Raw genomic sequence first — 57,671 nt, forward strand, 5'->3', positions numbered from 1 at the left:
GACCGCTTCTAGATCAACTGTAGCGTTATAAATGAGGGACTCAGGGGTCGAGAACAGGTACCGCATATTGTAAGTGTTTAGTCCAATTCCAGCGTTGAGACCGAATGAAGGATAGAATCGTGCCCGTGCAACTTTCACATCGAGTCCGGCGGCAGCGACCTCTCGTTCAGCCTGGCGGATATCCGCGCGGTTCCGCAGCAATTCCGATGGAAGCCCGGCATCGAGTGCGTACAAGTTCAGGTCAACGAATTCTACAGAAGGTCGATCAATCGGCTGTGGATAGCGTCCGAGAAGGAAGTTGATTCGGTTTTCAACTTCAATGATCTCTTGTTGAATGATGAGGCGTTCACTTTGATTCTTGCGCACTTCCGCCTGGAAACGTTGGACGGCCAATTCAGTTCCGCGTCCGGCTTCCTTTTTGGACTCCGCGATCTCGAGACTTTTCTCTTGAATCTCGATTGTCTTTTCGAGTGTCACCAGTCGACTGTCGAGAGAGAGCAGTTCGTAATAGTTCTCTGCCACTTCTGCGACGAGACGCGTCACGATATAGCAACGTCCCTCTGCGGAACCGAGGTAACGCATGGCTGCGGCGTCTTCAGCATTCCGCAGCTTGTGCCAGACATCCAATTCCCAGGAGATATTCGCAGCAGCCAGGAAGTCAGGCAGCGGTTCGGGGAATCGTCTTCCAGGAGCGATTTCTAGTTGTTCTTCCACAGCACCGGCTCGAGAGTAGCGACTCGGATTCTCCAACCCAGCTCCACCGCCGAGAGTGACGAATGGCAGGTATTCCCCGCTTCGGGCTTCGACTTCATTGTTCGCAATTTGAATTTCTTCTGCGAGGATGCGAAGTTCCTGGTTACCTGCAAGTGCCTGATGAATCAAAGTCAGCAGGTGATGGTCGTCAAAGAACACGCTTGTCGGAATGTATGCTGAGTTTTCGAAGACCAACACTTCAGGCTCGTCGTCTTCCACAGGAGGTGGAATGAACGCATGGAGTGCTTCTTCACCGATCTCACTCTCTTCTACTAAAGCTTCAGTAGGAGTTGGAGCGTAGTTCGTCAGTTGAATGATCTCATTCGCCGTCTCTTCGCTTGTTGTCGTACTTTCTGCCTCGATTTCGTCGTTTGAGTTTTCATGAGCCAGTTCTTGTTTGCGTGAGAGAACTCCGCTTGTCCAACTGTAGAACTGCGGCATCTGTGGCCCCGGAAGAGCACCGCGATGATTTGGAATACCGCACCCTGAAGTAACGACCAACGATCCGCAAACAATGGCGCTGAAGACCTTCGACTTTGTGGCCTGGATACGTGATCCGATTTCGTAAAGGTTGCTCATGACCGTCCCTGATGAATTTTTGTCATCTTGACACACCCACTGGCACACTCTGTTTGTGAGGTCACCCTCGGGCGTCAGTACTCAGCATCGCATGCAGCGGCTGGTAGTGTGTGTATCGTCCAGCGGGACAGTGAGCGTTTTAAGCATCATTTGAGTTGAACGGCCTGTGCAAACATTTGCAGAAACAGGGTTCGGAATCGATGGAATGTGAGGGCTGTAGCGATTGCGGGAAGAGTGAGGAGCTATCGTCTTACGGTAACGCGGTTTCGAGACTGTTTGTCTGCGCAATGAGAGCACACGTTTCATCGCATAAAATTACTTGCGAGAAGCGACAATGTACGACGGTCAATGGCTCGAACTGGTGTGGAGAGTCTCGCCCTGTTCCGGAATTTCACTCAGTGGCTGGTCGTGTTCATCGCGAATGAGCGAGCGACCGTCAGCGAGTTGTGCGAAGAGGTAGTAGAGCCCCGGGATAATGAAGACCCCAACGAGCGTTCCTAACAGCATCCCGCCGATAGCTGTTGTGCCGATCGTACGGTTTCCGATGGCACCAGGTCCCGTGGCTCGAATGAGTGGAATCAGGCCGACGATGAAGGCGAAAGAGGTCATCAAAATCGGTCGGAAGCGGAGTCGTCCCCCTTCAATTCCAGCATCCTTAATGGAGTGCCCCTGTTGACGACGTTGGACAGCGAATTCAATGATCAGGATCGCGTTCTTTCCGAGTAGACCGACCAGCATGACTAACGCGATTTGGCAATAAACGTCGTTGGCCAATCCCATCGCTTTTAAGAACAAGAACGAGCCAAAGATTCCGATCGGGAGCGAAGTGATCATGGCAAGTGGGATGATGAAACTTTCATACTGTCCGACCAGAACCATGTAGACGAACACGACCACAATCAGGAAAATGAAGATCGCCGTGTTTCCTGCTTTCGCCTCGTCGTACGCCAGACCCTGCCAGTCAATATCGTAGCCATTCGGAAGAGTTTGAGCAGCGACTTCTTTGACTGCATCGATCGCTTCGCCACTACTATATCCCTTCGCAGGTGCTCCTTGAATCGGAGCGGTTAAATACAAGTTGTACCGACTGATCTCGTTCAGTCCCTGCTTCTTCTCGAGTTTCATGAACGAGGAGTAAGGGACCATCTCTCCACGATCGTTCTTGACGAACATGTTGTCGAGGTCTTCGGGGTAGCGTCGAAACTCTGGAGCGGCTTGGACATAGACTTTGTAGAACTGTCCGAAGCGGACGAAACCCTGCTCCCAGGTACTTCCGATGGTAATGGACAGATTGTCCATCGCATCTTTGATTGAAACTCCCTTTTGCATGGCGACGTCATTATCGATCAACACTTCATACTGCGGGTAGTTGTTCGCGAAAAACGTAAACAGCCCTTTAAGTTCCTTTCGCTTGCCGAGTTCCTCCATGAAATTATCAACGATAGCGCCGAAAGCCTCGTAGTCTCCGCTGTTGGTTTTGTCGAGCAGATTGACGGAAAAGCCTCCAGCTGCCCCAAAGCCAGGGACTGCAGGTGGCTCGAAGAATTCCAACTTGACATTTGCGATTTCGGTTCCACGTTCTTCAAGTTTTTCAATCAGTTGTTTGGAAGTCGCCTGACGCTCTGCCCAAGGCTTGAGATTGATAAGACACGTGCCAGCGTTGGAGCCTCGACCTTCAGTGAGAACCTCGTATCCAGCAACAGAAGAGACGGAGGCAACTTCGTCCAGCTCTTTGCAAATGGCCTGAAGCTCGTGGCACTTCGCGTTTGTATATTCCAGCGTTGACCCAGGTGGTGTCTGGACCACTCCATAGATCATTCCCTGATCTTCCTGCGGAATGAACGCGGACGGAAGGACTTGATTCACCACGAGGATGCCGTAACCAAAGACACCGACGACGATCATTGTGAGCAGTCGACGCATGATGATCTTGCTCACGATCCAGGAGTAAACGCCTGTGATCCTTTCTACAAACTGGTCGAACACATGCAAAAACATCCCCAGCGGTCCACGAACCTTTCGACTTCCGGAACTTCCCGAAAATGCAGCCCGAAACGTTAATGCTGCGAACAACGAGGTAATCCCGACGATGACCCGCTCTCGGAATTCGGTAAGGTGGACTTGTTCAGAGATGACTTCATGTACGATTTCGACATGCAATAAATAGTAGACACCAACTCCGACAGCTCCTCCAAGCAAGATACAGAGCAGACCTCGCAATAGAAATGAGTACTTGCCGAGCATTCGATTCATGACACGGTTGAGGAACGCGATCACTCCCCGGGATTGCGGTCCAGCGCCATGTGGTTTCAGAATCATCGCGCACAGCACAGGGGTGAGTGTCAGTGCCACCACGCCCGAAATGACGATCGAAATAGCCATAGTGAGTGCGAACTGTCGGTAGAACACTCCAACAGGCCCTGTCATGAAGGTCACGGGAATGAACACTGCGACCATCACGAGTGTGATGGCAATAATCGCACCGCTGATTTCCTGAACAACTTCCTGTGTGGCTTTGTACGGGCTCAGATGTTTTGCATGCATCTTCTCATGAACTGCTTCAACCACCACGATTGCATCGTCGACCACCACGCCGATCGCCAATACCAGCGCGAACAGAGTGATCAAGTTGACGGACATGCCCAGCATCAGCATAAAGAAAAACGTTCCAATCAACGAGACCGGGACAGCAAGCGTTGGAATCAACGTGCTGCGTACATCTCCCAGGAATAGCAACACCACCAGCGAAACGAGAATGAATGCTTCGAAGAGTGTATGCAGCACCTTCTCGATGGAGGCATCCAGGAATTTGGACACGTCGTAAGTGACTGCGTAGTCCATTCCAGGCGGGAACGTCTTCTCCTTGATTTCCTCCACTTTCTCCTTGATTTTTTCAATCACCTCAGCGGCATTTGATCCAGGTGTTTGCTTCAGAACAATGGCAGCTGCCGGCAAACCATCAATGTCAGAATACAAGTCATAGAATGACGATCCCAAAGAGACATTCGCCACATCTCCGAGTCTTAAGATTTCTCCTTCGGAGTTCGCCTTGAGAATGATTTGCTCGTATTGCTCCGGAGTGTAGTAGCGGCCGATCCAGGTTAGGACATACTCAAGTGTTTGAGAGGTCTGTCCGGTCGCCTGCCCAAGCCGCCCCGGTGTTCCGATCATGCTTTGTTCAGCGAGCGCTTCCATCACATCTTCAGAACTCACTTTGTAAGCACGCATGCGATCCAGATCGAGCTCAACACGCATGGCGTAGGCCCGGTTCCCCAGGATTGAAGCTTGGCCCACTCCGGGGATGCGTTTGATCTCGTTCAGGACATTGACCGTCGCGTAGTTGTACAGAAAATTCTGGTCGACATCGGGATCTGTGCTAAAAATGTTTAGGTACATCAGCATGCTCGTCATGTTTTGCATGACGATAATTCCTTCACGTTCCACAATCGGGGGCAAGTTGTTTTTAACGGACTGCACCCGGTTGTTCACGTTCATGACTGCCACGTTGGGGTCCGTGCCAGGTTCGAAGATGACCTGAATGGAACCTTCACCCGCGCTCGTTGCGTCGCCAATCATGTATCGCATGTTGGGAACGCCGTTGATTGCCTGCTCGAGAATCACCATCGTGGACTCGATCAGAATTTTTGCACTGGCTCCCGGATACGAAACCGAGACTCGTACACTCGGTGGGGCCACGGAAGGAAACTGTGACACCGGAAGAACGTTGATCGCTAATCCTCCCATGAAGAGAATCAGCAAGGAGATGACAATCGCGAGTGCGGGGCGGTGAAGAAATTTAGCAAACATAGATGTCTAACAAGTGACGTCAATGAAGAATGAGTGTCAGGTGTCCGCCGATGCGTTGCTCAAAGAATGAAGACCGAGACCATTCACTCGTGTAAGCTACGATTGCAACGAAGAAGATTGGCTGCTTGATCGCTAGTTTGATCAATGGATGGAATCGAATCGTTTGCTCTTGTTGAAGTCGAGCAAGCGTGCGATGGGACGACATTACTCGGCGTGGTATTTTAGATCTGCCAGGACCTTTGCGGGGTCTTCGAATTCGTACTCGACTTTATCGCCATCTCGCACTTGGCGAATCCCCTCGAGGATGATCTTGTCATTTACGCCGAGGCCTTCTTTGACGAGAAAAATGTCATCCTTTTCGTTCTGAATGACAATCTCTCGCTGGTGAACTATGTTGTCATCACCAACGACGTACGCATACTTCTTGGCGAGAATCTCAAACGTGGCACGTTGAGGAATGACGACGGCATTCTCCGCTACTCGATTGATCAAGATCGTTCCGGTCTGTCCATGCCGCAATAGGCCATCCGGATTGGTGAAATCCGCACGGAAAGCGATATTCCCCGTTTCGTTATTGAAGTCTGCTTCGATGGCACCAATTGTCCCAGCATGTTCGAAGATCTCATGGTTGGCCAGTTTCAGCTGGACATCAAGATTTTGCTGTTCAGGGTCGTTCTGGATGGCTTTCTGGTATTCCAGATAGCGAACTTCCGGGACATTGAAATAGACCCACATCACATGGTTGTCAGACAACGTTGTCAGCATGGCTCCCTCTTCGATGAGGCTTCCTTGCTGTTCATGCAACCGGTCAATAATTCCATCGAATGGAGCTTTGATATCAGCAAAGTTGAGCTCGGCTTTAGCCAGATCGACCTTGGCTTGTGCCTTGTCCAGCTTGGCTTTGGCAAGCTTCAGTTCTTGGACTGACACAATTTCCTGATCGACCAGCTTCTTGGTATTGTCGTACTCCACCTGAGCGAGTTCAGCTTCTGCGACATCAGCAGCAAGTCGGGCTTCATAAAGTGTCGGCAGGATGTGGAACATGTGATCCCCCTCCTTAACTTCTTGCCCTTCGTTGACTTTGATTTCTTTCAGATAGCCACCTTCCAGTGCACAGACTTCGATGTGGCGACGCGAATGGATTTGGCCGACATACTGACGTGTCAGTGTGACGTCCTGCTGAATTGGGCTCGTCACAACAATTTTGTGAATGGCATGATGTTCACCCTCTGCGTGCGCAGCTTCGGTATGCTCTTCCGCGACATGACTTTCAGAGTGTTCACTTGAGTTGTGCTCTTCCTCTGCATGTTCGTCTGATCCTTGAAGCCCCAACATCGAACCTAACTGTTGAGTGACGGACTGCTGAACGTTGCTGGTTGCTGAAAGGGCAAGTGAGGCAATGGCGACTGTGGCCAGAAGGATAAGACGCATCGTGATCTTTACTGACATAATGGAAGGGATTGAAGGGAAGGAGGATCAAATTCCGGCGCAACAGGAGACTGCGCGGTCATCGCAGGCTGCAATGTTCTTGGCGAGCGAACATGGATTCACCATGTGTGATGTCAATTAGCACGAAGCATGCCAAGACGCCATTCGTGTAATCGCAAATTGACTGACTTCAGCGTCTCAAGCTTGCGAAATAGATTTCAACGAATGCGAATTCCTCGAGTGAACCGCGACAGTCTGCAAGTTCTTTCACGATGTCTGCAAATTCTCGCAGATCACCACACAGCCGCAACAGAACGCTCCCAACAGAATTTGATCGCGATATCGGCTCCCAGCAGAATCCACTTTCTCTTCCGACTGTGCCTCATGCTTGAGTAGTTTGTGGGAAGCGTCGCAGGGTTGTAGTCAGGGCATCAGTATCGGAATTTCAAGATCTCAGACTGATTGTGTTGCTCACACAGTTATGAGATTAGAGATCTTCCTGTAATCAATTTTAAAACTTGGTTCGGGAGTCTTGGTTTCAGCGGATGATTGGACAGACTCCGTGACGCCTTCACGAGTGGAGGTGAAAACGATTCGTAAGAAGATGGGAATAGATTGGAATTAGAAGTTGTTGATTTCCCTTCCCGTTCAATATTCCGCTCCACAAGCGTCAGTGAAACATGGAGTTATAGTCGGTGGAGAAAGCGACTAATCTGTAAGAAGTGTCACTACTACAGACTGTGGCACGCCAACGCTGAGCTTCTACAACCGCTGCAGTTCACCGGATCGTGCTTTAGTTTCGTCTGACTCTGGCCATCTGGACCTCATGGATGTCGCATAGAAGGTCTGCACTGCCGAGGATGATCCAGATGCCGCAGAGATTTAAAAATGAGGCGGCAATTGAGCAGAGTAGAGCAAGTGCTTGAAGTGGTTCGAGTCGCTGCTCGATCGGTCGTTGCTCGTTGGTGAAGACTACCCAGCAGACAAACAGGATCCAGGCGGCTGTCGATGATACGCTGATGAATTTGAATGCACTGATACTGAATCGAGTTGATTGGCGTCGTCGTCTCGCCTGTTCAAGCATGGTCGCTGCTCTCTACATTGTCTAAATCGTGTTAGTGGTGAACTCGTTCCGTCATGAAGCTGACTGAACGCTCTTAACGACACAATCGAATGCCGCCCGGTCGGCATGGATGAGAAGCCCGCCCCTTCTGGTTTAGAGTAGCCGAATACGTGTACGGATGACAAGTAATACTCGGCCATAAAATTCTTGAAGACGTAGTGCCTGAATCGGAGAAAGGCCCGATAAGTTTCCCCCAATTGCGGTAACGTTCTCGTCATTGTTTGTCATTCGGCTGGGACGGGGCATGACCATTCTTCCAACTCGCATCCGCGGATCTGCATTCGAACTGATCTACTTGTTGCTGGGCGCGATTGATTTCATGGCGACAATGTGGACGTATCGGGGGCTTAATTGCTTGATCGTCAGTCGAGGAGCGAGAGAGGCTTCAGCGGTTTGCCTCGGAACTCGTTCGCATGTCAGGCAAGTTCGAGAAAGTAAGTTTCAAATGCCACTTCAGAATCGTGTGACGCCGGAAAGTGTGATTGAGGCTGTTTCGTCTCGTGGAATGTTTATGGGTAACCGTGGATGTCTTCACGGCAGTGAGCGAAATCTACTCAGGCAATTCTGTTCGGAGAAGCGATGGATCATTTGTGAAACAGAGTTTCGAGGTCGGCGACGGCCATTGATGGAGCCCGGCAAATATACGGAACTCTTCTTTCTCGATGAGGCGACCGCATTGGCGGCTGGGCATCGGCCTTGCGGTGAGTGTCGACGTGACCGATTCCGAGACTTCAAGATTGCCTGGACGCGTGGAAATTCGGAGCTGGGACTCAATGGCAAATGCGGGATCACTGAAGTAGATAAGCATCTCCACTTTGATCGTTTGACGAATGAGAGAACAAAGCGAACACATCAATGCAGACTCGGTGAATTGCCGGACGGAGTGTTTGTGCGATACTCAGCCAACGAGTCGCCGCATCTTTGGTTCGGTCACAAGCTGTTTCCGTGGTCTCATGAGGGATATCGAGCTCCGATCAGATGCGGTGCGAGTGAGTCCGTTGTCGTCTTGACTCCTGCGTCGACGGTGAATGCGATGAGGGAAGGGTATTCACCGGTTGTTTCTCCATGTGTCGCTTCGTTCTTGAGTGACGAATAGCATCGGGATCTTCTTGAGGTGAGTTGGCTCGGAAAGTCTTGTTTCTGCTTTGTCGTGATTTGAGTAGGATTCGTTGGATGTTGACCAAGAAGTACGCCGATGATAATATGGCAATATGACCATGAATGAAAAGGAACGAGCACGATACGAAGCCCGGGCGAAGATCGCGAAGGCGATGTCTCATCCGAGTCGGTTGCTGATGCTCGATCTACTACAGAAAAAAGATATGTGCGTGGGGGATTTGACGAACGAAGTCGGATCGGATCAGTCGACGGTCTCCAAGCATCTGGCGGTGCTGAAAGATGTCGGGCTGGTGACGGTTCGCAAAGAAGGTTCGTTGAGTTACTACCAGCTGAAATGCGGCTGCCTGGACGGGTTCTTCTCGTGCCTGGAAACAATGCTGATGACAGATCTGTCGTCGCGGCAAGAAGCGATTCAATAAAAATTTTTACCACCAAATATGGCAATGTGACCATGAAGCCATTTGTTGCTGAGAAGCCTGTTGTGCTGTTTCTGTGTACCGGAAATTCTGCCCGCAGCCAGATGGCGGAGGCGTTTCTTCGAAAACATGGCGAGGCACATTTCGATGCATGCAGTGCTGGCCTATCTCCAAAAGGCATCCACCCATTCACCACTCAAGTCATGAACGAAGTGGGAATCAGCCTCGACAGTCATCGATCGAAATCGTTGAACGAGTATCTGGGGAAGGTCTCCGCGAGTCATGTGATTTTTGTTTGCGAGCAGGCGGAACAATCGTGTCCCCGGATTTGGCCATTCGCGCTCAACACGCAGTGCATGCCATTTCGTGATCCGGCAGCTGTTGAAGGGACGGAAGCCGAACAGTTGGACGCGTTTCGTTCTGTTCGAGATGACATCGAACAGCAGGTTCTCGCATGGTTGAAGAACGAAATTGGTGAGTGAGTCCATCAACAGTCGTCACTCTCGATGGCTGCAAAGTGAAGAATCAAAATCGAAATCCCAACAGGAGAAGTGTGGTGCAGCGTGTACTTATTTTGTGCACAGGTAACTCGTGTCGATCTCAAATGGCGGAAGCACTGTGGGAATCACTCGGGGCTGGGAAGTGGGAATCTCATTCCGCTGGGTCAAAGCCGTCGGGGTATGTGCATCCACTTGCAGTTCAAGTAATGAGCGAGTTGGGAATCGATATTTCGTCTTATGAAAGCAAGTCTGTCGGGCAGATCGAGGATCAAGATTTTGATCTTGTCGTAACTGTCTGCGACAACGCCCGGGAATCGTGTCCGGTTCTTCCCGGAGCCAAGTCCGTATTGCATTGGCCGTTTGAAGATCCTGCCGATGCAACCGGAACCGATGTCCAGAAGTTGGAAGTCTTTCGTCGTATTCGCGATGAAATCAAACAGAAAATTTCTGGATACCTTAACTCTGTTTCACAAGGAGTCTGAACATGTCTCTTCAATCCGCCGTCCAATTTCCTGGCAACTTCCGATTGCACGTCGCTCTCAACGTGACGGATATCGAAAAGTCGAAGGCGTTCTATCAGGTTCTTCTCGGTTGTGCGCCCAGTAAGGAGCGAGCGCGCTACGCGAAGTTTGAGCCGACAGATCCTTCAGTCAATTTAACATTGAACGAAGTTGAGGAAGCCTTTCAGGTTGAAGGAGGATCTGCGCACTTTGGAGTTCAGGTGAAATCTGTGGTGGATGTTCATGCTGCTCTTGAGCGATTTCAGAACACAGGAATCGAGACCATTACTGAAGAAGCGACGACCTGTTGCTACGCAGTGCAAGACAAGGTGTGGGCTGTCGATCCCGACGGTCACAAATGGGAAGTCTTTTGCGTTCTGGAAGCAGACGCGAAAGACGAACTCTACGCACAAGCCGGATGCTGTGGTCCGGACATGGTTTCTTTCGGAAGCTGTGAAGCGTAAGTCACTCCGAAATGTGCCGTGCCAAACGTCTCGACATCGAATTGATGTGATGCCTGAAGACGACGCACTGGCATGATCTCAATCGAACGTTGATGCTTCTCTGGCGCACTGCATCTGATGGGAGTGTTGAAACCAATTATTGAGTCCATGGTTTCAATCTCGAATCGTATCCATCGGAATACGTGTGTCAGCGAAGCTCAACTTCTTTAGAGTCGGGCGTCGGTTGTATTGCTTGAGTTGAACGATCAGAATTCGTGCATGAAATATCTGAACATGCAACGAACGATTCGAGTTGTCAGTAGTGTGGCAACGATCTTCATGTTGATTGCGGGCAATGTCCTGGCGGAACCTCCAGCTGCGGAAGTTCTCTCGATCCGAACGATCAGTCGACAGCCTGAGTTCTATCATGGCTGGCCGACGTTGACTCGTCAAAAATCCGGTCGATTGCTGCTTGTCTGGTCCGGACGTCGAGAGGCCCATGTCTGTCCGTTCGGAACGGTAGAGTGGATGACCTCCGACGATGACGGAAAGAGCTGGACCTGGCCTCGAACACTCCTCGATTCTGCGATTGATGATCGTGATTCAGGTGTTCTGGAGACTGCATCAGGCGCTATTCTGGTGACAACATTCTCTTCGCTGGCTTATGAACCGAGTCTTCAGAAGGCAATTCGAGAGAACTCGTGGGATGCGACTCGTCTCGACCGCTGGAAGTCGGAAGGCTTGATGGTGAGCGAGGCAGACCGGCAGCGAGAATTGGGGACGTGGATGTTGCGGTCAGAGGATCAGGGGCTGAATTGGTCTGCGAAGTACGATTGTCTCGTAAACAGCCCGCATGGTCCCATTCAGCTTTCAGATGGAAGGATTCTGTATGCTGGGAAGCAGTTGTGGGAAGAAAATCGTCGAGTCGGCGTAGCTGTCTCCGGTGATGATGGAGTGAGTTGGGATTGGCTGGCGGAGATTCCCGCTCGAGAAGGGGATGACCCGAACCAGTATCACGAGCTCCATGCGGTTGAAGCTGCGAATGGAACGATTGTCGTTCATATTCGAAACCACAATTCGAAGAACCATCATGAGACACTTCAGAGCGTTTCATCCGATGGCGGCCAGACATGGTCCGTCCCGGAATCGATCGGCGTGTGGGGCCTTCCGAGTCATCTGACCAAGTTGAGCGACGGACGATTGTTGATGACCTATGGGTATCGTCGTCGTCCTTACGGGAATCAGGCACGAATCAGCGAAGACAATGGGCAGTCTTGGTCGGAGCCGATCACAATCAGTGGTGACGGTGCTTCAGGCGACTTGGGATATCCATCGACAGTTCAGCTTGACGATAGCTCTCTTTTGACCGTCTGGTACGAGAAGCCCGCTGAGACATCGAATGCCGTCCTGCGGATGGCTCACTGGAAACTCAAGTGAGTCTCCAACTTCGCAACGGTTTATTGCTTCGCCATCCAGTCCTCAACGTGTTCGTTGTCATCGACAAAGCCGACTGAGTTGAGGAATTTGTCGGTCGCGATCAGAGTGGTCACGAACGGTTTGTTTTCGTGTTTGCCGAAGTTGAAGAAGCCGTGGGCGTAGTCGTCGTACAGGATGAGTTCACATCGATTGCCGGTGGCGAGCATCTCTTTTTCGAAGTACTTCGCTCCATCGAGGAGGAAGTCTTCCGTTCCAAAGAACATGATCGTTGGCGGAAGATCGGATCGGACGTTATGAGCCGGAGAAAGGTTTTCGGACTTCGTTCCCATGCGCTCATCAAGTGTTCCGTCGCGTGAAATCCGGTCGTTCGAAAGGGGTTGATTTCCTTCGAACGGGGCCAGGGTCACGGCAGGGTTATACAGGACGAGGGCATTCGGGAGGCAGCTTGTTTCGTTCGGTTCGCCCGGTTCATCGAATTGGGAGATTGTCGCCGTGCAGGCAGCGAGGTGACCACCCGCTGATCCACCTCCGGCGGCGAGGCGATTCGGATCGATCTTCAATTCGTCGGCATGATTTCGAATCCATCGCATTGCAGACTTGGCGTCCTGGACCGATTCTTTCGCTTTTGTCCCGTGCCTTGAGGAGACGCGGTAATCGGCCGTCATCGCGACCATTCCGCGTTCCGCGAGGTAGCGACAGTGTTGCTCGAATTGTCTTGGCGATCCGGCTTTCCAACCTCCGCCAAAGAAAAACACGATCGCCGGACGCGGCTCTTCCGAGCGCGTTGACGGCTGGAAGATATGGATCTTCAGCTCTTCGTCGCCGACGGTTTTGTACACGCGTGCTTCAGAGCCGTCGAACTGCAGTTTGTTGTTCTCGTTCTCAGCGTATGCGCTAAGACTGGCGAAACTACAAGCTGCGACACAAAACAGACTGGTGACTCGAAATTGCAATAGCATTAACTGATCTCCACTCTTCAAAGACGGGTGAATTGCACGATGTGAATGTTGCGTTGCACTTACTTCTTCAATGATGGATGAGGTGCAGCGACGCCTGGAATTCTGGTCCCTGTGACGCGATGGAATCCGTCCGGGGTGAGTTTGTCGAATCCGGGGAAGGAGTCGCCGGTCTCCTGTTGCCACTGGTTCAACATGCCTTCATGTTCCAGGGCGATGCGTTCAATTTCCGACGTCTTCGGGACATCCGTCAAAAGATTGACGAGACAATGCGGGTCGTTGACGACATCGTAGAGTTCACGTTCCGGTTGCGGTGTGTCGAAGACCAGGTTTTGTGTGGGGGCGAGGCTCTGCTCTGCGTGAAGTCGTTTCATTTCATCATAAGTTGGTGAACGAACGGCGTCTGCTGGCGGAGTTGCAGGCAGGCTGGGAGCCCAGTTTCGAACGAAGCGGTATTTGCTCGTGCAGACGCTTCGTTCAAACGCACGATAATCGTGCCAGTTGTGTTCTGAGTATGCGGAGAGCCGCGAATGAATCGTTGGAGTCCGAAGAACCGGGACGAATGACTTGCCTTGGAAAGAGTCCAGTTGCGTCGCGCCAGCGAGTTCAACAACGGTCGGGGCGATGTCGACGGTGCTCACGATGGATGTTGTTGCTTGGTCCGGCTTGACGATCGGCGGATACCGGACGATGAAAGGAGTTTTGACTCCGTCTTCAAGGACAGTCGTTTTGCATCGGGGAAACGGTCGCCCGTTGTCGCTGATGACGAGAATGAAGGTCTCGTCGAGGACGCCCTGATTGCTGAGTTCTTCTCGGACCAATCCGATGTATTCGTCAAAGCGGCCGATTTCGTCGTAGTAGAGAGCAAGATCTTCTCGAACCGGAGTTGTGTCCGGAAAAATCGGCGGAACGATCACATCGTCATTTGTATGCGGAGGATCAATAGCTCCCGGGCTGTAACCGCGGTGAGGATCGAAAGCAGCCAGCCACAGGAAGAACGGTTTGTCCTTCGGTCGATTTTTGAGGACATCCACCCAGTGGCCTTCTCCACCAGGACCACCGCCCTGTTTGACAAGGTCCATTTGTGAGATTGCATTGTCTCCGAGATGCCATTTCCCAACCGAAGCTGTGTAATAGCCCTTCTCACGAAGAGGTGTGCTGAGAAGCGTCTGGTCAGCCGGCAACGGCAAGTGCAGCTCTCCAGCTCCGGTTGAATGAGGATATCGACCGGTGAGGATCGAACATCGACTCGGGCTGCAGGATGAACATGTCAGGTAGGCTCGATCAAATCGCATGCCTTCCTCGGCCAGACGATCGATATTCGGCGTTCGAATATTGGGGTGGCCGTAAGCGCCGCTGTCGTCCCATGCCATATCGTCAGCGATGAAGATGACGAAGTTCGGCTGAGCGTATGTCTCCGAAACAAACAGGGAGAACAGGCAGAGTGTGGTCAGCAAACGTAGCATAAGGAGCGACTCAATAGTGTGAACGATGCGAATGAGAATCTGTTGGCCGAAGCTTTGAGGCTTCCAAGACCTGTGTGATATCGACTTCTCAAATCCACGCGGGCATCTCAAGAGTTTCGAAGAGATGCCCGCAATGGGTTTTGAGGTCAGTGACCGAGATCACTTTCGACAGCGAGCGTGGAAGAAATGCCGTTCGACTACTTCTTCAGGCCTTCGATGGCTGCCAGAATTTTTTGGCTGTCTTCCGCGGCATTGACTTTGTCGTCCTTGTAGACAACTTTTCCGTTCTTGACGACAAACGTCCAGCGTTTCGCCGTTCCACCACGTGTCAGAACTTCTTCTTTTCCATCAATTTCGCGAGTGATGGATTGTTCGCCCTTTGTGAATGGGACACCGAAAGCTGTGGCAGCGACGCCATCGGGATCGGCGAGTAGTGTGAAATTGAGGTCGTGAGCTTTCTTGAAGAGTTGGTGATTGCGAACGGAGTCTCCACTCACGCCGACAACTTCAACATCTTCGCTTTCCAGCTTCGAAAGATCGTCGCGGAATCCACATGCTTGCTTGGTGCATCCACCGGTCATGTCCGCAGGATAGAAATACACGACTACGGTTTTTTCTGCGAAGTGCTTGTCTGAATTCCAGTTGGCACCTGTGTCATCCTGAATGACAAAGCTGGGAGCCTTGTCTCCGACGTTCAGGGTAACATCGACTGCATTTGCGAAGGCCGAACAGAGGAAAACTGAGGCCATCGTTGTGGTGAGAAGAAGTGTCTTCATGGAATGAAGCTCCAGGGAGTGATCGGTGGGAGGAAAACTGAAAGTTCAACATCGAGCATACGCCGATGACCGCTGACTCACAAGCGATGGCTGATGAACTCGGATTCTCGGACTCTCAGAGATTTGCTTCGTCAGAGCATCAGCTGTTTTTTCAAGCGGAGAGTATCGGTATCAATTCCGGCCGATGATCAGGATTGGTGGATTCGAGCGATCCACGCCAGTCGGAATTGGAGTTTCGGGCGGTAATGCGTTACGTTCTCTTTCGTATTGTCTTCAGATGAAATTCTGAAACGTTTGTGACCATCTCAGGAGCTTTCGATGCGGATTATGATGGTTTCTTCCGAGGCGGTTCCATTCGCGAAAACGGGTGGGCTGGCGGATGTGGCTTCCGGGCTTTCGAATGCTCTGGCTGAGGCGGGGAACGAAGTTGTTCTGGTCATGCCCTGTTATCGCCGTTTCATTTCGGAGGAGAAGCGAGGCAGCGTCGTTGGGGAAGTTCGCATTGATTTTCCCAGCACCACCATTGAAGCGACCATCTACGAGACTCGACTTCCCGGAGATCTGGTCAAAGTGCTTTTGGTCGATTGTCCGAGCTTCTTCGATCGTGCGGGATTATATGTCGAGGGGGGAAGCGACTACGCCGACAACGCTGAAAGGTTTCTCTTTTTCAGTCGGGCAGCGGTCGAACTGGCACGGACGCTTTTCATTCCGGATGTAATTCACGCGAATGACTGGCAAACCGGTCTGATTCCAGCGCTCGTTCTGCAGAGCCGCGAACAGGGTGGCCCGCTGCAGGATGTCGCGACGGTCATGACGATCCACAACATGGCGTTTCAGGGACAGTTCCCGAGTTGGCAGATGATGAATACCGGGATTCACCCCCGGTTCTTCAATTGGCGACAGTTGGAATTCTGGGGCCACCTGAACCTGCTCAAAGCAGGGATTGCGATGGCGGATCAGGTGACAACTGTGAGCCCGACTTACGCGAAAGAAATCTGTCGCCCGGAGTTTGGATACGGACTCGATCCCGTTCTCGAATACCGTGGGGACGATCTCGTCGGGATTCTCAACGGCGTCGACATGACCGTCTGGAATCCTGAAATCGATCCGCATCTCGACACACAGTACACTGCCGACACAGTTGAAGAAGGGAAGGCACGTTGTAAGGCTGCCCTGCAAAGAGAAGTGGGATTGCCCGAAAAGCCAGAGGCGATGTTGTTCGGCATGATTTCTCGTCTGACGGACCAGAAAGGGCTCGACTTAATCACTTTGAAGGCTGGCCAGTTTCTCGGGGCGAATGTGCAACTCGTCGTTTTGGGAACGGGTGAAGAAAGACACGAAAACTATCTCCGCGGGCTGCAGGAGTCTCATCCGGAGAAAGTCGCAGCTATCATCGGATTTGACGATGCCTTGGCTCATCGCATTGAAGCTGGAGCAGATGCATACTTGATGCCCAGCCAGTTTGAGCCGTGCGGGCTGAATCAGCAATACAGCTTGATCTACGGCACTCCGCCGATCGTGAATGCTGTCGGAGGATTGGCCGATTCCGTCGTCGACACCAATTCTCAAACACTCGCCAACGGCACAGCCAACGGATTTCAGTTTCACCACTATCACGGTGATGCGTTTCTGGACACTGTCTGGCGAGCTGTCGGCCTGTATCAGCACTTCCATGATGACTGGAGAAAGATCGTCGATCACGGAATGCGGAAAGATTCCTCTTGGTCGGGGAGTGCTCGGAACTATATTGACGTTTACGAACGAGCCAAAGACCGAGTTCGGTCAGAGCCATGATGACTCAGACTTTCGCCGATCACCATCAAATGCTGACTGGTTTGTTCGATGTGCAGCTGTGTGTTGCGTTCGAGTTTTTGTCTTGGATCGCTACGAGCGTTCAGTCGTAGCGTGACGTCGATTCTGATGAAGTGTTCCCGATGAAACCTGTTTCACTTGCATTGTTCTGGCATCAACATCAACCGTATTACCCGGATGATGTCGCAGATGAAACTCTGATGCCGTGGGTGCGCTTGCATGCCACCAAAGATTACCTCGGGATGGCGATGCACATACAGGAGGTACCAGAGTTTCATTGTACGATCAATCTAGTTCCCAGCTTGTTGGAGCAGATTCAACGTTACGAGAACGGTCACGTCGATCGGCATCTCAAAGTATCGAGGATGAATGCCGACAGCCTCGATCAGGAACACGCCTGCTACCTGCTCGACAACTTCTTCATGGCGAACGAGCAAAGCATGATTCGCATTTACCCGCGATATCATGAACTATTTCAGAAGCGTGGACTGGGCCGCGACTCCGCAGAGATCGCACTCATGCGATTCACGAAACAGGAGTTGCGGGACCTGCAGGTCTGGAACAATCTGACCTGGATTCATGAACTCGTTTTCGAACGTGATGCTGATCTGACGGCGTTTCGAACGAAGGGGCGAGACTGGACCGAAGACGAAAAGAACTGGCTTCTGGATCGACAGCGTGAGTTGGTCGCGGAAGTGATTCCGCTGCACCGCGAGTTGTCAGAAGGTGGCCAAGTTGAGATCACCACGACTCCCTTCTACCACCCGATTCTTCCGTTGCTCTGGGACAAAAAGTCTGCGCGAGAAGCGATGCCGGGCTGCAAAATGCCGCAGTACACCGACAGCTATAAAGAAGACGTCAAACGGCATCTCGAGAAAGCGGTCGCGTACCATACGAAGCTGTTCGGAGAACCACCGCGAGGATTGTGGCCGTCTGAAGGATCGGTTTCGCAAGACATTCTCGCATCAATCATCGACGTGGGGATCGAATGGATTGCGACCGACGAAGAGATCCTCGGTCACTCGACGGATAACTTTGTCCATCGAGACGCTCACGGGAATGTGAATCGTCCGGAGCTGTTGTACCAGCCGTGGAAAGTGAGCAGTGAAGGGGAGTCGCTGAGTATAATCTTCCGCGATCACGGACTTAGCGATCTGATCGGTTTCCACTATCAGCGGAACGATCCAAACTGGGCGGCTGATGATTTGCTCGCCAAGGTGAAAGGGATTGCTCACGCTGTTGAGAAACATAATCCCGAACAGCCGGCGTTTGTGCCGATCGTGCTGGATGGAGAGAACTGCTGGGAGTACTTCCCGGACGGCGGCGTTGGTTTCCTTCGCAGCTTGTACCGCAAGTCAGTTGTCGATCCACAAGTCAATTCGGTTCGGGTGAGTGAGTTCCTCGCCAAGCATCCGCCGCAAAAGAAGATCAATCGACTCTTCGCTGGTAGCTGGATCAATCACGACTTCTATATCTGGATCGGACATCAGGAAGACCGTGACGCGTGGGATCTTGTTCACATCACTCGCTCCTTCTTGAAGAAGGCGGAGAAGTCGGGCCGCTTCGCTCCTGAAGCCATTCAGGAAGCGTGGAAGGAATTGATGATCGCTGAAGGGAGCGACTGGTACTGGTGGTACGGTGACGATCATCATTCCGGACAGGACGACCTGTTCGACGAGCTCTTTCGACGGCATCTCCGAAATGTTTACACCCTGCTCGGTGAAATGCCTCCTTCGGTGATGTTTGAACCGGTCACTCATGCTGAGCGAAAGCATCTGCATACTCAACCAAAGGCCCTTCTCAACGTGAAGGTCGATGGCCGGATCAGCTTCTTTGAATGGTTAAATGCCGGTCATTACGAAGCAGGTAGCGAACGCGGAACGATGACAATGGTTTCCGATAGTGCGATCACTGATCTGTATTTCGGATTTGATCAGGATCAGTTCCTTCTCCGCTGCGACACAATTCTCGCAGCGAAGTCGGACTTGAAAGACTACGAAGAGATGCGCGTTCGATTTGTTGAGCCCTACGGAATTGAAGTTCAAGTGAAGCTGAACGGATTGATCGAATCGTCGGTCGTTCGTGAGAATGAAGTCGTTGCGAACTCAAACGTCGCAGCTGCAATCGGGAAGGTGCTTGAGGTATCGATTCCCAAGAAGGATCTGGGAGTTGAAGTCGGTCACCGCATGCACTTCGCTGTTGAGCTCATGCAAAACGGAGAAGCTGTCAATCGTATTCCGAGCGAAGGAACGATTGACCTCGAGGTCTGCGGTCCTGACTTCGAGCGGTATATGTGGCAGGCGTAGTGTTTCGCTGACTCATTCTATCCGTCCGACATGGGAATGATCCCGAGGAGCGGTTGAACGGGTCCCGGATCAACTTCTGAGTCCTGAATCGGCAGCTTCGTTTCGAGATTTGAAACTTGCTGAAGTAAGTGTGCAATCGAGACTCCGAACGTGTCGATGGAGTCGACAGCTGCGTGCGAGAGTCCAAGTAACTCACCTGACCGGCGGAGATGTCGTTCTGCACCGGTTCGGTTTCCCTCGAGGCATTTTACTCCGCAGGCGGAGAGCTTGATCAAGGCCTTGATGAAATCGGCCTGTGGTCCCTTCTTATTGTGGGCCATCCAGACCTGCTCCCATGCTTCGTGTGCTTCCCAGTAGTACCCGTTATTGAAGAGTTCGACCGCACGATCGAACATCGACTTGTGATCATCTTCGATCGCATCGGATGTTCCGTACATGTGTCCGGCTGGATCTGAAATCGGATGCGGAGTCTTGCCTGGAATATAGGTGTATGGGGGAAGCGAGTTCATCGATCGCAGCGGCTCCGGGATCTTTTTACGGGCAGAAACGAGACTGAAAGGGCGCGGAAAATCAGCTTGACAGACTTTGGAGCTGTCGGCTAGTCACGAGATCTCTCTCCCTTCCCCTGTTACTCAAGCAACGTCATCCCCTATTCATTTCTTGCGGGTCACTCTCACGACATGATGTCGTGACGGAGGAGGAGTCCGATGGTTTCATTTCGAGTTTCATTATTGTCGCTGGTTCTGTTCTCTGGTTTGGGCTGTGCGACAGCCACAACTTCAAACACAGCAAGAACTTCAACCGAACAGTTGTTGATCACCAATGCGGTCGATCAGTCGCTCGACAAGATCGACTTTCGGCCCTTTCGCGGTCATGCGGTCTTCCTGAATGACAAGTATGCGGACTGTGTGGATAAGAATTACGTGATCGCTTCAGTCCGTCACCGCATCCTTCAATCGGGTGCTCGACTGGTCGATTCTGCCGATAAGAGCGAGATCACCGTTGAACTTCGAACAGGAGCTGTCGGGACAGCTTCCTCGAATTCCTTCATCGGTGTCCCGGAAATTGTTTTGCCTGGTGTCGTCACTCTACCTGAAGTTCGCTTCGCCGAACGAAAGAAACAATCGGGGACCGCGAAGATAGGTCTCGTCGCTTTCGAGACCGGAAGTGGAATGGCACTCGGTACTGGCGGTCAGGCCCTTGCTCAGTCCGAAGACAGCAACTGGTTCGTTGTGGGTGCCGGTCCATTCCGAAGCGGAAACGTCAAAGGAGAAATCAGCAGCTCGACGACTGGACAAGCTGCGGTCAGGTACACGCAGATTCCAAAGATCATCACCTTCGCAGCTCCGGATCCTTCGGGAACTCAACTGGCTGCCGAGCCATTGCAGACGATCGATCCGGTTTCTCTCGAAAAGAACGAGTAGCAATCACTGCTTGATTGTATTAGTTTGAAAACTGCCAACGGTCCAACGCGGGAATCGCCCACGTTGGACCGTTTTTTCTAGCATGACGAAGTGTGATTAAGCGCCAGCGACACACTTCGTCGTCAGGGCTGAAGTGGCTTGATGACTTCCGATGGGACTTGCCCATCGAGATAGCGCCAGTTCTTGAGAAACGAAATCAAGTCGGCCATCTGCTGCGGATTGATGGTTCTCTCAAGTCCGACCGGCATCAGCGAGACCCCGTTGTTTTTGACCTGTTCAATTTCATCGCGGGGAATTGAGACAGTCTTGCCTTCAGGTTGCTTCAGCGTCATTGCGGCTGAGGTCTCGGACGCCAGAACTCCGGTGTGAATGCGCCCTGATGTATCAACAACGGTATAGCTGAAGTAGTTGGCATCGATGGCGCGATTCGGATCGAGAATATTCATGAGAAAGAAGTCGGGAGTCTTCGTTCTGGAATCAGAAATGTCGGGAGCGACATTGACGCCAATGGAGCCGACTTTGTGACAGGTGGCACACTGCTGTTCGAAAACTTTCATCCCGCGCGATGGGTTCGATTCAAGCTGTAAACAGTGCTGATATTCAGCGAGCACGCTGACGCGGTCTGCCGGAGGATCACGTTGAAGAAGTTTCTTCGCACGATCTTTCTGATCGGCATCTCCAATTCTCAACAGCGATCGCTCGAGAGAGTCGTCAATTTCCGTGCGATGAACCGCTCCCGATTCAAGTTCGTCGAGGAGCAACGCAGCCAGAGAAGTCGATCTCGCCATCTGTTGCAGGATCTCGCGACGAATTCGCCCACGTCGTTGAGGCAAGAGTGTTGAAAGCGTGGGAACAAGTTGTTCGCTGGGCCGGTCAAAGATTGCTGCGAGTGCAGAGGACGCCCGTTGAGCATGGCCGGAAGCGGTTGCAGCGACGAGAAGTTGGAGAGACGCAGAATCTTCCCCCAGCCCAAGTACCTGACAGATCATTGGATCGATCTTTGATTTGGGGTCATTAGCACCGAACAACTCGACTGCATCATCAATGAGATTTGCGAAAAGTATTCCGTTATCTTTTCGGAGCAGTTCGCGAGTCGCTCGAGACCCACCTTTCAGCCCCTCGGAGATTCCTGCAACGCATGCCAACTTCTGTTGTAAGGTGATCTCCGGACTCTGGAACGTCTGCATCAGTCGCTCCTCGACTTCGTCAGCAGTCGACTGTCGAGCGAAGAGTGTTGCGAGTGAGTTCAGCACGACGATATACGTTTCCTGTTTCTCAGGATCACACTTGAAGGTAGTGAGCTTCGAAAGGATCTCATCTGAGTCTGATCGCGCACTGACTCCCAGAAAGGCAGCGATCCATTCTGCGTCGTCATCTGCATCAGCTGCGAAGAGAGAATCGAGAACGAAGTCTTGATTGGCAGTGGTCAGGTCAGTCCATGGAATTCGTCCCAGCGTTGCGAAGACTTGTTTGCGGATGTTTGGCGAGGTCTGGCGTTGATCATTCGGAGCGAGTTTCTGCAATGACTCAAGACGAGTGTTCACAAGCTCGATCCACTCGGGCGCGGTCGAAAAACGGTCGGAGCCGATTTTGAGAATCAATGGTGTGAGACCGGGACTGCTTTTTGAATTGAGAGCTCGTTTCATGTCTTCAAGTTCAACATCATCGAAAGAATTCAGGACAGCCATGGCGAACATTGGATCAAGCTGGTGATCCTTTTGGAGTTCACGTAGGTGTTGAGGTGTTTGAGAATCGTTCCTTTCGAAAAGCATTCGGAAGGCGTGTTCTTTCTCCCAGGATGACTTTTGATGTTCGGGGTCAATGATCAGTGTTTTGAGCAGCGATTGAGTGGAAGTTTGAGATGTGGATTGTCCGGGGTCCGTTTGGGCAGATGGCTTCTGTTTTGCCTTACCGACGATCCGCCAGATTCGGCCTCGATCTCGACCAAGGACAAGATCCGGTCGGTCCTTTAGCTCTTCAGGCATGAACTGAGGATGTTCGATGACAGCTCGGTACATGTCGACGACGTAAAGACTCTCATCCGGACCCAGAGCAAGGTTTACGGGGCGAAACCATGAGTCTGTCGAAGCCAGAAACTCCCGTTTGCTGTCATCCGGTATGTCGCGGTACGTGGGGCCCGCTTCGCGAATTCGAGTGCAGTGAACGAGGTTCGCGGTGGGATCACAGGTGAAGATGGCATTGTGGAATTTCGGACCGAGAGAGTGATCGGGGTAGACCTGTACTCCGCAAGCTGCCGTGAATTGATTTGCATGCAGGTTCGACGTCGTCCAGGTTGTTGAAATCGGATAGAGAACGGAATCTTCGCCAGCGGGGCCAACGTCTTCGTAATGACGATTCACCACCAAACCGGGAGTCAACGTGAGTTGATCGTTTTCGAGGACGATCTGTCGGGCGGGATTCCGATTGGTGCAGACGAACCGATTTCCATCAAGAAACGTCAGCCCGAATTGGCTCATCCCAGCAACGGCTTCGTATTCGCCTGTTCGCGGGTGAAAGCGGAAATCTCTTCCAGCGATCGAGAGCGGTTTGGCTGGGGATTTGATCTCCCACGGAGCGTCCGGTCCGGGGACGATCTCACCGCCGCGAAGTCCGTTGGCGATATAGATGTATCCATCGAGTGCGAGTTGTGGATGGTTGTGCCGTAGCTGAGGGTTCTCAGTTGCGAAACCCTCGAACCAGATTTGCGTTTCGTCACAGACTCCGTCGTTGTCTTGGTCGCGAAGGAATAGAACCTGTCCATTCGAGGTGACGATCACGCCGTCTTCCCAGAACATCAGTCCGTTGGCGAAAAGCAGGTTCTCTTTGAAAAGTTTTGGATCGGAGTACCGTCCGTCTCCGTCGGTGTCTGTGAGCACGCGAATTCGGGAAAGGCCCGGTTGGTTGGGATCGGGTCCGTTGGGATAGTCGGACATCTCCACAACCCAGAGACGGTTGCTGGAATCGAAAGCAATGTGAACCGGGTCGACGACATCGGGTTCACTCGCCACAAGTTCAATGGCACAACTTTCGTCGAGTTGAAACTTCTGTACTGCCTCCATCGGAGGGAGAGGTTCGGCAGCAAGAGCAAGCAGTGAAGTGCAGAGATGAATGAACAGAGCAAGACTCAGGAGGTGTGTCGGCCTGATCACGAAGGGCTCCTCGGAGGCGGGGTGAGACAGGGGAACGCTGGAGGTCGAAGGAAATCGTCTCACAATTCGTTTCACATCGTCAAGGAGCAGCAAAAATCGAATCGGCGGGTTCGCCTTCCAACCAGCGATTCAAAGCGAGTCTCCTGCCGGATCAGCCAAGCTATGAGAATTTTGGACAATCGATAGCACTTGCCGAAACGCAGCTTCAGATAGAGAATATGGGAAACGAACTGCGAGAATTTCTGGATGATAGATATGCAGCTATGGCCAGCGAGACGAAGAGAATCTTAATTGTTGAAGACGAAGAGGCGATCGCGAACGGGCTGCGCTTTAACTTCGAGGCTGAAGGATATGACCCGGTCGTGCTCGGGGACGGTCCGTCGACACTTGCGTATTTCGAGGAGAATTCGCATCAGGTCGACCTTGTTGTCCTCGACTTGATGTTGCCCGGAATGAGCGGATACGAAATCTGTCGGGAAATTCGGGACCGTGATCAATCGGTGCCAATTATTGTGCTCAGTGCGCGAAATCTCAGCGAAGACAAGATGCACGCGTTCGACTGTGGGACCGATCAGTACGTCACCAAACCGTTCGCATTGCCGGAATTGCTTAGCCGCGTGAGGAACCTGTTGCGCCGTCCTCGGGCGCAGTTGGTCGTGAAGCATGCAACGGAAATCGACGAGTTTCAGATTCGTGATGTGAGCATCAACTTCAAAACTTTCGAAGTGGTTTGCGGAGACGAAACCCACCAGTTGACGACGATGGAGCTTCAGCTTCTCCGATATTTTATTGAGCACGAAGGAGATGTGCTGTCGCGATCGAGGATCTTGCGGGACGTCTGGGAGCAGGGAGCGGAAGTGTCGTCGCGGACAATTGACAACTTTGTGCTTCGACTGAGGAAGTACATTGAATCTGATCCGGCAAATCCAAAGCACTTGCTCTCGGTGCGTGGAACAGGATACCGTTTTGTAGCTGACCCTTAACTCTCTCAGTTGACCTGCGAACAGCTTTCCTCATCGACGAGTTGTTCGAAATCATGGAGTCGACGTTGTGCCGACAGACATTGCCAGTCCGGTGCCGTTTCAAACGACTCGCTGGACGCTCGTTCGGTCGGCTGATCGTGGTGTCGAATCGGTCGAGTCGCGGGATGCACTGGCTGAGTTGTGTCAGATCTATTGGTTTCCACTCTATGCATTCGCACGACGGCGAGGAGCGCAGTCAGCGGATGCTCAGGAACAGGTGCAGGGATTTCTCTCAGAACTTTTGAGTGGCGTTCTGATTTCAAAAGCGGAGGCTGAGAAGGGCAAGTTTCGATCATTCCTGTTGAAATCGTTTCAGTACTTTCTCTCCAACGAACGACGCCGTGAGAACGCGGCGAAACGCGGCGGAGGAGCTGTTGTTTTCTCAATCGATGCTGCCGTCGGTGAGGAGCGGTATTCTCTCGAACCGGTTGAGAGAGTCACTCCCGAAGCTCTTTTTGAAAGACAATGGGCACTCACAATTCTCGAACAGGTGGTCGAACAGCTTCGGGAAGACTATCGCACCAAAGGCAAAGAACCTCTGTTCGAACGGCTTCTTCCGCATTTGACGCAAGAAGAGACAGCTCGACCGTATCAGCAGATTGCTGAATCACTTGTGATGAACGAAACTGCTGTCAAAGTTGCAGCATTTCGATTGCGAAAGCGATTTCGAGAGCTGTTGAGAGAGGTCATCGCTGACACCATCGAAGAGACCGGAGCTGACGCAATTGACGACGAACTCAGTTCGTTCGCCCGAAGTCTCAGTTCTTAAGCTGTTTCGGAAAACAGGTGCGAGTTCTCAAAAAGTTGTGTAACGATCGTCGACAAACTGCTGAGTACAGGGTGCATCCACATTCTGACTCAATGCGAGGTCGAAGATGAACGAGGAAAACAAACTCTGTCCAAAGTGCCAGTCACCGCTGGGCACCAGCGCGGTTTCTGGATTATGTCCTCGTTGTCTGTTGGATATCGGATTCGAAAGTCATCCCGCTACGGATTTTCAGAAGAGTCCGTATCAGCCGAAGTTTGTCGCACCCACACCGGAAGAGCTGACGCCCCATTTCCCCGAACTCGACATCTTGGAGATGATCGGGCACGGGGGAATGGGGGTTGTCTACAAAGCTCGTCAACGCAATCTCGATCGCATGGTCGCACTTAAGATATTGCGTCCCGACTTCGATCAAGACCCTTCATTCGCGGAACGGTTTCAGCGCGAAGCTCGTGCACTGGCTCATCTAGGTCATCCGAACATCGTCACCATCCATGACTTCGGTAGGAAAGATGATCTCTACTTTCTGATCATGGAGTACGTCGACGGAACGAATCTGCGGCAACTCGAACAAACCGCGCGACTCACTCCGGCCGAAGCACTCGCGATTGTTCCGAAGATCTGTGAAGCCCTTCAATTCGCTCATGAGCGAGGCGTTGTTCACCGTGACATTAAACCGGAAAACATCCTTCTAACACAGGATGGGAACGTCAAAATTGCGGACTTCGGGCTTGCGAAGCTCTCGGGAGTGCCGGATCAGTTTCCGCTTACTGGAACCTGGCAAGTGATGGGGACACCTCATTACATGGCTCCGGAGCAATTCGAGAAACCCGGGACTGTTGATCACCGAGCAGACATCTTCTCGTTGGGAGTGGTGATCTATGAAATGCTGACGGGACAGCTGCCGCTTGGACATTTTCGTCCTCCGTCGGAACATTCTCCAATGGATCACCGGCTCGATGGTGTTGTTCGACGTGCCCTTGATCGGGAACCCGAACAACGGTTTCAAAAAGCGAGTGAAGTGAAAACCGCTGTCGAAGCGATTTCCAGCACGCACTCTTCGGAACCGCAAACGAGTCGAGAATCACGAAGTCAACCGGTTGCTGAGCGAAAGGGATCCGTCTCAATGCTCGGCAAGGGCATGGTCGTAATCGGACTCATCGAAACGGCACTGATCTTCATGATCGTCCTCGGAGACGATGGTGGCTTCTTCGCGTTGGCCGCTCCGTTTGGAATCGTTTCTTACGTCCTCGGTCAGTTGCTGTTGAGTCGTCAGAAGATTGAACTGTGTCGAACTCTCGTCTTGCTCAGCATCGTTCCATTCTCTCCGGCATGGATTTTCAAACTGATCTTGTTCGCCGTCTTTCGTGCGGATCGATTGTGGAAAGATGACGTCGCGAAGACGTTCACGGAAGTTCCTTGGAAGGAAACCGATGCTGCGCAACAGTTGAGGTCGATGAAGAGTTTTCTGTCCAGCACCGGATCATTGCTGAAGAAGCTGCTTCTTCAACTTCGTGATTGGATCATCGTAGCTGCTCGCGGATTTCTGAGTACTCTGAAATCGCTTTGGAATGGGATACGTATCAGCAGCGGCACTTTGCTGAAAGTCCTGTCAGGACTCATGGTGTGGGGATGTCTCTGGGCTGGCACAATTTTCTTTGTTGAAGAAGAAATTCTCGCCAAGTATGGAGCAACGGAATACTCCGTCTGGGATTCAACGGCAGGCGACTTGCGGCCAGCTTCAGGTGTTTACGACAAGTTGCGACTGACAACATCGGGACGAGGAAAAGGCGTGGGGGCGATTCCGGTCTCTGAACGGTTGCGGACCGAAGCCTGGCTACGGTTTGAAAAGTTCGACGAGGAACAACGCAAGAAAAAGACGAGCGAAGTTCGAGTCGACCTGAGCGAGGCTGTCCCGGTGATGACACTCGTGCAGCGATCTGGACGACCGGAGTTTCTCGGGCTTTCAGCAAGTCCGATTGAAGCTGCTCTTCAGAATATCGGTGTGGACATCACCAGCGTCAGCGTTCAAAACGAGATCGATGAGCTCGTGAGAGTTCTCAGACAATTGTCGTCGACGCGAGGTGTGCGATTGGTTTCTGGAGAATTGATCCCGACCGCGACACTTGTGAACTCCGAGTTCTTTACGAATGATATGCGCGGGACGATCTACTCGTCTGCACGGATCGATAATGATGTTCAGTTTGTCGTGATTGCCTGCTTCGTTTGTGTCATCGCGTTGAGTGTTGTGGTCGTGCTTTCGCTCATGTGGAGAAGCTGGTGGAAGCTGCGGGCGGCCCGGAAGTCTCAAGACGGAGCCGAAGCGAGCCTGCAGCGGCTTGTTCAAGACATTTCGTCGGCACTCATTTTTTGCGGGTCGTTCAGTGTGGTCGTGCTTTTGCAGGGAAAAGTTCTGCTCTTCGAATCTGGAGTCGTCGAGAAGTATTTTCCCTTGTTGAGCAACATGCCCGGTCTCTTGCACATTGGGCTTGTGAATGAGTTGATCCTCTGCTCGATCTTCGTGATCTTCGCTGCTGTTCAGCTGCGATCAGGTCGCGGTCAATTCTGGCGACAACTGGGGATTCTTGCTTCGATCTTCGTGATGATCGTTCCCCCTGCGAACCTATTGACCTTGCCGATCGGGTTGTGGAGTGCCTGCTTGCTAGCGCGAAGTGACGTGACCGATTTGTTTTCAAATCACAAGACTGAACGAAACGAAACTCGGAGCGAGCACGTTTCGGAATCTGTTTAGAGCAAGTCGCTCTTTCCTGTGCACTCGCTCGTGCTATTTCATCGAGTAAGCAGCGGAGTTTGCTCGTGCGAGAGAGCGCAAACCATATCTGAAGGTCACTCCGAAGGATCGATGCCGAACATCTTGCGGTAGACGAGGCATCCTCCGTCGCCGACGATTAATGACCGACAGCTTGAAGGGCGGTGTTCGTAGAAGAGGCAGTATTCGAGGTTCTCATCGAGCCAGACACACGGTCCGTTTTTGTCGACAGCGTTCTCCTTGAACTTCAGCAGATACGTGTCGAGCAGTTCTTTGGCATTTGCAGGAAGATTCTGAAATCGCTGGAAGTCTTCCGCGAACGATGGGTCATCACGAAAGTGTTCGTTCAACGCGAGAGCGACATAATCGGGGGGAGCACCCTGCCAGCGACAACAAGCCCCACACCCTTCGCAAGTCGTAATGGTTGTCAGTTCGTCCATGTAAAACCTCGCGAGGTGTTCGAATGTGAAGCCTGTCCAGATTCTAAACTGATGATCAACTTTCGAAAGTGTTCCGACTTTCGGCCCGAATTCTTAACCAGTCATGCCTGACCGTGTTTCAGGTGTCCGGGTTCGAAACAACGTCCGTTGTACTCACGTCGCTTTTGATGTCTCCGGTCAAACTGGGCGCAGTTTGTTTCTCTTTCTCGTCCTCTGGGAAGGAATGCAGAATCATGATCTTCTGCCAGATTTTGCGTCCCAGCCCTGTGGTGAGATTCTCGAGGTCGTTCACCACTGCGACAGCTTGCGGGTCGGAAAATTCATCGACATAGACGGCGGCGATTTTCCCACACAATGCGAGCATCTCTGAACAGTAATCGAGATACCGGTTCAACAGGAAGCGGTCCATCATTCTTTTCGGGGATGAAAGCGTATTGTGTTTTGGATCACGGGTGAGCACCCGTTCAGGGTCTTTGGTGAGCTGGTGCATGTCGATAATGTGAACCAGCGACCTCAGACGGTGAATCGCTTTGACGGTTCGAGAACGCTTCACTCGAGTTTCGAGCGTCATCAGAAAGATGACGGTGGCACCGATTAAGACAAGTGCATTGAATCCGGCATCGAGTGCCTGCACGAGTTCCCCAGCTGGGAGCGGCTGGTTGGGAATACGGATGACTTTGATGACCATCACGAAGCAGGCTGAGATGGCAATGATGATGAGGAACGACAGCAATCTCACGCCGTACATTGGTCTCTTGATCGCCATCCCGGTCTGTTGAGCATCCCGGGCAATGTTGAGCAGATCGTCCGCGACGGTGGCGAGACCGGCATCTGGAAATCGTTCACGAATTCGGTTTCGAAGGGTCGCAACAGTTTCGATGATTTTCTCGGGATCGAGGTGATGCGCCGACAAGTTTGATGCTCCTGTTGAGAGATGAGATCGATTGACGTTTCTGTAGATGGGATCTGTTGTGGTCAACGGATCGGATTCCACCTCAGATCAAGTTTTCGTCGAGGAGCCTCTGCGTTTAATACGGATAATGCACGCAGACTTGAAACGGAATCAAGTGAATTGGTCTTGTTTACATAAGTTTTGATTGCTCGACGCGTTCGGCGATCGATAAACTCAAAGTGAACATCTTTTGCTGAGGCTGTCTGGCCACAAAGTTGTCACAACCGACACAACACTTTTCTTCAATTCAATGCGATCCATGGATCGTACGTTTACTCCTTCCATTCAGGGAGCCCAGTTATGACGCGCTTGTCGCAGTCGACGAAATTGTCCGGAGTGTTCGCCCTCGCGATGGGCTTGCAGATTTTTGTTGCTCAGTCAGACCTCCTGGCTGGACGTCCTTTGACGAAAACAAAATTCGACCCATCTGCTCCACAGGTCGAAATGTTCGAAGGGATGGAAAGCGGTGACCTGCACGTGAAGCCTGTTGCGAAAGACGCAATGGGTGGAAAGCTGTTCTTCACCAACATGACTGACGAACCGATCACGGTGAAAGTTCCTTCGAGCTTCGTTCTCGTGCCTGTCTCTGCCCAGTTCGCTGGCGGTGGCGGCGGTTACGGTGGCGGCGGTGCTGGTGGGGGAGCTGGAGGTGCTGGCGGCGGAGCACAAGCAGCCGGTGGTGGACTCGGCGGCGGTGGCGGTGGCGGAGGAGGCTACGGCGGTGGCGGCGGAGGAGGTGGATTCTTCTCGATTCCTCCACAAAAGACCCTGAGCGTCGAATACGTTTCTGTCTGTCTGGAACACGGCAAATCGGAACCACGACCAAAGGCTCCATACGCAGTCATTCCTGTTGAAAAATACACTCAGGATCCAGTCCTGACCAACCTCATCGATCTGGTGGGAACGGGCAAGATTCACAGTGCACCAGCCCAGGCAGCTGCCTGGAACGTGGCAAACAAAATGAGCTGGCAAGAACTCCAGAATCAGAAGTACGATCGAATCGGTGTGCCTGACACCCCTTACTTCTCCCTGGCTCAACTTCAAGCTGCTCAGCAGATCGTCAACATCGCTCAGCACATGGCCGAAGAAGATGGCGAAGTTTCGCAAGAATCCACCGTTCGCGTCCGGACTCGCGAATAGAGTTGGAGAGCCTGACTGGGCTTCGACGACTGCAATCTGAATGAGAAGTTAACAAAGGGAAGAGAGCTTCGGCTTTCTTCCCTTTTCTTGTTAACATCGATTGAACATCGCATCATGGAGAACGATGATAAAGCACTTTTCGTGTCGGTTTTCATCAACTCGTTCGACGAATGATCGAGTTCTCGACAGTTGGCAGTCCGAGGTTAGTCTCATCAACATGCGCTGGACGGTTTTCTTTCTATCGATTGGGGTGATCATTTCCGGATGCGGTTCAGACGAAACCGTGGCACCGCCAGCTCGCAAAACGCCAACTGCTGCTCCCCCAAGCCCTCCTCCTGTAGCGGCCGCTCCGACACGTGCTGCAACTCCCGCGCGACCCGCACCTGCGAAAACCACGCCGGCGAAAGGTCCGAAGGTTGATGAGTCGGAACCGATCACGCACAACCATTTTGTCCATCAGGCTGCCCCTGTGCGGTTTGATGTGGCTTCAGCGAGCGAGGCACCGCAGGAAAATCAGTATTCCGTCATTCGGCCAAAGTATGACAGTCGCCGGATGATTATTGAGTTGCCAGAAGAAGAGACCGCGTTCAATTCTCGTCTGACTCCTCAGATGGCTTTACCAAAGGGCTTTTTGTGGCTTCCGGAGTTCGGGCTGAACGCACAAGGCCTTCCTCAGCGAATCGTCTGTGAAGCTGACGGTGCAGAGATGCAGTTGATTGAAAGTGGTGTGTTCGTTCAGGGAACGGATCGTGCCGAGACTGGTGCGTCGCCTCAAGTGAATGTTTACGTCTCTCCATTTTACATCGACGTGACGGAAACAACCTTTGCTCAATACGATCGGTTTCTGAAGACCGAGCCTTCTGCTGCAAAGCCGGTGCTTCCTCAAGGGCTCGATCAGAAAACTGCCGCTGACTATCCAGTTCTCGGTCTCCCCTTTAATGATGTCTTGAATTACGCCAAGTGGGCTGGGAAAGATCTTCCGACAGAGTCTGAGTGGGAACGGGCTGCCCGTGGACCGAATGGTTCTCTGTATCCGTGGGGAAACTCTGATCCTCCACGTGTCGATGGTGATTTGTCACAGATTCTTCCGGTCGGTTCTCGACCAACGGACCTGACCCGGACAGGCATTTACGATCTATCCGGAAATGCTCGGGAATGGGTCCACGACTGGTATTCGTCGCAGGCTTATCAGGAGTTGGCTACGAAGTCCGGAACGCCAATGCGTGATCCACAAGGACCCAAGCTGGCTGAGATCCTTGGCGAGCGAGTCGTTCGAGGCTCTCGTGACGATTGGGAACTCTGGATTCGAGGACACGCCAATATCAAGCGGTCTGCGCCCGACGTCGGGTTTCGCTGCGTGCTCCGAGTGACCGAAGAAATGCTCCCTGAAAATTCCGGGGCAACGGCATCTCGATAGACCAGTTTCGCGGTCGCTTTGTCTTTCTCAGCCGGGTCAATCCTGACTCAGTTGCAGCCCGGATTCCGTAACGACGAATTCGCGAATGGCATCATCACACGCGCTTCCTCGATGCTTGGCAACATGAAGTGCTCGTTTGATTCGGCCTTCTTCGCGAACTTTCCCCATGAGGATGATGGTGTTCGCATTCGAGAGCACATCGCCGCTTTCAATTTGCCGGGTGAGCAAGTCATCGAGCATGGTTTCGTGCGTTGTGCAGAGCATCATGCATCCGACATCCGAATGGTCGTAAGCATGGTCATTGACTTGCTGTTCATGCTGTCGAAAAGCGACCCGCAGGTAGTCCCGAGCGACCCAGTCCGATTCTTTGCGAAGAATCTGGTGATAGATGTATTCGAACAGGTCGAACTGAAATGAGTCACTCGCGCGATCGGAGGGCTCAATGCCATCGATCACACAGCGACGAACACCCTGGCAAAAGTTTCCGTAGAAGAATGCGATCGTTTCGTTCAACTTCCGATTGAGTTCCGCTTTCCATTCTTTCTTCTGATCGAAGTCCATGTCGGACATCGTGACTCGGCGGCCAGCTCTCTGAAACAGGTGAAGCGCATCCCAACGGGCGACTTCTGGATTCCAAATCTCGGAAACCGAAACGTCGGTCAATTCCGCAGGACGTTCCCTCAACTTCCAGTCGAAAAGCCTCTCGGCGTAATCTGCGTGGCTTTGTGTGTCACCACGTGAGGTCATGTCATAGATGATCCCGGACTCGCCTTCCTGATCCTTGCCAGCATGGGCGTACTGAATTCCCAGTTGAGTCTTACCGATGCCCGTGGCACCGAGAACGACGGTCAGAGTGCCGGGAAGAAGCCCCCCTCCCAGCATCTTGTCGAGATCGGGGATTCCAGTTGTCTGCCTCGTCATGCCGTCTTGTCCAGGTCACATGTTAAGTGGGTTCACGGTCGATGCAGAATCTCGGACCATTGGAAGTCAAAGATTCGCATGACCGTGATTGCGTTCGCGCACGATTAGAGCAAGTTGCTCTTTCCTGTGCACTCGCTTGCACTGTTTCACAAGTGAAAAGGCTGTGCTTGCTCGTGCGAGGGAGTGCATACAAAACCAGAAAATGCTCTAAAAGAACGTCGGACGCCCTGTAACCGACTGACTCGGATTACCACTCATCCGGCTCATCGACGAGCGTGAGTGGAGTTCCGTCGAGGCTCATGACATCCGCTCCAGCTTGCGTCAGCCCCAATGCAAATCGACGGGGGATGCGACACTGGTAAACAACGCTGCTGTCCTCGTACTCGGTATTCATCACCTCTGCATGCTCAGAAAGGTAGGCGAACACCTTTCCGTTCCCTGCGGAAGCGGTCACACGAGCATCGAGAAAACCATCGGCGATTCGCTGGCTGACGGCATTCTGCAACTTTTCGAAGCCGGTCTTTTCGCGAGCACTCACTGTGACTGAGTTTGGAAATCTCGCTCGCAGCACATCGAGTTTGGCTCGATCTTCCACTGCATCGATCTTGTTCAGGACGAGGATTGGATCGTCGCTATCGACCCCGATTTCTTCAAGAACCTGACTGACGGTCTCGATCTGTTTGACAGCTTCCGGGTGGCTGCTGTCAACGACATGGAGAAGCAGGTCGGCGTGACGAGCTTCCGCCAGCGTCGATTTGAACGACGCCACGAGATGGTGAGGCAGATTCCGAATGAACCCGACAGTATCGCTCAACAGGACTGAACCGTAATTCGGGAGTGTCCACTTGCGCGTCCGAGTGTCCAGCGTCGCAAACAGTTTGTCAGCGATGTAGACGTCAGCACCGGTCAGGGCATTCATTAACGTGCTTTTGCCCGCGTTGGTGTATCCCACCAGCGAAACGGTCATGTGTCGATTTCGGCTGGCGACTTGTCGCTCGCGTCGATCGATGACTTCGTTGAGTCGTCGCTTCAGCTCAGAGATTCTGCGGTCGACGAGCCGACGGTCCGTCTCCAATTGCTTTTCCCCAGGTCCTTTTCCACTGCCGATTCCTCCGGTAATACGTTCAAGGTGAGTCCACATGCGTGTCAGTCGAGGTCTCAGATAAAGAAGCTGAGCCAATTCGACCTGAAGCTTCGATTCATGTGAGCGTGCATGCGTTGCGAAAATGTCGAGAATGATTTCGCTGCGGTCAACGACCTGAGTCTTCGTAGCTTCTTCGAGATGTTTTCCCTGAGACGGGGAAAGGTGAGCATCGAAGGCGATCAAGTCAGCACCGGTTGCACCGATCAATTCCTTCAGTTCAAGAACTTTTCCTTTTCCGATGTACGTTGCGGAATCGGGTTTGTTCCGAACCTGCATAAGTGTTCCGACAACCTCTGAGCCTGCCGTTGTGATCAAGCCTTCCATTTCATCGAAAGCTTTGTCACGATCTTGATCCGACAAGGGATCGATGACAGAGACAATCACGCACTTGCGTGATTCGACTTTGAGTTTGTCGCGTTGTGGTTCTCCCAAGAATTCTTCCTTTTGCTAAACCTGGATCCACGAATGTTCAGCTTGAACATGACGCTGCATTCGTTGTTGATGCGTTGACAGACACCAACTGCAAGATCAGGTTCACCTCTGTTCGATGTAACCACTGTAAGTATATCATCTCACGGAGTTTTCGTCCCCAACCAATCGCTGTGTTTTATGTCCCGGATTGCAATTGAGTTACCAACGCTTCAGAACTGGTCATGCCACAACTGTGGCGGATGTTGCAAGCAGCATGCGATTTTTATCACCGACGAAGAACGTGAGCGTATTGATTCGCAGGGCTGGGATTCCTCTCAACTGGGAACTTCTGAGAAGGACCTGGTGCTCGAAGAACGATCACTCACGGGCAAACGCACGTTGAGGCTCGCGCAAGAAGCTGACGGATCGTGTGTCTTTCTGGATGAGAAAGGACTTTGCCGCATTCACGGAAAGTTTGGCGAAGCAGCGAAGCCGCTGGCTTGCAGGATTTATCCCTACGCATTTCATCCGAAGGGAGATGAAGTCGCGGTCAGCTTGCGATTCAGTTGCCCGAGTGTGACAGAAAACCTGGGGACCCCGGTCCGAAAGCAAAAGCGTGAGATTCGCGAGATTGCAGAACTGGTTGTCCCGAACAAGGCCGCGAAGTTTCCCGCTCCGGCTGTGAACAAGCGAACCAAGCTGCAATGGAACGAGACTCTTTCCATCGTGAATGCGATCGATCAAACACTCGCAGCTGAGGAGGCGAACATCGGAGTGAAGTTGCTCCGAGCACTGAGTTGGCTGGAGTTGATCGGACAGACAAACTTCGAAAAGATTCGCGGTGAGCGCGTCGACGAGTTGCTCGAGATTCTAACGACAGCCATCGAAGAGGAATTGCAAGAGCTTCCACAGTTGGAAGCCCCTTCATCTTTGGCGATGAAGCAGTTTCGACTCTTGGCCGGACAATACGCCAGAAAAGACACGTACGCATCGGCAGATCGTTCCTTCAAAGGGCGATGGAAACAGCTTCAGGCAGCCTTTCGGCTCACGAGCGGAAGCGGGCTGACACCGGCGTTCGGAAACGGTCTCGGACATGTCCCGTTCGCGGCACTGGAAAAGAGTTTCGGACTACTGCCTGAAGAATCGGAAGAACTGTTGACGCGATATTTTCGAGTGAAAGTCCAGGGCCTCCATTTTTGTGGACGTGCGTTTTACAACATGAGCGTCGTCGAAGGGTTTCAAAGTCTGGCGGTCGTTCTACCTTCGACACTGTGGATTGCTCGCTGGAGAGCAGCGACGAGCGGTCGCAACAAAATTACGCACGAAGACGTTCGCGAAGCGCTGCAAATCGTCGACCATCAGCATGGGTACTCGGAAGCACTCGGAACATGGGGAGCGCGTAAGCGTGTGTCGACGCTCGCTCAAATGGGCCAGATCTCAAAGCTCATCGTCTGGGTGCTGAAGTAAACGACTTCTGAGTGAACGACGTGCCGACTCAGAACAGCCTCAGTCTTTGCGCCGCTTCTGTGGAGCACGAGTTCGATCAAGAAATGAACGGGCTGAATCGACGAGAAACCGTCCGCGCATTGCTCGTCGGCCGATCAGCATTCGAAATCCCATCTGATCGCGATTCGTGAGCGTCAATTCGATCGGCCAGATTTCGTCGAACATTGAGATCTCCGTCAGAATGACCGGACGAGAAGTCTCGTGGCCGCTTGAGCTTCGCACCGAACGATACTCAATGAGCGGTGCTTCGGCCGAAACGGTGAGCTTGGAGTTCCGTTGCCAGGGGTGAACTTGAAACCGTGCGAAGTCTTTGCCCTTGCGTCGAAACCGTTCGATGTGAATGGCATGCAGACTTGATGTAGTGGCACCGGTGTCAATTTTGGCCTTAATCGCCGGGATTTCGAGATTGGGAAGCGATATCCACTCTCTCCATCCAATGATCTTGAGTTCTCGCTTCTTTCGTTTCATTGACTCGTCCGAATTGCCTTGCGAATGGCAATTGATCGCCGAATCTGAGATCAGATTCGCTACAATCTCCAATTGTGAACAGTTTCAGAGCATGCTGCTCCGGCCAATGCACTTGCCTGGGCTGTTTGACCTGATTTTTGTCCCATCTGCTCGTGCGAAGTCGCGTTGATTTTCTCGAATTGTGTTCTGAAAGTGAAACTCCTGAAAGCTGCGAATGGAGTCAATTCTCGAAACGCTCACTGAGTCCAGAACAGCTTCAGGATGAGTTTTCGTGACCAGTTCATTATGGCAGATTGATCCACCTTTGACACGACCGTTCCGGTTCGTATTCAGGATGAAGTTCGAACGTTGAGACCATGAGTGAAGTAGGGACTTCACGCGGCACGTTGTGCTTGTGTTCAACGACCATGAACTGAATCCACACTTTAGTTGCCTCAACGAAAGAGAGGTAGCCTAACCCGTCGAAGTCGATGCAAGTTGATTTTCTGATTGATGGATACAATCTCCTGCACGCTGCGGGGCTGGCCAGAGTTTCTTATGGACCTGGCGATCTCGAGCGGTGTCGACAGCGATTGCTCCATCGAATTCGTCACGGGCTGGATCGCGCGCAGCGAGCACGAACGATCGTAGTGTTCGACGGTCGAGGGGCCGACTTCCGTGATTCCAGTGAGTATCGCTTCCATGGAATGCTCGTCGTCTTTTCTCCGCCAGGCGAGGAAGCAGATGACATTATCGAAGAACAGATCGCCTCGCATTCCGCGCCGAAGCAGCTCGTTGTGATTTCGAGCGATCATCGGCTTCACAAATCTGCGCGGGTGCGGCGAGCGACTGCGATTGACTCGGAGCAGTTCCTAAAGCAGATCGACAGGCAGTCTGTTCAGGATGCTGCTCCAAAGGTTGTTGAAAAGCCGGAACTTCCTGAGAACCTCGACGTCTGGATGAACGAGTTTCAGGACCTCGATATTGATGAAATCGCGAAAGAGGTCGACCGGGAGGTTCGGAAAGAGCGGGAGGCCCGCGAAGCAAAACAGGCGGATTTGCGGAAAAAGCCGCCGGCGCAGAAGAAGTCGAAGACAGAGCAAGCGAACTCAAAAACGGAATCGAAGCATTCTGGGAGGCAATCTAAACGCCCAACGGAGAGCGATTCCAGGGAGCCTTCGCCCGATTCTGCCGACGAGATCTTTGATGTCGATTTCTGGGAATCTCGAATTGCGGAACTGGATCAGGATGGAATCTGACTTAGAATATTTGGACGAGAGAAGTGTGTCACTTCTGCGACACTTTGACAATTGTTGTGTTATTTTGAATGGCTGAGTTTGCTTGCCCGGGTCTGAGATATTCGTTTCGACAGATCCATAGACGATGGATGAGAGTGCACTGAAGCGGGTCCTGTCATTTGCCTGAAATTAGGTCTGTCCCACGTGTCCGATCTGTTTCAGTCTTGTGGTCCCCGTTGAAATGATGCTGCTGAAATGAATGCTGCAAGTATTGCTTCCCAAGCCAGTTTTAAACGAGGACGGATATGAATTATTCACCAGATTTCGGTTACGAAGATCACTTTGTTGCTGATGCCCGACAGGAAGAGCGGGTTTCGTTCATTCGAAAGACTTATGCCCACGTCGCTGGAGCGGTTGCACTGTTTATCGCTTTGACAGCGATTATGGTGAATACGCCTTCGATCGTGGAACCACTCGCTGGAGTTGCTTTCGGGAACTGGTGGCTGGTCCTGATCGCATTCTTCATCGCCAGTACTGCAGCTCACAGAATGGCAGCCTCTCAGGCGAATCCAGGGCTTCAGTACATGGGGCTGGGATTGTACGCATTCGCGGAAGCCATTCTTTTTGCTCCGATGATCTGGTTGATCCGCACTCATATGCAGGGCGGAGATCAAATCATTATGCAGGCTGCTCTGTTCACCTTGATGATCTTCGGCGGACTGACAGCGTTTGTGATGATCACGAAAGCAGACTTTTCGTTCCTGCGAGGAATTCTCTCGCTGGCATTCTGGGCAGTGTTGGCGTTGATCGTCGTTCACTTCGTGACTGGTTTCACGCTCGGAACCTGGTTCGCGATGGGAATGGTCGTTCTGATGAGTGGATTCATCTTGTGGGAGACGTCGAACGTCTTGCACGTCTATCGAACGGATCAGTACGTGGCCGCATCGCTGGCGATCTTCTCGTCACTGGCAACACTGTTTTGGTACGTGCTCCAGTTGACCGCCTCGATGGAAGACTGACCGCCGCGAGTCGCACCAGAAACTCTCGCTGTTGTTGCATGGGTAGCAAAGCGAGCAAGACTGGGAGTTTTGACAGATCGAAGAAATGCAAAGAGCCCGGTGAAATTCACCGGGCTCTTTTTTTGAAGTTTGAACTGTTCGGTGAGGGCACTTTGTGTTTTTGCTCGCACTCACTCGCACGAGCAAACTCGGCCTTTTATCTGATGAAAAAGTTCAAGCGAGTGCACTGGAAAGAGCAACTTGCTCTATGCAACAGCAGGCAAGTCTGAAGTGAGGGCTCCTTGACCAGCTTGTCGGCCAATCAATGCTGCCTCAATCGTCAGTCCCGGTCCGAAAGCAATGGCCACACACGGGAGGTCCGCAGCAGATTTGCGCAGACGGTCGAGAACGAACAGGACCGTCGGAGACGACATGTTTCCCACGTCGGCCAAAACGTTCCAGCTGTCGGTCAAGTTCTTGTTTGTGATTCCCAAAGACGTCGCAGCAGCTTCGAGAATCTTCGGGCCCCCCGGATGAATCGCCCAGGACTTGATGTCCTGACGAGTCAGTCCAGACTTGGAGAGCCACTGATCGATCCATTTTCCGAGACGCTCTTCGATCAGGTTTGGAACCTTCGTCGACAGGCGGATGTCGAGACCCTGATCGCTGAAGCCAACTCGGAGGTTATCGCGCTCATCGTGCAGCAGGTAACCGCCACTCGAATCAACCGTCCAGTCTGAAGTTTTCTGAGACGTCCCCACGAGCGCAGCTGCTCCGTCTGAGAAGATCGCGTTCGTCACCAGCTTCTTCGGCATCGGATTGAAGTCGTAGTGTGCACTGCAGATCTCAAGAGAGACCATCAGAACGACAGCATCGGTTTCTGAACTGGCATAGGCGTTGGAGACTCGCAAGCCATTCAGTGCCGCCTGACACATCATCAACCCGACGTTCGTCCGATGCACTTGCGGGGAGAGTCCCATCCGTTGAATCAAGGAGGTGTCAAATCCGGGAGCTGAGCCGACGGTGCTTGAAACCGTGACCAGATGCGTCACATCTTCGGGGGCGATGCCGGCTTCTTCCAAAGCCTGACGGGCAGCACGTTCGGCTAGAGGACCCGCTGCTTTCTCCACGACCTTCAGTCTCTTCGCTGTTCCCGGACCACCATTGTTGCGAATGATCTCCGCGACACGACCAGCTTCTTCCGACTTGTCGAGCAAGCTGTCAAGCAGCACTTGGTCGACGACCACGTGTCGGTGCTGAATCGTCGTTTTCGGATAAAGGCGTTCGAGTGTATCGGTCAGATCCGGATCATCGTTCACGAGCCGACGCGCGATTTGCAATGCCTGCTCTTGAGTGATTTTGGTCTCGGGTAACGCAGTTCCCATTCCCAGGATGGACAGTGGCATTTCGTCTCCAGAAGTTTTCTTCAACGGCGTCGGTGTGTGCGAGATATCAAACGGTGCAGCAAATTCGTGTTGCACGCTGTTGATGACACACCGAAGGAGAGCGGCCTGAGGTGAGGGACTTTGAATGTTTTCGATCTTTGACATCGCTGCCGAACCGAACCGATCGGCAGTGTTGACCGCTCCTGCTTCTAATTCGACTGCGCGTCCATGTCGCTTGAATGAATGGAATTCGGGATCGGAATCAGACGCTGAGGCAAGAATACGACTGCGCTAATCGATTCGATCTGCGCGCAGGTTAAGCACAATCCCTACGTTCCGTAGAATCACCTGACGAGTACATTGATCGCTTGGCATCAGGCAGCTTGGATGAATGCGTTCTCGAAGTAAGCAGAATGAGCTTTGCGTCGGTCAATTTTCGTTCGACTCAATGCAGGCCAAAGACTCTTGTCGGTTTCCGTCGACCATCTCGGCGTAGCGAACAAACAGCTGGCCGCGCGACACTGCAGGAGTTGCGAAGCAGATTTCCCCCAACTGATTCTTGGCGAGTAGCTCAAGTTCGTCGGGAGAAGCGAGAAAGACGTAGGTCAGTCCTTCTTCGTTTGTTGCGTAGATTTTGTCGTCGATCAGGATGGGTGACGAAGAGAACGTTCCTCCCAGTCGACCTTTCCAGATTTCTTCACCGGTCAACGCGTCCCAGCACATGGCGACACCCGCATCAGTCACGGCATAAAGGCGATTATCCTTGATGAGCATCGACGGGACATACACTCGCGTTCCGTTCTGCCAGACAACCTCGCCGGTGCCATCGGTTCGCACAGCGGAAAGGTGATTCTTAGGGTATCCACCGCTGGTGTAGATGAGTCCGTTTGTCGAAACGGTTGTGGTGACGCACTCGGTCGTCGCACCTTCAATTTCCCAGTTCACCTCTCCGGTTCGCGGATTCAAACTGGTGACAAGATCACAGCCCGTCATCAGGAGCTGATCACTTCCAGACGTTTCATAGACGACAGGAGATGAATAATTGGGTTTCTTGGGACGTTGGTGTTTCCACACGATCTCTCCGGAGCTTCGATCCAGCCCAGCGATGGCACCACCCGATTTGTTGTCGGCCGAGACGATGACCAGATCCTCAAACAGAAACGGTGAGGAGCCATATCCCTGATGGACGATGTATGGAGTGATTCGCGTCTGCCAGAGGAGTTCTCCATCGAGTGACACAGCACTCGTGTAAGCGGCTCCGTCGTGCAGAAAGTTGATGTAGATTCGTTCGCCGTCAGATGCTGGTGTGGCTGAAGCTTGCGTCCCCTTCTCATTGCGGGCAGGTGTTGCTTTCCCGGTATGAATCGGGGTGATCCAGTTCTGCTCACCAGAGGTTCGGTCGATGCTGACGAGGAATCGGATTTCAGCCTCGTCGTCGGAGGTGGCCAGAACAACTTGATCACCGATGATGATCGGCGAGCCGTGTCCTTTCCCGGGAATACGAGACGACCACTTAATGTTCTCTGTATTGCTCCAGGTGACAGGTGCTGTTTGGTCGGCATCAGCCTGCCCGGTGTGAAGAGGGCCTCGCCAGTTGGGCCAGTCATCTGAGGAAGGAGACTCTGCGAAGATCTGTGAGGAACTCGACAACAACAAGGCGAGCACTGCAGGAGCCAGGAATCGGATCGGCATATGAAACTCTTTGGACAGTGAATTGTTGTGAGGGTGTGTGTGATTTCGAGCGTCACTCATTCTGGCGCTCCGATCAATGGAGTTCAATGCAACGCTCGTCGCTGCGCTGGACGTATGCGGTTCGAGTTGACATGATTCCAAGTCCTTCGATGATCGCGATATGCGCTTCGAGCATGCTTGAAGTGTGATCGATCCTCGCTGAGAGTTGAGACAAATTCCAGATTGAAGTGATACGTCAATGGCTGATCGTCCCAATATTATCTTCATTATCACCGACCAACAGCGGTTCGATACGATCGCTGAGTTGGGATTTCCTCACATGGAAACTCCGCACCTCGATCGGTTGGTTCGTGAGGGAACGACGCTGACAAACTGTCACGTTACAGCAGCCAGTTGCGCACCGAGCCGGGCATCTCTCTTCACTGGGTACTACCCGCACACAACAGGCGTTCTGAAGAATGCGGACTTGTGGCAACACTCGTGGATTGAGTCGCTCAACGAGTCCGGTTATCGATGCGTGAACATCGGGAAGATGCACACCTATCCGTATCACACTCCGCTCGGTTTTCACGAACGGTATGTCGTTGAGAACAAGGATCGCTATCTCGAAGAACGTTACTACTTCGATGAGTGGGACAAAGCCCTCCGCGCTCGCGGACTCGTAAAACAGCAACGTGAGCAGTACCGAACACGCGATGATTACCAGGAAGCCCTCGGCGCGTTTCTGTGGGAACTTCCGGAAGATCTCCATTCCGATATGTTCGTTGGTGAAATGGCGAAATGGTGGATCGATTCGTATCCACAAACCGAACCGCTCTTCCTTCAGATCGGGTTTCCCGGACCGCACCCGCCTTACGATCCGACACCCGAATACGCGGAGAAGTATCTCGACAAAGAACTTCCCCTCTTGGAAGTCACTCAGGAAGAACTCGACAATCAGCCGGCGGCATTCAAAGAGCTTCGTCAGCACAACAACGAAGTCGATCACGATTCCGTGGTGCTCGACCTGAACCCGACCGAGGAACAAAGGCATCGGCAGCGGGCCTACTATCTGGCCAACGTGACGATGATTGATCAGAAAGTCGGCGAGATTCTTGAGTCGCTCGAACGGAAGGGATACCTCGAGAATTCGGTCGTGATCTTTACTTCAGATCACGGTGATTGCCTGACGGATCACGGCCATTCGCAAAAGTGGACGATGTACGACATCATCACGCGCATGCCGACGATTGTCTGGTCACCCGGTCGATTCGAAGCAGGTCGTCGCTACGACGGGCTGTGCAGCCAGTTCGACCTCGGGCCAATGATTCTCGAGCTTGCTGGAATCACACCTCCGGCAGACATGGAAGCACAATCTCTTCTCCCAGTTCTGGAAGGGAAAGATGCCCCCGAGCGGGAATACGTGTTCGCTGAACAGGCGAAAGACGGAATTCTGACTGGCACCGAATTCATGACGATGGTGCGAAGCCGCGATTGGAAGCTGGTCCATTTTCTCGGTGAAGATGACGGACAGCTCTTTGATCTGAAAGCCGATCCGGACGAAGTCGTCAACCTCTGGAATTCGGACGATCCTGAACACGTTGCGAGGAAACGAGAATTGCTCGATGCCCTCCGTGAATGGCGGATGGAGAGTCAGTTGAAGACGAAAGATCTCTTCGCTCAACACCGCTAAACAGATTCACGAACTGAGTTCGTGTTATTGAATTCCGAGTAGTGAGTTGAGTTGCATCGAGCCGCGACCGTAGCTTCCGAATTTCGGTTCGAGTGAGACTGCCACGCCAACGTTGTCTCGACTGCGATCATATCCCAGTCCGAAGTGGAACAGGAAGTTCTCGCTGATGCGGGTGACCGTAAATGTCTGCCCGCGATCGATGCCTTCGGCGATGTCGTAAGAAGCTCCAAGAGTCGCCACATACAAGTTGGGGCTCATCACGTACGAAGCACTTCCGGTCAGCAGCTGACTCTCGATTGGACCAGCGGTCAGATTTCGATAACCAACATAGAAGCTTCCACGTTCGGAACGTTGACTCAAAACTCCGACGTTGAAGACCTGTTGTCCCATGTCGAAAAAGTCGAATGCTCCGCTCGCCAGCAGCGATGTTCTCGCACTGACGTTCCACGCATACCGACCAGTCAGCAACCCGAAAGTCTCTCCAAAGTTGTCTTCTGCTGCATCGGGGAAGATCGTGACACCGAGGTCGAGTTCCATCCAGTCGACCGTTCGGGGATTCTCGGGAGGTCCAACTTTCGTTTGCCAACGTTGACCCAGAGACAACCGCACAGCGTGTTGATCATCGACCAATTCATGATACGGATCGGTGACCGAACGACCCGCACCGGATCGCACAGCGTAGTAACGAGGGTCATAAACTTCGGGGAGCACGCCACCGAATTCGATCCCCTGGAATCGTTCCCGGAAGCGCTCCTGAGCATCTTCGTCGAACGGATTGTACTGCGGGATATCTTCAAGATCGGCAGTCGACTGAGCGTAGTAGTAGTCGGCGTCGAGTGAGACTTTATGGGCCAGTCCATTCAGACCGAGGATTGAGCTGCGAACGTACGGCATGTACTTCGCGAACTGAATACTTCCTCTTACACCGGCACTTCCGTACCAGCGAGTCAGGTCATCACCTGTCAGATCTTCTCCCCAGTAAGCCACTTCCCCAAGCACATATGGGACGACCTTTGCAGGGCCGGCATTCAAGGGGAGACTCAGCTCATGCCGGGACATCGCGACGACGCCTTCCGAATCCGCGAAGTAGTCGAGCGGTATGAAGGGGTCGGCCATCGGATCAGGCGGACTTTCAGCCTGATTCAGGCGGGCATAACCAATTGATGAATGCGAGCTCCAGTTGACCGGAGTATCAAAGACCGGTTGCCCGAGAATTGTCAGATCGCCTCGAGGGAACCAGTCAGTTTGATTGGAGAAGTTGTTCGAACGAATCGCACCGAGAATGCTGGCCGTCGTGTTGTTGATCTGATGATCGAGGATGAGACGGTTCTCAAGGTCTTTGTCTTGATCCCATTCGTCTTCATAATATTGTTCGATGAAGTTTCGATCGTTATTGAACACAACGCCAGTTTCGGCTGTGAGCGAAGTGAACGGGGACCACTCGCTTCGGCTTCGCCAGAGGAGACGCCCACGATTGTCATTCGGCGGGGGCAGATTTCGTCTTCCAAGCCCCAGATTGTCTTCGCCGTGATCGTTGATGTAGTACAGGTTGCCCTCCCCGTAGTGTCGCATCGGAACACCAAAGGCTGGGAAGATTGTATCGAATTCCGTTTCGAGACCAACGCCCGGTCCACGTTTCGAGAAGTAGTCTGCTTCGAGGTTGAGTTCCGTCCCTTCCGGCAGATTCCAACCGAAGATTCCTTCCAGACTCCAGGCTGTCTCAAGCTCCGCTCCAAAGACTCCCGAGTATCCGCCTTTGATTTCACTCACAGGAATCCGCGGATCTTCTGCAGGACCGGTCAAATACGGAGCAGCAAAGACGGGAACATCTTCAATGAATAGGCGATTGTTTCGACTCTCGATCCACAGCGTGGACGGATCGGGTTGACCGGTTTGAGGATCAATCGCATTTGGAAACAGCGAAGGCCGCTCTTCCATGAAGATGTCGCTGGCTTCGAGGCGATATTTCGGTTTGCCAAATTCACTGGTGGTGAACCAGGCATTTCGAGCATGAAAACGGGTGTCGTTCAGCTGTCTCAACTCGGCAGCCCGCAACCGGATCGTTCCATCAAACTGGGCGATCTCTGTTCGGATTTCTGCGTCAACGAGTAATCCGCGTTTCTGGTTGACATCATAATAGGCTCGCGATGCCTGAATGACGTTCGCCCCTTGCCGGACGGTAATGTTTCCTTCGAGGTAAACTTCAAACGGAGTGGTTTCATCGATGTCGAAACCGCTCAGCTCGCCGGTTCGATTCGCATCCGTCCAGACAACAGCCTTGTCAGCTGTCAGGTCGATTCGTGACAGGAAGGTCTGCCCCTGAATCGTTAGCGGAACATTGTCGACGACGATATTCACCCCGCCGGTCACAGTGATGACGTACTCCGGCTGAATCGAGTCTTCGGAGTATTCTGCTTTGGCGTAGATGCGTTCTCCAAGAAATCGCGGGCCGATGGTTACGCGTCTGCGAAACGGAGATTGCGGAGTTGGAAGCGATGGGACCAGCAGTTCAAAAGGAGCCCCTTCGTTTTGAACAAGCTGAATGTTGCCCTGCTCAAGAGATCTTCTCTCGCGGGCTCTTAAAGCGACGGGATCTTTGATGGCTGACGGCAAGTTGGAATTTGACCGGTGGTGGAATTCGAGTCCGGAAGAAGAATCGAGATAGACCACGAAGTACGGTCGAGTTTCCCGATGCCCTGGTTCAACGAGTGAAGCATTAACGTCAGGAGTTTCTTCCAGATACAGCACGAGCCGTTCAATTCCGTTGGCATCAACTGGAGCTTTCCAGACGACTCCTTGCGGTGCTGACCAGACCTGCTGACCCTGCCGAACTTCGATTTGCCCCCGAAGCAGGCGGGCCGATTCTTTCCCATCTTGAAATTCGAGGGAATAGTCAGACCGAATAGAGACCGGATGTGCTTGAGAATTGACAGGTTTTTGAACATGAACAACCGCTGCTTCGCCAGTCGAGCGGTTTTCGTCATTCGAGAAATTGACGGGTTTCGAGAAGTTAACACTGTGCCCGCTTCCAGTTTGCTGTGCGCGCAGCACTCCCGGAGCAAAGAGCAGAAGGCTCATTGCAACGACGAATCGCAATAGGGAACGGGATGGGGAGGGGGGCACTCGGAATCCGTTCGCGAGTTAATTATCGAAGTGTCAGGTTGAAATCGCGGGGAGGAAGTTGGGCCTGGATGACTCCAAACCAGTCTTCTGAAAAGACGAAATCCTTCCGTCTCTCAGCCGGGTGGAATCCACCCGATTCGGGTTTCCGCCGAGAGTTGCGAGCGCGGAGTATACGGTGGTTCAAAAAAATGAGTCAATAAGTCTCCGGGAACACTCAACTTGTGATGCGAACTTCGGACTTCACCGGTCGAAGATTGCTGGTCCGGCTGAGGGAATGCGTAGAATGTGCTCGAGTTGGAAAAATGGGAGGAATTAGCGGTTTTGGGGCTCGGTGCCACGTGTGTCATTCGTCGTGAGACTGAACGTGTGTTTTGTTCAACCTCGCAGAATTCCTCTGACTCACTCCTCGCAAGTCGTTAGAATGAAAACCGAAATCTTGGAAACGGAATCGCAGGCGGACGACTCGTCGTGGAATTCAATTCTCTCCGGGCATGGGAATTGCGTCTTTCTGATGAACCGTCACTCAAACACTCTCAACCGATGGATTCAAAGGTATGGAATCTTCACACCTGACCATTCGAAGCACTCAGTCTCTCGCTGCTTGTAATTTCTGCAAAATTGGCGTGTACTTTTTGATGATGATCGCGCTCTTCATCACGAGTCCAGTTGCAGCTCAAGAAACTGCCAATCAGCACCCACTGGTGCCAGCTCTGGAAATGGCGAAGCATTCGCTCGAGAAACTGAATAAGATCAAGGACTACCAGTCGACGTTCGTCAAAAGGGAGTTCATCAACAATCAGCTGACCACGGAGCAGACGCTGCTGAAAGTCAGGCATAAACCGTTCAGCGTTTACATGCGATTCATTTCCCCAGCGCCGGGGCGAGAAGTGCTCTATGTGGAAGGAAAAAATCAGAACCAGCTTCTCGCTCACGAAGCGAGCGGTCTGTCATCACTCGTCGGAACAGTCAGCCTGCCTGTCAACAGCCCCACAGTCATGGCGAACACACGCCATCCTATTACCGATGCGGGGATGAAGCGGCTGATGGAACTCGTCATCGAGCAGTGGGAACTCGAATCGAAGTACGGAGAGATCGATGTCAAGTTTTACCCTGACGCGAAGATGGGAGACATCGCTTGTGAAGTGATTGAAGTCACTCACCCAAGACCGCGACGGCAATTCAAGTTCGCGTTGACGCGAGTCTTCTTCGAGAAGAATTCGCGCCTGCCCGTTCGTGTAGAGAACTACGGTTTTCCGGTTCCGCCCAATCAGAAGCCGCAGCTACTTGAGGAATACACCTATCAGAACCTCAAGTTGAACGCTGGATTCACCGACGCCGACTTCGATCGGAACAATCCCAACTACTCATTCTGATTCGCCGAAATCCTTAAGCGGTGCGAAGTTCTGGCTGCTGCCCAGGAAGAGACCACTGAGTCTGATCCTGCATCTCCTCATCTTGCGGAACGACCATTTTCAGAGTTTTGTCGAACTGTTCGTCAATCGTTTTCAGCTGATCACTCAGAGACGAAAACCAGTTTGCCGTGGGCTCGATCACGGCAGCTTCGCTGTCGGAAAGCACGACTGAGAGCGAGCCAGTCAATGTGGTTGCAGTTCCCTTAAGCAGCTTGCCGTAGGACTTGCCGAAGTCTTTGACCGCTTCCAGATCGAGTGATTCCGGTGTTTGAAGCTCCGCGATATTTGCGGAATCATCAACAGGGACGACGACTTCTTCGCGGACAGCGACCTCTAGTTCGGGACGTGTCATCAAGCTGCTGAGAAAGACGAAGAGTGTCGTCGCAGCCACAATCGAGACGCCAGCAGCTTTGGATGTCAAAAACCGAGCGGTCGACGACAATGCTTTCGACTTCGCCGGGCGTTCAAAATGGGTCGAATTGAGTTCGCCGGTCGACGATTCTTCATTTAAAGCAGCGACGATCGCATCCGACATGTCGATGGAGACCGGGAGATCCCTCCATTCTGCGATCGCACGTTCCAGAAGCAGGTGATCTTCCCACAGCTCCTGGCATTCCGCCGTGTTGCAATTCTCCAGATGTTCCTCAATTCCAGCAGGAAGAGAGGCACGCTCTTCGATGGCTTTTTCCAAAGTCCGTCGAAACTGTTCGCAGTTGTGTGATGGAGAAACGCTCATTGGCTAATTTCCGTTGGATGGGCAACTCGGTTCGAATCATTCCGATGTCGAAAACTCGATGCACTCTCCGTTCGATTCAATATTCAGACGTTCTATCTCTGATTGGTTTCTTGTCGTCGGCAGTTGGTGAAATCCATTTCATTCTCAGTTAGAGCAAGTTGCTCTTTTCTGTGCACTCGCTTGCACTGTTTCATAAGTGAAAAGACTGTGCTTGCTCGTGCGAGATCGTACACACAGAATCAGAAAATCCTGTTAGTTGTCCGCTGAAGGGGTTGTTCCGCGTTTTCTCAACGTCTCCGCAAGTTGCTTCCGGCTTCGGTGGAGCCACGTTTTAATTGTTCCGTCCGGAACAGACATCAGTTCGGCAATTTCCTGAATGCTCAATTCGTTCTGGTAAAACAGGACGAAGCACTCCAGGTGCTCCGCTTTCAGTTCCTGCATGGCCAGTTCTAATTCTTCCGCCAGTCCGAGCTGGGGACTTTGTTGATCGCTCACAGATTCCGGAAGATGAGCAGTTGGGGTTGGCGTCCGAGAGCGTTTGCTGAGCGCCGTGCGACACCGATTCGCTGCAATCTTCAGAACCCATGGCCTCAGGGGATAATCCGGATCCCAACTCTTCAAGTAGCGGATCGCACGAATCAGCGACTCTTGGGCAATGTCTTCTGCGTCTTGCCGGTGTCGCAACATGCGCAAGCAGAGGTCAAACACCTGGGTCTGAAACGCATCGACGAACTCCCGTAGGGCAGATTCCTCCCCTGCAAGACACCGTTGAGCGAGTTCCACCTGTTCCTCCGCCACAAGTCTTTCCTTGTCTGCAGATGAATACCTCTCCGGAACTCAGGGAGTTTCAGAAACTCCGAAAACTTCAACTTACGAATCTGCGGGAACAATCTCACCGATCGGCTGTTGTTGAGTCACGCAGTGAATCGCCCCGAGGCCCCAGACGAGATCGGTGCAGTCGATTCCCACAACTTCGCGGTCAGGCAAACATTCCGAGAGAATATCAATCGCGACTTGATCTGCGTCACATCGGTAGACAGGCACGAGGACTTTTTGATTGGTGATCAGAAAATTGGCGTAGCTCGCTGGGAGACGCTGGGAATCGAAAAAACGCGGAGCTGGCATCGGCAGTTCGACGATCTCAAATGGTTCCCCATCCAGATTTTTCATCGACTTGAGAAGTTCGAGATTCTTGTGGAGCGGCTCAAAGTTCGGATCACTTTCGTTCGACTCAACGGCAGTCACGATGCGATTGGCGGAAACAAAGCGGGTGATATCGTCGATGTGACCATCGGTGTCGTCGCCCAGAATTCCATCGCCCAGCCACAGAATCTGACTGACTCCCAGAACTGCCTTGAGAGCGGCCTCAATTTCAGTCGTCGAGAGATGTGCATTTCGATTGGGGTTGAGAAGACAGGATGTCGTGGTGAGGAGAGTTCCCTCGCCATTCACGTCAATTGATCCCCCTTCGAGGACCATGTCTTGATCGAAGCAGAGTTCTTGAAACTCTTCCGCAATCCGTCGCGGAACGCGATTGTCTGAATCGAACGGAGGGTATTTTTCGCCCCACGAATTGTAGATCCAGTTCGAGATCGCTCGTTCACGACGTCCATTCTGATCTCGAACAAGGTAGATCGGCCCGTGATCCCTGACCCAGGAATCGTTCGTTGGGTTGATGTGAAAACGAAGGTTCTCAGTTCGACCTCCAGCTTGCTCGATAAGTGATTTGACGTTCTCTGCCATTTCTTGATTGAGAACATTGATGCGAACAAGTTGACCTTCGGAAACGTGCTTTGCGATTTGTGCAAAGACCCCCGGAACCGGCTCAAATGCTCCGGGCCAGGTCGCTTCGTTGTGCGGCCACGAGAGCCAGATCGACTCCTGTGGCTCCCATTCGGCCGGCATCCGAAATCCAAGATCGCTCGGCGATGGTTTGTCCTGATGATTGTCCATGAAATCTCGATCCATCTACCAGAAAATCCGTTGAACAATAGTGCTTTCACCGGGACCTGTTTGAATTGGAACGAGCAATTCGGAGGTGTTGCCAATCGTCCGGATGAATGGTTTCTCGGATGATTGAAGTTGAATGATCATCGACTGGTCAATCTGGAATCCGTCTCCAACTTGTTGAATCTCACGACCAACCGCAGCCCGGAAATAGAGGTTCGGAGTTGCCTCCTGAACATCAATCGTCAGCGTTCGCTCGAAAGCTGCGTCTTCACTTGAACCGGGGATCGGTTTGGGGAAGTCAGTCACTGAACCAAACGGAGTGTCGTAGAAGAATGCCGGCTGGCCTTTGTCGTTGAGTCGATAGCCACCGAACTGATATCCCGTTTCGTTTCGAATGTTGAGATTCGGCCACGGTGTTTCTGGAGTTGCCAGCACCGCGAACGGAAAACCGGGTTCGAGTGTGAGGATATGATCTCCCAGCGGAGACTGATTTCCCGGTCCTCGACCGACCCAGTGTTTGGAAGCATCAATAAATCGTCCGTGCCAAATTGTTTTCAGGCAGAGCTGATTTGCATCCCAAGCCAGGTGAGCCCGTTCGGGATAACCCACAGCAATTCCGCGAGGAGAAACTCCTTCTAGGAAATTGCGATAGATGATCGGCTCGTCTTTAGGTTCCAGCTCAATCATTTTTGCGACGAGCCCGTCCGGGACGCCTGCTTTGGTTCCGTCGCTCAAGTACTCCCAGATCGCTGTGATTTGCTGGTCGGGGGAGCCATCGAAAACGTCTGTGACAACGGCTTTGCCTTCAGGAAATCCAGTCGGCATTCTCGTTCCTGGTCGATACTTGGCGGGATCAAACAGGTACCGTAGAAACCAGTCTTTGCGAATGCGGTCTGTCATCCGCGTCAGGTCAATGGCCTGGATTCCAGTTGCTTGATGATTGCCGAAGGTGTGACACTTAATGCATGCGAGCCCGCCGTCACCGACCAGTTGGCGACCGGAGGATTTCACGCGATGTTCGGGGATATCGAATTCAACTTCGTTGTTGCTGTTCTGCTGATCGGCATTGATGAAATGTTCTTGCAGATGAGCTGCATTCGCTGCACCGAACCTTGGCATCCGCGTCAGCATGTAAGGTCGTTCGTTCGATCCTTCATCGAGAATTCGTAGCAGCCATTTCGATTGCAGCTTGTCTCCGACACCATTAAGCGACGGCGGCAGTCTCCCCTCGTCACCCATTTCGTGCTGTGTCGTTAAGAAGAGGCTGTTGCGATCAAGTTCCGGTCCCCCTTGTCCGTTTCGTTCGTGGCAGGCATAGCAATTGAATCGCACCATTGTTTCCCGAATTGCTTCCTCCGAATCGGTTGATGGAGTTGCCATCGGTTCGGAGAGAAACGTTCGGATCGCTGATTGTTGAGCAGCTGTGAGATCATATTCCGGGATCGTTTTGTCAGAGCTTCTGTTTTCGAAATTCGTCAGACAGCCCGCAGTGAGATCGAGTTCTGCAAGTGGTTTGGAGTGCAGCTCACTCGGAATGCGTTGACCATCTCGATCAAGCTGATGGCACGCAGCGCAACCAAGAGTTGAAAAGAGTTTCGCACCTTGATTGATCAGTTGATCATCTGGTTCAAAGACCGGCCCAGCGAGATCCGAGTCGATCGGCTCAGGTCGTTCAACAGGGCTTCCATCTTCATTGAGTGTGAGCAGCCCGCTGATGTCCTGCCGCGCGGATTTCGGAGCCCGATAATCTAACGAGAGCGATTCTTCTCCGTGATACTCGAAGTAATCGACGCGGATTTTGTGCACACCCTTCTGGAGGACCACTTTCCCGTTCTGGTCATTGTGGGGGTGGATGCCGTCGTTATCGATCACACGTTCTCCATCAACATACAACGCGCTTCCGTCATCTGATCCGAGCCAGAATGTATGAGTGCCGGGTTCGGTCACGTTGAGATAAGCCTCGAAACGCATGCCGAACTGCTCCGTTCGCCCCGCTTCGGCGATATTTAAACCGTCTGTTGTTCCCTGTGAAACAGGCTTCAATTCGTCGAAGTCCGGAAGTGCTTCCCAGTTTCCGTGATACACCGAGAAGTTCACGTTCGGAGTGCGAGCAGCGTTCTCATTGCCTGCCAGGAAGAAGGCGAGATCGAGTGCTTCGTCTTCACTCAAGTTAAATGAAGGCATTCGGCCGGATGGACGAACCTGATGAGGAGCACGCAGGAAACTTGCGAGCGAATCGACACTATACTTCTTGTCGAGTTCCGGAAGTGGAACAGTCGATGAGTCAGCGACTGTGGTCCCGTCTTGAGGAGCATGGCATGCAACGCATCCGATAGAGTGAAACAGTTTTTCGCCGCGATTCCTAGCTCCGCGATCGTAGCTTCGATGAGCGATGCGGCCACCTTGTGTCAGGAACGTAGTGAGCGCTTGAGCTGCCGCGAGTTTCTCATCGTCTTTGATTCCGGTGAGTAGGTCGGGCATGAGTGTTCCCGGTTTCACTTCGTGCGGGTTCAATAGGAAATCGAAAACCCATTGCGGTTCTGCGCGTGATCCAACGTTCGTCAGGTTGGGGGCTTGCTTGGTCGACTCCTGCGTGAGATTGGGGTTGTTGCTGGCATGGCACTGAACGCACCCCAACTCAGAAACAAGAAGTTGACCACCCGCGACGGAATCGATTCGATTCGCTTCGAAGCGTTCGTAACCTGGAATCCGAGGACGTCGAGCTTCTGCGGCTGCGTCGCGTGTTTGAATCCAGATGTTCCGAAAACGAACCGGGTTGCCATGGTTTTGTAGAAACAGCGGACCCGGAGCTTCGGATGCTTTCACAGGTGCAGCACGCGTCGCGTGAGGAATTTCGACATCGCGCTGAACGACTACTCCATTTAATCGAACGGTGATTTTGGCGTTCGCTTGTTTCTGACCAGCTTCGTCAAATCGCGGGGCTGTGAAATCCACGTCATAGGTTTGCCACGTGAGCGGGGGAAAGCACATGTTGAGATCGGGATCACGGATCTCGTAAATGCCGCCGGTCTCGTTACTCTTTCCGTCGAGACCGAATGAGTCGAGAACCTGAGTCTCGTATCGTCCTTGATAGTAAACGCCACTGTTGCCGCGGGCCTGTCCCCGTGCATGTGGGCGATAAGGAGTCATGAACTCAAGGTGCAGGTGAAAGTCCTGAAACTCATCCTTTGTCGTCGCTCCCTCGATCAGCAATCCGTCTTCCGTCTTGCGAGTCCCGTCCTTCCAGTGTTTGCTGAGCGATTCGTCGGTCCCATCGAAAAGAACGATGGCATCCGGTGGAGGAGTGGCTCCAAGTGTTGGGCTTTCGCGAAGCTTCTTTTCAACGCCGAAGGTGTCCAGAAGTTCCAGAACGATGTCGCCGTCTTCTTCCGGGATAACTTGAGGAGGTTTTCGATCCCATCCAGCGCCGGGGAGTCCTCCGTTGTAGATCACCACTCGGAAGAGACCATCACCCAGGGCGACGACCTGGACTCCCTTGTTGGAAGCGGATTCGTCACGAGGAACGTATTCACCCTGAATGGAGAAGTCCGGATCGGTCTGGGCTTCGTCGAGATCAATCGTGACGAATGATTGATCGACCGCACACGCAATCGATGGAACGATGAAAGCACAGACCAGTGCGAGTACAAAACGTGACAACTGCTCACTCCAATCGGAGAGTTCGACGAATAATGAAAACGGTCCATGACCGAGAGAAGAGAGGCTTAACTCTGTTGTTCGTCAGAGTCTTCTGAGGAAGCCGGAACGAACCAGATGTTTCGATAGCGGACTTCGTCGCCATGGTTTTGAAGAAACAATGGACCCGGTGCGGCGGATTCATCTTTCATGACACCGCCTGGAGTATTGCCCGGCAGTGAAAGATTTCCGTGGATGATGGTTCCGTTGTGACGCACGGTCACTTTCGCGGGAGCGGTTTTCTTCCCAGCATCATCAAAGCGGGCTGCTTGAAAATCGATGTCGTAGGTTTGCCATGTGAGCGGCGGGAAAGTCATGTTCAGTTTCGGAGCGGAGGCTTGGTAGATCCCGCCGCATTCGTTGTCTTTCGGGCCGAGGCCGAATGAATCGAGCATCTGGATTTCATACCGACCTTGAACGTAGCATCCGCTGTTGCCGCGTGCCTGACCTCGAGCTTCGGGCATGTAGGGGAGTCGGAATTCGAGATGAAGTTGGAAGTCCTGCATTTCGTCGATGGTTGTCGCTCCTTGAATGAGCAATCCGTCGACGGTCATCGAGGCTCCATCACGCCAGTGTTGTGTGAATGTTTCTTTCGTTCCGTCGAAGAGAACAATCGCATCTTCGGGCGGGGCCAGTCCGAGCGTGTCGCTTTGACGTTCGACTCGCTCTACACCTTCGAGAACACTCGCGAGAGACTCTCGTGTTCCTTCTCGTGATCGGCGTTCCTTTTGAGTCCAACCGGCTCCGGGCAAACCACCTGGATAAGTCACCGTGCGGAATTGGCCATCACCTAATGCAATGACCTGCACTCCGCGGTCGGAGTTTGCGTACTCCCCCTGGAATAGAAAGTCAGGGTCTTTCTCAGCAGCGACTTCGGGATCAACATAAGCGGGGCCATGATCGGCAGCGAAGCAAGCTGAAAGTCCGCAGGCGATGAATGCAAAAGGTAAAACGTTGAGAAACGGGCGACGCATTGCGTTCCTTGGTCGATATTCTTGAATACTCTTGTGGTCCGATGAATCTACGAGCGTAGATCATAAGGCAGCTTCGCGGTGAATGAAAAGCATTTGGGAACCTCTAAGCCGCATCCGTTTGACGCGACTCGTGAATCTGGCCATGATGCGAACGGCGAAGACTTTGTTCCCAGCACAACTCTTTCACTCGCTTGCCTTTGTTTGCACGAGCGGTCTCAGCCTAGAAACTCTGCTGAACTGTTCTGCGAAGGAGATGCTGAGATCATGCTCTTCTGGAAAGTAAACCCGGATTGCTCGTCGTGAAGAGTCCTGCCTGACTGTGAAGTCTTCGCTTGCGACTGACAATATTCTAAGACCCGAACAGATTGGCGAGAGTGCTCATGCTCAATCGATTTCTCATGCTGCAAGTCTTCGTGGTCCTCGGGCTGGGAATGTCCACTCAGTCGATAAGTGCCGAAGACTCCCCGAACTTCATCATTATTTACGCGGATGATCTCGGGTACGGAGATCTCAGCTGTTACGGAAATCCGACAATCCGCACGCCGCACCTCGATCAAATGGCTGACGAGGGAATTCGGTTCACACAGTTCTATTCAGCATCTTCGGTTTGCACGCCCAGTCGTGCTGCCCTGATGACCGGGCGACTGCCAGTTCGAAGTGGAATGTGCAGCGACAAGAGGCGCGTCCTCTTTCCCGATTCCGGAGGAGGAATCCCGGAAGAAGAAGTCACGCTGGCCGAAGCATTGCGAGAGCAGGGCTACAAGACCGCTTGTTTCGGAAAGTGGCATCTCGGTCATCTTCCACAGTTCCTGCCAGTGAACAATGGCTTCGATACTTACTTTGGAATCCCGTATTCCAACGATATGGACCGAGAGAACTCTGAAGGACCCAAAGGACGAGCAGCTTTCCTTAATCCAAAATCGGAGTACTGGAACGTTCCGATTATCAAAGATCTCGAAGTCGTCGAACGTCCTGCCGATCAGACGACGATCACACGCAGATACACGGAGCATGCCGTTGAATTCATCAAGGATCGCGGAGACCAGCCATTCTTTATCTACCTTCCGCACAGCTTGCCGCACGTGCCGCTCTTTCGGGGTGAAGAGTTTGAAGACGTCAGTGCTCGCGGACTGTACGGTGATGTGATTGAAGAGATCGACTGGTCTGTCGGACAAATTCTCGACACCCTTCGAGCAGAGGGAATCGATAAGAATACGTGTGTCTTCTTCTCAAGCGACAACGGACCGTGGCTGACATACGACGAACACGGCGGGACTGCTGGACTTCTGAAAGAAGGTAAGGGAGCAACCTGGGAAGGGGGCATGCGAGAGCCGGGCATTGCATGGTGGCCGGGAAAAATTCCCGCCGGGCAAGTCACGCTTGAGTTGGCTTCGACGATGGACCTCTACACGACTTTCATTGAATTGAGTGGAGGCACCATTCCGCAGGATCGAGTTGTTGATGGATTGAACATCTCACCCGTTCTCTTTGGAGAAGGCCCAAGTCCTCGCGATACAATGTTCTATTATCGCGGGACTGAACTGATGGCGGTTCGGTCAGGGCCGTGGAAAGCTCATTTCTTCACCCAGACTTCTTATGTAAAAGGATCGAACGTCCGCAACGAACACGATCCGCCACTGCTCTATCACCTCGATCATGATCCGAGTGAGCGTTTCAATCTCAATGAGAAACATCCTGAAGTTCTGAAGTCCATTCTGGACGTGGTTGCCAAGCATCGTGCTGATCTGGTGGTCGCCGAATCACAACTCGAGATCCCATTGCAGGGGAAATGATGCCATCTAAGAATGACATCACCGAGAATAAGAAGATGCTCGCGGATGATCCGACAGGCAAGTCGACGTCTG

The 57,671-nt window shown here is 52.5% G+C and carries 42 protein-coding genes (1 of these 42 running past the window's edge); 21 read left to right on the forward strand and 21 right to left on the reverse strand.

Annotated features, from left to right (window positions below; genetic code table 11):
• From AB1L42_RS07980 to AB1L42_RS07990, 3 genes are all read right to left on the reverse strand, one after another.
• Nucleotides 1–1,332 (reverse strand): TolC family protein (locus AB1L42_RS07980; RefSeq protein ID WP_367053179.1); only part of this gene is annotated, 1,332 nt, incomplete at its 3' end.
• A gap of 345 nt (nucleotides 1,333–1,677) precedes the next feature.
• Entirely contained in the window at nucleotides 1,678–5,139 is a 3,462-nt protein-coding gene (locus AB1L42_RS07985) for an efflux RND transporter permease subunit (protein WP_367053180.1), read from the reverse strand.
• 204 nt (nucleotides 5,140–5,343) lie between these two features.
• Nucleotides 5,344–6,588 carry an efflux RND transporter periplasmic adaptor subunit gene (locus tag AB1L42_RS07990; protein WP_367053181.1) on the reverse strand — a complete coding sequence of 415 codons (1,245 nt, stop codon included), beginning with the start codon at nucleotides 6,586–6,588 and terminating at the stop codon, nucleotides 5,344–5,346.
• A gap of 1,346 nt (nucleotides 6,589–7,934) precedes the next feature.
• Here AB1L42_RS07990 and AB1L42_RS07995 point away from each other — a divergent pair.
• The 6 genes from AB1L42_RS07995 to AB1L42_RS08020 all read left to right on the forward strand — a co-directional run bounded on the left by AB1L42_RS07995 (nucleotide 7,935) and on the right by AB1L42_RS08020 (nucleotide 12,105).
• The gene (locus AB1L42_RS07995; protein ID WP_367053182.1) at nucleotides 7,935–8,786 is read left to right on the forward strand and encodes a hypothetical protein; all 852 of its coding nucleotides are present in this window, start codon (nucleotides 7,935–7,937) and stop codon (nucleotides 8,784–8,786) included.
• A gap of 121 nt (nucleotides 8,787–8,907) precedes the next feature.
• Nucleotides 8,908–9,228, forward strand: a complete 321-nt coding sequence (locus AB1L42_RS08000; RefSeq protein ID WP_367053183.1) for a metalloregulator ArsR/SmtB family transcription factor — start codon at nucleotides 8,908–8,910, stop codon at nucleotides 9,226–9,228.
• A 32-nt stretch (nucleotides 9,229–9,260) separates the two neighbouring features.
• Nucleotides 9,261–9,707: an arsenate reductase ArsC gene (locus AB1L42_RS08005; protein WP_367053184.1), complete on the forward strand. Its 447-nt coding sequence runs from the start codon at nucleotides 9,261–9,263 to the stop codon at nucleotides 9,705–9,707.
• A gap of 74 nt (nucleotides 9,708–9,781) precedes the next feature.
• Nucleotides 9,782–10,207, forward strand: a complete 426-nt coding sequence (locus AB1L42_RS08010) for an arsenate reductase ArsC (protein WP_367053185.1) — start codon at nucleotides 9,782–9,784, stop codon at nucleotides 10,205–10,207.
• Between the two features lie 2 nt (nucleotides 10,208–10,209).
• On the forward strand, nucleotides 10,210–10,689 hold the full coding sequence (locus AB1L42_RS08015; protein WP_367053186.1) for an ArsI/CadI family heavy metal resistance metalloenzyme: 480 nt from the start codon (nucleotides 10,210–10,212) through the stop codon (nucleotides 10,687–10,689).
• A gap of 273 nt (nucleotides 10,690–10,962) precedes the next feature.
• The gene (locus AB1L42_RS08020) at nucleotides 10,963–12,105 is read left to right on the forward strand and encodes a sialidase family protein (protein ID WP_367053187.1); all 1,143 of its coding nucleotides are present in this window, start codon (nucleotides 10,963–10,965) and stop codon (nucleotides 12,103–12,105) included.
• Between the two features lie 20 nt (nucleotides 12,106–12,125).
• Here AB1L42_RS08020 and AB1L42_RS08025 read toward each other — a convergent pair whose 3' ends face one another.
• The 3 genes from AB1L42_RS08025 to AB1L42_RS08035 form a co-directional block, all read right to left on the reverse strand.
• Nucleotides 12,126–13,064 carry an alpha/beta hydrolase gene (locus tag AB1L42_RS08025; protein ID WP_367053188.1) on the reverse strand — a complete coding sequence of 313 codons (939 nt, stop codon included), beginning with the start codon at nucleotides 13,062–13,064 and terminating at the stop codon, nucleotides 12,126–12,128.
• Between the two features lie 59 nt (nucleotides 13,065–13,123).
• A complete protein-coding gene (locus AB1L42_RS08030; protein WP_367053189.1) occupies nucleotides 13,124–14,527 on the reverse strand; it encodes a sulfatase in 1,404 nt (467 codons plus the stop codon).
• Nucleotides 14,528–14,724: 197 nt separating this feature from the next.
• Nucleotides 14,725–15,303, reverse strand: coding sequence for a peroxiredoxin (locus AB1L42_RS08035; RefSeq protein WP_367053190.1), 579 nt, complete (start codon nucleotides 15,301–15,303; stop codon nucleotides 14,725–14,727).
• Between the two features lie 318 nt (nucleotides 15,304–15,621).
• Between AB1L42_RS08035 and glgA the strand changes: the two genes are divergently transcribed.
• Both glgA and AB1L42_RS08045 read left to right on the forward strand, forming a co-directional pair.
• Complete coding sequence (gene glgA / locus AB1L42_RS08040) at nucleotides 15,622–17,097, forward strand: glycogen synthase GlgA (protein WP_367053191.1); 1,476 nt, start codon at nucleotides 15,622–15,624, stop codon at nucleotides 17,095–17,097.
• 140 nt (nucleotides 17,098–17,237) lie between these two features.
• A complete protein-coding gene (locus AB1L42_RS08045) occupies nucleotides 17,238–19,421 on the forward strand; it encodes a glycoside hydrolase family 57 protein (protein WP_367053192.1) in 2,184 nt (727 codons plus the stop codon).
• Between the two features lie 17 nt (nucleotides 19,422–19,438).
• Here AB1L42_RS08045 and AB1L42_RS08050 read toward each other — a convergent pair whose 3' ends face one another.
• On the reverse strand, nucleotides 19,439–19,930 hold the full coding sequence (locus AB1L42_RS08050) for a DUF309 domain-containing protein (RefSeq protein WP_367053193.1): 492 nt from the start codon (nucleotides 19,928–19,930) through the stop codon (nucleotides 19,439–19,441).
• A gap of 198 nt (nucleotides 19,931–20,128) precedes the next feature.
• Between AB1L42_RS08050 and AB1L42_RS08055 the strand changes: the two genes are divergently transcribed.
• Nucleotides 20,129–20,845 carry a DUF6655 family protein gene (locus AB1L42_RS08055; RefSeq protein WP_367053194.1) on the forward strand — a complete coding sequence of 239 codons (717 nt, stop codon included), beginning with the start codon at nucleotides 20,129–20,131 and terminating at the stop codon, nucleotides 20,843–20,845.
• 122 nt (nucleotides 20,846–20,967) lie between these two features.
• Here the strand turns inward: AB1L42_RS08055 and AB1L42_RS08060 are convergent, their stop codons facing one another.
• Entirely contained in the window at nucleotides 20,968–23,994 is a 3,027-nt protein-coding gene (locus AB1L42_RS08060) for a PVC-type heme-binding CxxCH protein (protein ID WP_367053195.1), read from the reverse strand.
• Nucleotides 23,995–24,212: 218 nt separating this feature from the next.
• On the opposite strand from AB1L42_RS08060, the gene AB1L42_RS08065 reads away from it, so the two are divergent.
• From AB1L42_RS08065 to AB1L42_RS08075, 3 genes are all read left to right on the forward strand, one after another.
• Nucleotides 24,213–24,977, forward strand: a complete 765-nt coding sequence (locus AB1L42_RS08065; protein ID WP_367053196.1) for a response regulator transcription factor — start codon at nucleotides 24,213–24,215, stop codon at nucleotides 24,975–24,977.
• Between the two features lie 67 nt (nucleotides 24,978–25,044).
• Nucleotides 25,045–25,785 carry a hypothetical protein gene (locus tag AB1L42_RS08070; protein ID WP_367053197.1) on the forward strand — a complete coding sequence of 247 codons (741 nt, stop codon included), beginning with the start codon at nucleotides 25,045–25,047 and terminating at the stop codon, nucleotides 25,783–25,785.
• Nucleotides 25,786–25,891: 106 nt separating this feature from the next.
• Nucleotides 25,892–28,534, forward strand: a complete 2,643-nt coding sequence (locus tag AB1L42_RS08075; RefSeq protein ID WP_367053198.1) for a serine/threonine-protein kinase — start codon at nucleotides 25,892–25,894, stop codon at nucleotides 28,532–28,534.
• 95 nt (nucleotides 28,535–28,629) lie between these two features.
• Here the strand turns inward: AB1L42_RS08075 and AB1L42_RS08080 are convergent, their stop codons facing one another.
• Nucleotides 28,630–28,992, reverse strand: coding sequence for a YkgJ family cysteine cluster protein (locus AB1L42_RS08080; RefSeq protein WP_367053199.1), 363 nt, complete (start codon nucleotides 28,990–28,992; stop codon nucleotides 28,630–28,632).
• Nucleotides 28,993–29,110: 118 nt separating this feature from the next.
• Nucleotides 29,111–29,905 carry a hypothetical protein gene (locus AB1L42_RS08085; protein WP_367053200.1) on the reverse strand — a complete coding sequence of 265 codons (795 nt, stop codon included), beginning with the start codon at nucleotides 29,903–29,905 and terminating at the stop codon, nucleotides 29,111–29,113.
• Nucleotides 29,906–30,244: 339 nt separating this feature from the next.
• Between AB1L42_RS08085 and AB1L42_RS08090 the strand changes: the two genes are divergently transcribed.
• Together AB1L42_RS08090 and AB1L42_RS08095 are read left to right on the forward strand one after the other, a co-directional pair.
• Nucleotides 30,245–31,084, forward strand: a complete 840-nt coding sequence (locus AB1L42_RS08090; protein WP_367053201.1) for a hypothetical protein — start codon at nucleotides 30,245–30,247, stop codon at nucleotides 31,082–31,084.
• A 217-nt stretch (nucleotides 31,085–31,301) separates the two neighbouring features.
• Nucleotides 31,302–32,501, forward strand: a complete 1,200-nt coding sequence (locus AB1L42_RS08095; protein WP_367053202.1) for an SUMF1/EgtB/PvdO family nonheme iron enzyme — start codon at nucleotides 31,302–31,304, stop codon at nucleotides 32,499–32,501.
• Nucleotides 32,502–32,537: 36 nt separating this feature from the next.
• On the opposite strand, the gene AB1L42_RS08100 is transcribed toward AB1L42_RS08095, so the two are convergent.
• Together AB1L42_RS08100 and hflX are read right to left on the reverse strand one after the other, a co-directional pair.
• Nucleotides 32,538–33,422, reverse strand: coding sequence for an ATPase domain-containing protein (locus tag AB1L42_RS08100; RefSeq protein ID WP_367053203.1), 885 nt, complete (start codon nucleotides 33,420–33,422; stop codon nucleotides 32,538–32,540).
• 247 nt (nucleotides 33,423–33,669) lie between these two features.
• Complete coding sequence (gene hflX, locus AB1L42_RS08105) at nucleotides 33,670–34,998, reverse strand: GTPase HflX (protein WP_367053204.1); 1,329 nt, start codon at nucleotides 34,996–34,998, stop codon at nucleotides 33,670–33,672.
• 177 nt (nucleotides 34,999–35,175) lie between these two features.
• On the opposite strand from hflX, the gene AB1L42_RS08110 reads away from it, so the two are divergent.
• Nucleotides 35,176–36,444 carry a YkgJ family cysteine cluster protein gene (locus tag AB1L42_RS08110; protein WP_367053205.1) on the forward strand — a complete coding sequence of 423 codons (1,269 nt, stop codon included), beginning with the start codon at nucleotides 35,176–35,178 and terminating at the stop codon, nucleotides 36,442–36,444.
• 39 nt (nucleotides 36,445–36,483) lie between these two features.
• On the opposite strand, the gene AB1L42_RS08115 is transcribed toward AB1L42_RS08110, so the two are convergent.
• Complete coding sequence (locus AB1L42_RS08115; protein WP_367053206.1) at nucleotides 36,484–36,951, reverse strand: ATP-dependent zinc protease; 468 nt, start codon at nucleotides 36,949–36,951, stop codon at nucleotides 36,484–36,486.
• Nucleotides 36,952–37,421: 470 nt separating this feature from the next.
• Between AB1L42_RS08115 and AB1L42_RS08120 the strand changes: the two genes are divergently transcribed.
• On the forward strand, nucleotides 37,422–38,189 hold the full coding sequence (locus AB1L42_RS08120) for an NYN domain-containing protein (RefSeq protein WP_367053207.1): 768 nt from the start codon (nucleotides 37,422–37,424) through the stop codon (nucleotides 38,187–38,189).
• Between the two features lie 284 nt (nucleotides 38,190–38,473).
• On the forward strand, nucleotides 38,474–39,187 hold the full coding sequence (locus AB1L42_RS08125) for a Bax inhibitor-1 family protein (protein WP_367053208.1): 714 nt from the start codon (nucleotides 38,474–38,476) through the stop codon (nucleotides 39,185–39,187).
• 245 nt (nucleotides 39,188–39,432) lie between these two features.
• Here AB1L42_RS08125 and AB1L42_RS08130 read toward each other — a convergent pair whose 3' ends face one another.
• The gene (locus AB1L42_RS08130) at nucleotides 39,433–40,572 is read right to left on the reverse strand and encodes a type III polyketide synthase (protein WP_367053209.1); all 1,140 of its coding nucleotides are present in this window, start codon (nucleotides 40,570–40,572) and stop codon (nucleotides 39,433–39,435) included.
• A gap of 408 nt (nucleotides 40,573–40,980) precedes the next feature.
• Nucleotides 40,981–42,303: a PQQ-binding-like beta-propeller repeat protein gene (locus tag AB1L42_RS08135; protein WP_367053210.1), complete on the reverse strand. Its 1,323-nt coding sequence runs from the start codon at nucleotides 42,301–42,303 to the stop codon at nucleotides 40,981–40,983.
• 178 nt (nucleotides 42,304–42,481) lie between these two features.
• Between AB1L42_RS08135 and AB1L42_RS08140 the strand changes: the two genes are divergently transcribed.
• Nucleotides 42,482–43,915 (forward strand): sulfatase-like hydrolase/transferase, encoded by a 1,434-nt coding sequence (locus AB1L42_RS08140; RefSeq protein WP_367053211.1) that lies wholly within the window; start codon nucleotides 42,482–42,484, stop codon nucleotides 43,913–43,915.
• Nucleotides 43,916–43,939: 24 nt separating this feature from the next.
• Here the strand turns inward: AB1L42_RS08140 and AB1L42_RS08145 are convergent, their stop codons facing one another.
• Nucleotides 43,940–46,993: a hypothetical protein gene (locus AB1L42_RS08145; RefSeq protein ID WP_367053212.1), complete on the reverse strand. Its 3,054-nt coding sequence runs from the start codon at nucleotides 46,991–46,993 to the stop codon at nucleotides 43,940–43,942.
• Nucleotides 46,994–47,592: 599 nt separating this feature from the next.
• On the opposite strand from AB1L42_RS08145, the gene AB1L42_RS08150 reads away from it, so the two are divergent.
• A complete protein-coding gene (locus tag AB1L42_RS08150; protein ID WP_367053213.1) occupies nucleotides 47,593–48,411 on the forward strand; it encodes a DUF1571 domain-containing protein in 819 nt (272 codons plus the stop codon).
• Nucleotides 48,412–48,424: 13 nt separating this feature from the next.
• On the opposite strand, the gene AB1L42_RS08155 is transcribed toward AB1L42_RS08150, so the two are convergent.
• The 5 genes from AB1L42_RS08155 to AB1L42_RS08175 form a co-directional block, all read right to left on the reverse strand.
• Nucleotides 48,425–49,186 (reverse strand): hypothetical protein, encoded by a 762-nt coding sequence (locus tag AB1L42_RS08155; RefSeq protein WP_367053214.1) that lies wholly within the window; start codon nucleotides 49,184–49,186, stop codon nucleotides 48,425–48,427.
• 252 nt (nucleotides 49,187–49,438) lie between these two features.
• Entirely contained in the window at nucleotides 49,439–49,984 is a 546-nt protein-coding gene (locus AB1L42_RS08160; RefSeq protein WP_367053215.1) for an RNA polymerase sigma factor, read from the reverse strand.
• Between the two features lie 72 nt (nucleotides 49,985–50,056).
• Complete coding sequence (locus AB1L42_RS08165; protein ID WP_367053216.1) at nucleotides 50,057–51,139, reverse strand: agmatine deiminase family protein; 1,083 nt, start codon at nucleotides 51,137–51,139, stop codon at nucleotides 50,057–50,059.
• A gap of 15 nt (nucleotides 51,140–51,154) precedes the next feature.
• Nucleotides 51,155–54,796, reverse strand: a complete 3,642-nt coding sequence (locus tag AB1L42_RS08170) for a family 16 glycoside hydrolase (RefSeq protein ID WP_367053217.1) — start codon at nucleotides 54,794–54,796, stop codon at nucleotides 51,155–51,157.
• Between the two features lie 65 nt (nucleotides 54,797–54,861).
• A complete protein-coding gene (locus AB1L42_RS08175) occupies nucleotides 54,862–55,806 on the reverse strand; it encodes a DUF1080 domain-containing protein (protein WP_367053218.1) in 945 nt (314 codons plus the stop codon).
• Between the two features lie 380 nt (nucleotides 55,807–56,186).
• On the opposite strand from AB1L42_RS08175, the gene AB1L42_RS08180 reads away from it, so the two are divergent.
• Nucleotides 56,187–57,599, forward strand: a complete 1,413-nt coding sequence (locus AB1L42_RS08180; RefSeq protein ID WP_367053219.1) for a sulfatase — start codon at nucleotides 56,187–56,189, stop codon at nucleotides 57,597–57,599.
• On the forward strand, nucleotides 57,596–57,671 hold the 5' end (the start) of the coding sequence (locus AB1L42_RS08185; RefSeq protein WP_367053220.1) for a hypothetical protein. The gene runs 641 nt beyond the window's last position; the window shows 76 of its 717 coding nt (coding positions 1–76); it begins with the start codon at nucleotides 57,596–57,598; the stop codon falls past the right edge of the window. Before AB1L42_RS08180 ends, AB1L42_RS08185 begins: the two co-directional genes overlap by 4 nt.

Origin of the sequence: Thalassoglobus sp. JC818, assembly GCF_040717535.1 — a bacterium.
Lineage (GTDB): Bacteria > Planctomycetota > Planctomycetia > Planctomycetales > Planctomycetaceae > Thalassoglobus.

Bases quoted from the DNA above. Each gene is read 5' to 3' on its own strand.
- AB1L42_RS07985 (WP_367053180.1), bottom strand. From the start codon at position 5,139: ATGTTTGCTAAATTTCTTCACCGCCCCGCACTCGCGATTGTCATCTCC.
- AB1L42_RS07990 (WP_367053181.1), bottom strand. From the start codon at position 6,588: ATGTCAGTAAAGATCACGATGCGTCTTATCCTTCTGGCCACAGTCGCC.
- AB1L42_RS07995 (WP_367053182.1), top strand. From the start codon at position 7,935: ATGACCATTCTTCCAACTCGCATCCGCGGATCTGCATTCGAACTGATC.
- AB1L42_RS08000 (WP_367053183.1), top strand. From the start codon at position 8,908: ATGAATGAAAAGGAACGAGCACGATACGAAGCCCGGGCGAAGATCGCG.
- AB1L42_RS08005 (WP_367053184.1), top strand. From the start codon at position 9,261: ATGAAGCCATTTGTTGCTGAGAAGCCTGTTGTGCTGTTTCTGTGTACC.
- AB1L42_RS08015 (WP_367053186.1), top strand. From the start codon at position 10,210: ATGTCTCTTCAATCCGCCGTCCAATTTCCTGGCAACTTCCGATTGCAC.
- AB1L42_RS08020 (WP_367053187.1), top strand. From the start codon at position 10,963: ATGCAACGAACGATTCGAGTTGTCAGTAGTGTGGCAACGATCTTCATG.
- AB1L42_RS08025 (WP_367053188.1), bottom strand. From the start codon at position 13,064: ATGCTATTGCAATTTCGAGTCACCAGTCTGTTTTGTGTCGCAGCTTGT.
- AB1L42_RS08030 (WP_367053189.1), bottom strand. From the start codon at position 14,527: ATGCTACGTTTGCTGACCACACTCTGCCTGTTCTCCCTGTTTGTTTCG.
- AB1L42_RS08035 (WP_367053190.1), bottom strand. From the start codon at position 15,303: ATGAAGACACTTCTTCTCACCACAACGATGGCCTCAGTTTTCCTCTGT.
- glgA (WP_367053191.1), top strand. From the start codon at position 15,622: ATGCGGATTATGATGGTTTCTTCCGAGGCGGTTCCATTCGCGAAAACG.
- AB1L42_RS08045 (WP_367053192.1), top strand. From the start codon at position 17,238: ATGAAACCTGTTTCACTTGCATTGTTCTGGCATCAACATCAACCGTAT.
- AB1L42_RS08050 (WP_367053193.1), bottom strand. From the start codon at position 19,930: ATGAACTCGCTTCCCCCATACACCTATATTCCAGGCAAGACTCCGCAT.
- AB1L42_RS08055 (WP_367053194.1), top strand. From the start codon at position 20,129: ATGGTTTCATTTCGAGTTTCATTATTGTCGCTGGTTCTGTTCTCTGGT.
- AB1L42_RS08065 (WP_367053196.1), top strand. From the start codon at position 24,213: ATGGGAAACGAACTGCGAGAATTTCTGGATGATAGATATGCAGCTATG.
- AB1L42_RS08075 (WP_367053198.1), top strand. From the start codon at position 25,892: ATGAACGAGGAAAACAAACTCTGTCCAAAGTGCCAGTCACCGCTGGGC.
- AB1L42_RS08080 (WP_367053199.1), bottom strand. From the start codon at position 28,992: ATGGACGAACTGACAACCATTACGACTTGCGAAGGGTGTGGGGCTTGT.
- AB1L42_RS08090 (WP_367053201.1), top strand. From the start codon at position 30,245: ATGACGCGCTTGTCGCAGTCGACGAAATTGTCCGGAGTGTTCGCCCTC.
- AB1L42_RS08095 (WP_367053202.1), top strand. From the start codon at position 31,302: ATGCGCTGGACGGTTTTCTTTCTATCGATTGGGGTGATCATTTCCGGA.
- AB1L42_RS08100 (WP_367053203.1), bottom strand. From the start codon at position 33,422: ATGACGAGGCAGACAACTGGAATCCCCGATCTCGACAAGATGCTGGGA.
- AB1L42_RS08110 (WP_367053205.1), top strand. From the start codon at position 35,176: ATGTCCCGGATTGCAATTGAGTTACCAACGCTTCAGAACTGGTCATGC.
- AB1L42_RS08115 (WP_367053206.1), bottom strand. From the start codon at position 36,951: ATGAAACGAAAGAAGCGAGAACTCAAGATCATTGGATGGAGAGAGTGG.
- AB1L42_RS08120 (WP_367053207.1), top strand. From the start codon at position 37,422: ATGCAAGTTGATTTTCTGATTGATGGATACAATCTCCTGCACGCTGCG.
- AB1L42_RS08125 (WP_367053208.1), top strand. From the start codon at position 38,474: ATGAATTATTCACCAGATTTCGGTTACGAAGATCACTTTGTTGCTGAT.
- AB1L42_RS08130 (WP_367053209.1), bottom strand. From the start codon at position 40,572: ATGCCACTGTCCATCCTGGGAATGGGAACTGCGTTACCCGAGACCAAA.
- AB1L42_RS08135 (WP_367053210.1), bottom strand. From the start codon at position 42,303: ATGAGTGACGCTCGAAATCACACACACCCTCACAACAATTCACTGTCC.
- AB1L42_RS08140 (WP_367053211.1), top strand. From the start codon at position 42,482: ATGGCTGATCGTCCCAATATTATCTTCATTATCACCGACCAACAGCGG.
- AB1L42_RS08145 (WP_367053212.1), bottom strand. From the start codon at position 46,993: ATGAGCCTTCTGCTCTTTGCTCCGGGAGTGCTGCGCGCACAGCAAACT.
- AB1L42_RS08150 (WP_367053213.1), top strand. From the start codon at position 47,593: ATGGAATCTTCACACCTGACCATTCGAAGCACTCAGTCTCTCGCTGCT.
- AB1L42_RS08155 (WP_367053214.1), bottom strand. From the start codon at position 49,186: ATGAGCGTTTCTCCATCACACAACTGCGAACAGTTTCGACGGACTTTG.
- AB1L42_RS08165 (WP_367053216.1), bottom strand. From the start codon at position 51,139: ATGGACAATCATCAGGACAAACCATCGCCGAGCGATCTTGGATTTCGG.
- AB1L42_RS08175 (WP_367053218.1), bottom strand. From the start codon at position 55,806: ATGCGTCGCCCGTTTCTCAACGTTTTACCTTTTGCATTCATCGCCTGC.
- AB1L42_RS08180 (WP_367053219.1), top strand. From the start codon at position 56,187: ATGCTCAATCGATTTCTCATGCTGCAAGTCTTCGTGGTCCTCGGGCTG.